The following is a 56,835-nucleotide window of genomic DNA, read 5'->3' as shown; positions in this document are numbered from 1 at the left end:
GCGACTCGCGCGGCGGCGGCACGGCGCTGGCAACGCGGCCGGCGCTGTCGAGCACGCGGATGGTCGTTGCGCTCCAGGGGCGGCACAGCTGGGGGTCGAGCGCCAGCACCTGCTCGAAACGCGGATCGCGCACGGTGAAATACTGCGCGCCTGCGTCGAAGCTGCCATGCGATGTCATGTGTACCGCCATGCGCCCGCCCACCGTGCTGCCCTGTTCGAACACCTTGACCTGGTGGCCGGCCTGCACCAGCGTGCGCGCACAGGCCAGGCCCGCGATGCCGGCGCCGATGATGGCAATGGTCTGCGGTCGATGGCGCGCGCGGCGCGGGTGCTGCGCCGCGGTGGGTGTGGAGGCGGGGGGACGGAACGTGCGCGTAGCAGTCATGACAGGCCTTTCGGATACTGGAGATGGCAAATTCAGCGGTCGCGTGCAGCCTCAACCGTGGATTGACTCTACACCCTTCGCACGCGTGCGCGGCACTCAAAGGTCCTGATGGTTTTCCAGCAATGCCGCGCGGGTCGTGGGATGGGCCAGTTTTTCCAGCCACCACTGCAGCGCGCGGCCGGGGCTCGCATGGCCCGAGGTGGTCCAGGCATAGTGGGCGCGCAGCGTGCGCGCCGGGCGCACGACGGAGCGCACCAGCAGCCGTCCCGCGTCGGCATGCGCGCGCACCATGCCGTGCGGCAGGAACCCATACCCCAGGCCGCGCACCAGGGCCTCGACCTTGGCGGCCATGCTGTCCACGGTGAGCACCGGCTGTCCGCCGAGCAGCCCGATGCTGGTGGTATCGCGCAGGGCCGAATCGGCCACGGCCACCACGCGGTGCTGGAGCAGCGTGTCGTCGCCGATGGGCTGGGGCACCTGGGCCAGCGGGTGGTGCGGCGCCACCGCCAGGCAAAACGAGATCTCGCCGAGTTCCTGCAACTGGATTCCTGCGACGTTGCTGGCGTTGACGGCCACGCCGATGGCCAGGTCGGCACGGCCGGTGCTCAGCGGCTCGAGCGTGCCGCTCAGGATGCCGTCGCGCAGTTTCAGCCGCGTGGGCGGCTCCAGCGCGTAGAAGGCCTCGACCAGGTCGAACAGCGGGCCGCGTGCCAGCGCCTCGTCGGCCACGATGGTCAGTTGCGGCTCCCAGCCGGTGGCGACCCGGCGCACGCGGTGGGCCACGGTTTCGATGTCCAGCAGCAGCCGCGCGCCTTCGCGCAGCAGCTCGAGCCCGGCCTCGGTGGGCTGGGCCTGGCGCGAACGCCGGTCGAACAGCAGTACGTCGAGCGCTTCCTCGATATGCCGCACGCGGTAGGTGAGCGCACTGGGCACCAGGCCCAGCGCGCGCGCGGCCGCGGCAAAGCTGCCGGTGTCGGCGATCACCTGGAGCATGGCAAGGCTGTCGGGGGTCAGTGCATCACGGGGGCTGGACATCGAAGGGCTCGGTTCAAAGGATTTGAATGATGCCAGCAAATCTGCGCCGGCGGCTGCAAATGCAGCCCGAACCCGAACTGCGCCAGGCCTGCCATGAGAGGAATAAAGCTGACAGCGACGCAGGTGCTGCATGGCCACAATGGGCGCCATCGGTCCTGCACCACGCAGGTACCGGCCCGCGGCTTGCAGCGGAATCCTCCACGCACCGCAGACCGGCAAAGAGAGGGATCTCCATGGGTGCTTCTACGCAAAATCTGCTGGCTCTGCTGGGCCGTATCCTGCTGGCGCTGCTGTTCATTCCCGCGGGTGTGGGCAAGCTCACCGGCTTTGCCGGCACCGTGGGCTATGCGGCGTCCGCCGGCATGCCCCTGCCGCAGATTGCCGTGGCCATTGCATTGCTGGTGGAACTCTTCGGCGGCCTGGCGCTGCTGCTGGGCTGGCAGACGCGTTGGGCGGCCTTTGCGCTGGCGCTGTTCACCCTGGTGGCAAGCTTTTTCTTCCACAAGTTCTGGGGTCTGCCGGCCGACCAGGCCACCATGCAGCAGATGCTGTTCTACAAGAACCTGGCGGCCGCCGGGGGCCTGCTGGCGTTTGCGGCCTTCGGCCCCGGCGGATACAGCCTGGACGCGCGCCGGCCGCTGGTTCCCGCCGTGCGCTAGGGACCCTCGGCACAAATCCCTGCGGCCGTTGGCAGCGCGGCTCGGGCGGTCCGCGGCGTTGCTTTTCTTGCCAAAGCTTGGCTATTGGCTGCAAAAAGGCGCCTTGCGGCCCATGCCGATCCGCGCTGCCACCGTCTCGCGAGGTTTATGCAGACGATCCCTAGGTCCGGTCCTCAGCCTGCCGAAGGCGGCAATTGCTCTGTGGGCACGGTGTCCAGCCCGGCATCGAGCACGCGGCGCCCGTCGAACACGAAACAGCCACCGCGGTAATGCGCGCCGTCGGTTTCCTCGAAGTACTTGAGGATGCCGCCCTCGAGCTGGTAGACATGCTCCAGGCCCTGCTCGCGCATCAGGATCGCGGCCTTCTCGCAGCGGATGCCGCCGGTGCAGTAGCTGACCACGGTCTTGTCCTGGAGTTCGGCGCGGTGTGCAGCCAGCGCGCCGGGGAACTCGGTGAACTTGGCGATGCGCCAGTCGATGGCCGACTCGAACGCGCCCGCGTCGACTTCGAAGTCGTTGCGCGTATCCAGCGTGACCACGGGCCGGCCGTCATCGTCATGGCCTTGCTCCAGCCACTGGCGCAGGCGCGCCGGACTCACCGATGGAGCGCGGCCCAGCGCCGGCTTGATCGCGGGATGGTCCATGCGGATGATCTCGCGCTTGACCTTGACCAGCATCTTGCGAAACGGCACGTCCTGCGACCAGCTCTCCTTGGGCGCGAGGTCGGCGAAGCGCGGGTCGGCGCGCAGCGCATCGACAAAGCCATGCACGCGTTCGGCCGGGCCGGCGAGGAAGAAATTGATGCCTTCCTCGGCCAGCAGGATGGTGCCCTTGAGTTCGGCGGCCAGCGCGCGCTCGGCCAGCGTGTCGCGCAGCGCGTGGGCGTCGGGAAGTGCCACGAACTTGTAGCAGGAGATATTGAGAATGTCGGTCACGGTAGGAATGTCTGGACGGGCGGCGCAGCGCGCGGCCGGTGCTCAGGTCGTCAGCATCGATTTGATCTTGTTGGCCAGCTGGGCCACGGAAAGCGCGGCGGCGCAGCCCGGCGTGGCTTGCAAAAGCAACTGCCGGCGCATGACCGAATCGCGCACCGCGGGGTCGGCCGGAATGTCGCCCATGTGCAGCAGGCGCACCGGCTGGCCGTCCTCGGTGGTGACGAAGCGGTTGAGCACCTGCTGCAGCTGGCCGGTGATGGCGCGGCCGTCGCCGGGGCGCACGGCCTGGTTGATGATCAGCCGCATGTGCTGGCGCTTTTGCTGCGTGGCCAGCACCTTGATCGCGGCATAGGCATCGGTCAGCGAGGTGGGTTCGGGCGTGGCGACGATCATGACCTCATCGGCCATGGACACCGAAAACAGCACCACATCGGAAATGCCGGCGCCGGTGTCGAGCAGAATCACGTCGAAACGCGGTGCCATGGCCTCGACCACCTGCAGGAACTTGGCGCGGATCTCGGGCGTGAGATGCGAGTACTCGACCATGCCCGAGCCGGCCAGCAGCACCGAGAAACCGCCGGGGCCGGCCAGCACCGCGTCTTCGAGCGCGGCCTTGCCGGTGAAAACGTCGTGCAGCGTGATCTTGGGAAACAGGTTCAGCACCACGTCGAGGTTGGCCAGGCCCAGGTCGGCGTCGAGCACCAGCACCTTGAGACCGTGGCGCGTCAATGCGGCGGCGAGATTGGCGGATACGAAGGTCTTGCCCACGCCGCCCTTGCCGCTGGTGATCGCAATGATCTTGGCGCGCGGCTGCGGGCGCGTGCGCACCGCCTCGCCCATCGGCGTGGTGGTGGGAATGGCTGGGTGGGATGGCAGCACAGCGTCGGTCATTGCTCTGCCTTCAACGGCCGCCGTCCGCCGGGTCCATGGGATCGGCCGCAGCCGCCGCCACAGGATCGGCCTGCGTCGGATGGAGGAACAGGGACATGGGGCCAAACAACATGCTTTTTTCTTCTGCACTCACGGTGCTGTCGGGTTGCTCTTCGATGCAGATACGGTTTCGGCCAGCGGATTTTGCCTGATAGAGCTGGTTGTCCGCGCGTTCGATCCACAGCTGCGTGGTGCTGCGTATCCATTGCAGGGCATAGGCACCGCCAATGCTGACGGAGACGTTCAGGTCCAGGGCCGGCGATACGCGGATCAGCGTGGATTCGACGGCCTCCCGGATGCGCTCGGCAATCGAGGTGCCGTAGGCCGCCTGGCACGAGGGCAGCACGATGGCGAATTCCTCGCCGCCGTAGCGCGCCAGCGTGTCCATGGGGCGCACGCAGCCCACCAGCGTGCGCGCCACCGACTGCAGCACGATGTCGCCGGCAATATGACCGTGCGTGTCGTTGATCTTCTTGAAGTGGTCGATGTCGAGCATCAGCAGCAGGGCGGCCTCGCCCGAACGCGCCATGCGGTCGATCTCGCGCTCGAGCACGGTGCGGAAATGGCGGCGGTTGGCCAGGCCCGTCAGCGGGTCTCGCAGCGACAGTTCGCACAGGCCGTCGATGACCGCCTGGAGGTAGCGGGTCGGGGTTTCATTGGGCAGCGCGAAGCCCGGCGCACCAGCCTGGGTTACCAGGCTATGTGCCGTTGACAAGCGCAGGTCGCGCAAGAAGACAGATTGGTGGGCCGCGGAACCAGTCACAAATTGCAAATCAGTGTTGCGAGAGTGTACCAGCCTCGCACCGGCTGGGTAGCTGCTGCAGCGCGCCGATGGCCTCGGCATCGGTGCGGTACAGCGCCAGGTCGGGCCCGGGCACCAGCGCAGCCGCACGGCGCAGGCAGTTTTCCACCGGCAGCTTGAGGCCGCTGACGTGGAGTGTGCCGCCGCGCTGGCGCAGCAGCCCACGCACGCGCGCAAAGGTTTCCACACCCGTGATGTCGATGCGGTTGATCGCCTGCGCCAGCAGGCACAGATGGCGAATTTCCGGATGCGCGCCCAGCTGGTCCACGATGCGCTGCTCCAGCGCGCGCGCCGAGGCGAAGTCGAGCTCCGCATCCATGCGCAGTGCGAGCACGCCGGGCGCCAGCGCCGGCAAGTGCCACAGGTGGCGGTCGCGCAGGCTGCCGTCGGCATGCAGCCCGGCCTCGATGATGCGCGGATGCAGGCGCTGGTACAGGAAATGGCACAAGCCCATCACGATTCCGGCCAGCACGCCCCAGTACAGCCGCGGCGCGGTCGCCAGCGTCAAGGCGCAGGTGGCCAGGCCGATGCAGGCTTCGGTGCGCGAGATGTGCCATAGCCGGAACATGGTCTGCGGCCGGATCAGATTGAGTACCGCCGTGACCACGATCGCGGCGAGCGCGGCCTGGGGGACGTGGTAGAGCGCGGGTGTAAGCCACAGCAGCACGACAAACACGAAGCCGATGGCGAACACCGTGGCCCAGCCGGTGCGCGCGCCGGCCATCAGGTTCACTGCCGAGCGCGAGAACGAGGCGCTGGTGGCAAAGCTGCCGCAGAGTCCGGCGCTGATCTTGGCCATGCCCTGGGCCAGCAGGTCCTGGTTCTCGTTCCAGCGCGTGCCGGCCCGCTGATGCTCGGCCTGGGCGCTGGACGCGGTCTCCAGGAAGCTCACCAGCGAGATCACCAGCACCGGCATGATCAGCGCCGCAAACTCGCTGGCTTCGAGCCATTGCGGCCAATGCAGGCTGGGCAGCCCCGCAGGCAGCGTGCCGACCACGTCGCCGCCGCTGTCGGCAAACCCGATGGCCCAGCTCAGCACGCCGGCCATTGCGGCCACCAGCATGGCCGCAGGGAAGCCCGCGCGCCAGCGCTTGAGCGCCAGCAGCAGGACCACGCTGCCCAGTCCGATGGCTGCGGCGCGCAGGTCGAAATGGTGCAGGGAAGGGTCCGACAGAAACGCATTCCAGGTGGTGCGCAGCCCCATCAGGGCCGGAAGCTGCGAGGCCAGGATCAACAGTCCCGCGGCCTGGGTGAAGCCGTTGAGCACGGGCGAGGTCACCAGATTGAGCAGCCAGCCCGCGCGCAGCGCGCCCAGCGCGCACTGCAGCAGGCCCGACAGCAAGGCGATCCATACCGCCAGGCTGACCCAATGGGCGCTGCCAGGCTCGGCCAGGCCCATCAGCGAGGCGCCGATCAGCAGGCTGGTCAGAGCGGTTGGTCCGACGCCCAATCGCGGAGAGGCGCTCCACAGCACGGCCACGAGCGCTGGAATCAGCGACGCGTAGATGCCGGTCACCAGCGGCATGCCGGCCAGCGCCGCGTACGCCACGCCCTGCGGCAGCAGCATCAGACCGACCGTCATGCCGGCCATGAATTCGCCCATCAGCAGGGCAGAGGTGGGACGGGGCCAGGCAAGAAACGGGAACCAGCGCGCGAGATTGAGCATGGACAGCATTGTGCTGCAGCGCGGCGCAGCTTAGGGCGACTGTCCTACGCCGGGTTCGGCAGCTTCCCACGACATTGGCGGGATGGCGCATTTACATTTTCGTCATTAACAACACGCAGGGGATGCCTTGCGACAGGAGCCATCAAATGATCCAGCCACGACAACGCATTCTTTCCATCCTTGCCGTGACCACCCTGGCACTCGGCCTCACGGCGTGCAACCGCAACGACGAACAGACCGCGGGCCAGCGCCTTGATTCCGCCGTGTCGCGCACCGAACAGGCGGCAAGCAACGCCGAGCAGCGCACCGAACAGGCGGCCAGCAATGCCGGTGCCCGCATCGAGCAAGGTGCGGCACGCGTGGGCGATGCCACCAGCAATGCGGCCAACAATGTGATGGATGCGGCTGGCGAAGCCACCACCACCGCCGAGATCAAGGCTGCGTTGGTCAAGGACCCCGAACTGAGCGCGCTGCAGATCAATGTCGATACCAAGGGCGGCACCGTGACGCTCAACGGCACGGCACCCAGCGACACCGCCAAGGCCCGCGCCGAAGAGATCGCCAAGGGCGTGAAGGGAGTGGCCTCGGTCAACAATCTGCTGACCGTCCAGGCGCGTTAATCTCGCTGGTGGCCTGGCAGCGGCGCCTTGCGCCATATGCAGTTGGGCTGATAGGCCAGACCAGCGCCGTGGGCAGGCTGAAGCGCCATCCCACGGCGCTACCATTGGCCCATGAATGAAGCCAATTCCGACCTGACCACGCGTCTGGTCCACCACTCCTACCAGCCACCCTCGGACTTTGTTGCGCTGCAGCCTGCGGTGCACAAGGCATCGACGGTGGTGTTTCCCAATGTGGCGGCGATGCGCGCGCGCCGCTGGCTGGACAAGAGCAGCTACACCTACGGCCTGCACGGCACGCCCACCACCTACCAGCTCGAGGAAAGGCTGTGCACGCTCGAAGGCGGCAAGCAATGCCTGCTCGCGCCCAGCGGCCTGGCAGCCATCGCCTGCGTGGCGCTGGCGCTGCTCAAGACCGGCGACGAAGTGCTGATTCCCGACAATGCCTATGGCCCGAACAAGTCGCTGGCCGAGGCCGAACTCGCGCAGTGGGGCATCACGCATGCCTATTACGATCCCCTGGACCTTTCGGACCTGGCCGCGCGCATCACGCCGCGCACCCGCCTGGTCTGGCTCGAAGTGCCGGGTTCGGTCAGCATGGAGTTTCCCGATCTGCCGGCGATGGTGCGCCTTTGCCGCGAGCGCGGCGTCGTGTCGGCGCTGGACAACACCTGGGGCGCGGGCCTGGCCTTCCAGCCCTTCGATCTCGACGGCGACGGCAGCCGCCGGCTCGGGGTGGATATCTCGGTCCACGCACTGACCAAATACCCGAGCGGCGGCGGCGATGTGCTGATGGGCAGCGTCATCACCGTCGACCAGGCGCTGCACCTGCGCCTTAAGCTCACCCACATGCGGCTGGGCATCGGCGTATCGGGCAATGACACCGAGACCGTGCTGCGCTCCCTGCCCAGCGTCGCGCTGCGCTACCGCGCCCACGACGCCACGGCGCGCGAACTCGCGTGCTGGCTGCAGCAGCAGGCGGCAGTGGTCCAGGTGCTGCATCCGGCGTTGTCGGGGTCGCCAGGCCATGAACAGTGGCAGCAGCTGTGCGGCGGCGCGAATGCCGGGCAGGGCGCGGCCGCGGGTTTGTTCAGCGTGGTCATCGACCCGCGCTTCAGCCAGGCCCAGGTGGATGCGTTCTGCGACAGCCTGCGGCTGTTCAAGCTGGGCTACAGCTGGGGCGGCGCGGCCAGCCTGGTCGTGCCCTACGAGATCGAGACCATGCGCGCCTGCTCGCGCGCGCATCTGCAGCCGGGCACGGTCGTGCGTTTCAACATTGGCCTTGAAGCGCTCGAGGACCTGCGCGCCGATCTGGCACAGGCGCTGGTCGCGGCGTTTGCGGCGCGCTGAACGCAGGGGGGCGCCGACCTCGCAGGTTGGTGGTTCCCTGGATGCCGGGCGCCGGCTGCGGCGCTAAGGTGGTGCCAGTGCGTGCGCTGGTCCGCCGGTCCGGCGCGCGTGCGGGAGGGCTACCGCCATGCAGATTTCACCGGTTCCAGTTCCTGCACCCGGCGCCGGGGCAGCGCTTCGCCCGCTGCGCTGGAACGACCCTTTTCACTGGCTCGCGCTGGGCTGGCGCGATGTGCGCGCCGCGCCCGGCATTGCCCTGTTTTTTGGCGGCTGTTTCTGGGCCATGGCGGCGCTCATGGGCTGGGTGTTGCGGTCCCGTCCCGAGTATGTGATGTCGCTGGCGAGCGGCTGCCTGCTGCTCGGTCCGTTCCTCGCCATGGGGCTGTACGACGCCAGCCGGCGCCTGGAGTCGGGCCAGCGGCCGGAATTGGGGCGGTCGATCACCGCATGGGATACGCGCATTCCCAGCATGGGCATGCTGGTGCTGGTTCTGGTCGTGCTGGAACTGCTTTGGGGCCGGGCCTCGATGGTGGTGTTCGCGGTGTTCTTCAATGCCGGCATGCCGAGCACGGCCGGCGTGCTGCAGGCGGTGTTCCATCCCGACCACTGGCAGTTCCTGGCCGTGTACCTGGTCGTGGGCGGGGTATTCGCCGGGAGGGCGTTTGCCGGCATGGTGGTCGCGCTGCCGATGATTCTCGACCGCGACACCGATGCGCTCACGGCGTGCATCACCAGCGTGCGTGTCGTCGCGGCGCATCCCGGCGTGATGCTGCTGTGGGCGGCGCTGATCGCGCTGATGGTGGGCGCCAGCCTCTGGTGGATGCGCGGCGCGGGCTTGCTGCTGGCAGGGCCGATGCTGGGCTGTGCCAGCTGGCATGCCTACCGCCATGCGGTGTGTGCGGACTCCCCGGCGGCGCCAAACTGAATCCGGCTGCGATGGCTGGTACAGTAGGTGAGCTTCAAATCAACGAAAGAGAACATTGGCAACACCCAACTACGGATACGAAAAACGGCAACGCGAGCTCGCCAAGAAGCAGAAAAAGCAGGACAAGGAGCGCGCCAAGGAACAACGCAAGAGCGATGTGTCGGAGCACTCGGGCGCGACGTATGTCGCTCCGGGCGACGACGCTGCGCCCGCGGGCGACGCGCCTGCGCCCGACGCCGGCAACTGAGCGCCACCGTCCGTGGCGGCAGCGGCCTGCAGGTCAGCGCAGCAGCGGCTGCAGATGCGGCCAGACGTTGTCCAGCATGCGTGGCTGCGCCTTGGCGGTGGGGTGGATGCGGTCGGCCTGGAACCAGGTCATCGCGTCCGGCGCATCGGCAATGCCGGCCAGCAGGAAGGGCAGCAAGGCCGCCTTGGTCTGCCGCGCGACTTCCGGGAACACGGCGCTGAAATCGCGGCCGTAGGCGCCGCCATAGTTGGGCGGCACCTGCATGCCCAGCAGCAACACCTTCGCGCCCGCATCCTGGCTGGCACGGGTCATCGCCAGCAGATTGTCGCGCGTGCCTGAAATCGGCAACCCGCGCAGCGCATCGTTGCCGCCGAGCTCGATGACCACCACGGTGGGCTTGTGCTGGCGCAGCAGGCTGGCAAGCCGGGCGCGTCCCCCGGAGGTGGTGTCGCCGCTCACGCTGGCGTTGACCACGCGCGCCGCGGGCATGCTTTTTGCCAGGCGCTGCTGCAGCAGAGTCACCCATCCCTCGCCGCGCGCCAGGCCGTATTCGGCGCTCAGCGAATCGCCCAGCACCAGTATCACCGGCGGCGTTGCGGCCGCGGCCGCGGCTGCGCCGGCTGCAGGCAATGCCAGCGCCGCCATCAGCCAGTGCCGCCGGGCACGTGCGGCGGGTCCCAGTTCCATGCCCTTCATTTCGTCTTGATATGCCTGCACCTTCAACTTCCCCTTTGCTAGAAATCGACCATCTTTCCAAGTCGGTCACGGATTCAACGGGCTCGCTCGACATTCTGCGGGATGTTCACGCCACTTTCGCGCGCGGCGAGAGCGTGGCCATCGTCGGCGCCTCGGGTTCGGGCAAAAGCACGCTGTTGTCCATCCTTGCCGGCCTCGATACGCCGACCTCCGGGACGGTGCGTCTTGAAGGGCAGGACCTGTTTGCGCTGAGCGAGGACGACCGCGCGGCGCTGCGCGCGCAAAAGCTGGGCTTCGTATTCCAGAGCTTCCAGCTGCTGGGCAATCTGACCGCACTGGAAAACGTGATGCTGCCGCTCGAGCTCGCCGGCCATGGCGCCGCGCGCCAGCGTGCGCGCGAGATGCTGGCGCGCGTCGGGCTGGCCCAGCGCGAGGGCCATTATCCGCGGCTGCTGTCGGGTGGCGAGCAGCAGCGCGTGGCGCTGGCGCGCGCATTCGTCGTCGAGCCGGCGCTGCTGCTGGCCGACGAGCCCACGGGCAGCCTGGATTTCGCCACGGGCGAGACCGTGATGCAGCTGATGTTCGACCTGAACCGCGAGCGCGGCACGACGCTGGTGCTGGTCACGCACGACCGCGCGATTGCCGCGCGCTGCGACCGCCGCCTGACGGTGGAAAACGGGCGCTTGCTGGCGTGAAAATGGCGCTGGCAGGCGCTTGTATGTAACAGCAGCGTTCAAATCGTGAGCGTCTGATCCGGATCCGCTGAAAAAACAGCTATGCTCGACAAGCTATTGGATTCATAGCTTCTCTAATCGTCTGACGTTGTGAACCTCCGGGATTCCCACGGCGCGCTTATGTTCCCATGACCTTTCCCGTTCCGTGCCTGTCGAAGAAGCACCGCATTTTTGTGCCGGGCGTGGTGGTTTTCGTCGTGGGTTTGTGCCTCAGTGCCGCGCTCGGCGCTGCGTTGATCCTGGTCCCTCAGGCGCTCGGCGGCGCCGGCGTGCGCGTGGCGGTGCGCCAGCAGCCGCTGCTGCCCTGGCTGGTGATGCTCGTGGGCGCGCTGGTCTCGCTGGGGCTCGCCGCCGCGACGGTGCGCCGTCTGCGCCGGCGCCGCGAGGCGTATGCGCAGGCCCGTACCCAGGCCCGGGCGCGCCATAGCGATCAGCGCATCCAGGCCTTGTTCAACCAGGCCGCCGTCGGCGTGGTGCAGCTCGATGCCGAGACCGGCGTGTTCGAGCAGGTCAACCAGCGCTACGCCAGCCTGCTGGGCTTGCCCCTCGAGGCGCTGCCGGGCCGGCGCTTCAGCGAATTCATCCATCCCGGCGACCGTGCCGAGCATGCGACGCTGATGCAGCGCCTGGGGCGCGGCGAAATTCAGGAATATCAACATGAGTTGCGGCTGATCCGCAGCGACGGCTCGATCATCTGGGTCGAGGAAACGGCGTCGTCGATCGGCCGCGGCCTGCGCGGCCAGTCGCTGAACCTGGGCGTGGTGCAGGATGTGACCGAGCGCCGGCGCCTCGAGCAGCACCACCGCGAGAACGAGGAACGGCTGCGCGCGGTGCTGCAGCGACTGCCGGTGGGGCTGGCCATCGTCAGCGAGGCCGACGAGATCGTCTACCGCAACGACCGCTTCGTCCACACCTGCGGCTATACCGAGGCCGACGTCACGAGCGTCGCCGGATGGTGGGACAAGGCTTATCCCGATGCGCAAAAGCGCCAGCAGGCCTGCGATCAGCTGCAGTCCGCCAAGATGCGGGCGCGTGCGCTCGATGGCAGGATCCAGCCCGCCGAGTACCAGATCGTGTGCCGCGACGGCACGGCGCGCACCGTCGAGATCGGCGGCGTGGCCATGGACGGGCAGTACCTCATCACGCTCGAGGACCTGAGCCCGCGCAAGGCCGCCGAGGAAGAGATCCGCTACCTTGCGTTCTACGACCTGCTGACCCAGCTGCCCAACCGCCGCCTGCTGCTCGACCGGCTGCAGCAGGCCCTGGGCGCGGGCGCGCGCCGCCAGCGTTCGGGTGCGCTGCTCATGCTCGATGTCGACAATTTCAAGACGCTGAACGAAACCCGCGGCCACGACCAGGGCGACGCGCTGCTGCGCCAGGTCGCGACGCGTCTGCGCGATTCGGTCGACGGCGCGCATACCGTGGGCCGCCAGGGCGGCGATGAATTCGTGGTGGTGCTGGAAGATCTGGGCGAGGATCCGGTGCAGGTCGCGGCCATGGCACAGGAGGTCGGCCAGACCATCCTGCAGGCGCTGCGCCAGCCGTATGTGCTCGACGACGGCCAGGACTGCCATGCCACGGTGAGCATTGGCGCCACGGTGTTCCAGGGCCTGGACGACACGGTCGACGAGCTGCTGCGCCGCGCCGACCTGGCCATGTACCAGGCCAAGAAGGCCGGCCGCGACACGCTGCAGTTCTTCGACCCGCGCATGCAGCAGGTGGTGCGCGAGCGCGCCACGCTGGAGCAGGACCTGCGCACCGGGCTGGCGCAGCAGCAGTTCGAGCTGTTCTTCCAGCCGCAGGTCGAAGGCGGCAGCATCATCGGCGCCGAGGGCCTGCTGCGCTGGCGCCATCCGGGCCAGGGCTTCATTTCACCGGCCAATTTCATTCCGCTGGCCGAGGAGAGCGGCTTGATCGTGCCGCTGGGCGAATGGGTGCTGCATACCGCCTGCGAGCAGCTCGCGCGCTGGGCGCACGACCCGGCCATGGCGCAGATGGTGGTCGCGGTGAACGTCAGCCCGCGCCAGTTCTACCAAGCGCAGTTCGTCGACCAGGTGCTGGCCGCGCTGGCGCTCAGCGGCGCGCCGCCGTCGCGGCTCAAGCTCGAGCTCACCGAGGGCTTGCTGCTCACCGACATCGACGACACCATCGAGAAGATGGTCCAGCTCAAGCAGCATGGCGTGGGCTTCTCGCTCGATGATTTCGGCACCGGCTACTCGTCGCTGGCTTACCTGAAGCGCCTGCCGCTCGACCAGCTCAAGATCGACCAGAGCTTCGTGCGCGACGTGCTCACCGACCCGAACGACGCGGCCATCGCCAAGACCATCGTGGCGCTGGGCACGAGCCTGGGGCTGCGCGTCATTGCCGAGGGCGTGGAGACCGAGGCCCAGCGCGCTTTCCTGCAGGAGCATGGCTGCCATGCCTGGCAGGGCTATCTGCTGAGCCCGCCCGTGCCCATGGCGCAGTTCGAGGCGCTGGCGCGCAAATGGGCGGCACGGCAGATTCCGGGCCATTGACGCCGACAATCGCGCCGCCGGGCAGATGGCATACTGCGGCGTGCCTGAAATCAAGACCTTCCTGCTGTTCGTGGCCACCGCGCTGGCCGAGATCCTGGGCTGCTATCTGCCGTGGCTGTGGCTGCGGCAGGGCCACAGCGCCTGGCTGCTGCTGCCCGCGGCTGCGAGCCTGGCGCTGTTTGCCTGGCTGCTGACGCTGCATCCCGACGCCTCGGGACGCGTCTATGCGGCCTATGGCGGCGTGTATGTGGGCATGGCGCTGGTCTGGCTCTGGCTGGTCGATGGCATCCAGCCCTCGCGCTGGGACCTGCTGGGCGCGGCCGTGACGCTGGCCGGCATGTCGATCATCGCCTTCGCGCCGCGCGCGGGCTGAAGCGCGCGCGAATCGTGCTCTGCGCCCCAGGGCGGGCGCGGTATCATGCGGGCCTGTTCCACGACGCTGCCACTCCACGCCTGTGCGCCTCAATTCGATCAAGCTGTCCGGCTTCAAATCCTTTGCCGAGCCGACCAATTTCCTGCTGCCGGGCCAACTGGTGGGGGTGGTCGGGCCCAACGGCTGCGGCAAATCCAACATCATGGATGCGGTGCGCTGGGTGCTGGGCGAGAGCAAGGCCAGCGAGCTGCGCGGCGAGTCGATGCAGGACGTGATCTTCAACGGCACCACGCACCGCAAGCCGGCCAGCCGCTCCAGCGTCGAGCTGGTGTTCGACAACAGCGACCACCGCGCGGGCGGGCAGTGGGGCCAATACGGCGAGATTGCCGTCAAGCGCGTGCTCACGCGTGACGGCAACAGCAGCTACTTCATCAACAACCAGCCGGTGCGCCGGCGCGACGTGCAGGACGTGTTCCTCGGCACGGGCCTGGGCCCGCGCGCCTACGCCATCATCGGCCAGGGCACGATCAGCCGCATCATCGAATCTCGGCCTGAAGAGCTGCGCCTGTTCCTGGAAGAGGCCGCGGGTGTCTCGAAATACAAGGAACGCCGGCGCGAGACCGAAAACCGCCTGTCCGACACGCGCGAGAACCTCACGCGCGTCGAAGACATCCTGCGCGAGCTCAACGCCAACCTCGAGAAGCTGGAGAAGCAAGCCGAGGTCGCGGCGCAGTACAACCAGCTCCAGGCCAGCGTCACGCTCAAGCAGCAGCAGCTGTGGTTCCTCAAGCGCGCCGAGTCCGAGGCCGAGCAGGACAAGGTCCGCATCGAAGGCCTGCAGGCGGTCAACGATCTCGAAGCGCGCGTGGCCGAGCTGCGGCATATCGAAGCCGAGCTTGAGACCATCCGCCAGGCGCATTACACCGCGGGCGACGCGGTGAACCAGGCCCAGGGCCAGCTCTACGAAGCCACGGCCGAAGTCGGCAAGCTCGAAGCCGAGATCCGCTATGTGGTCGAGGGCCGCCAGCGCGTGCAGCAGCGCCTGGCGCAGCTGGCCGAGCAGCTCGCCGACTGGGCGCGGCGGCGCGAGGAAGCCGAGATCGAGATCGAGAACCTCGAAGGCGCGGGCATGGATGCCGAGGAGCAGGCCGAGATGCTGGCCGCCCAGCTCGAGGAGCAGGCCCAGCGCCTGCCCGATCTCGAAGACGCGCTGCGCCTGGCGCAAAAGAACGATGGCGAGCAGCGCGCGCTGGTGGTGCAGGTGCAGCAGCAGATCCAGGTGCTGGCCGCCGAGCAGCGCAGCCTCGGCGAGCAGGAGCGCCAGTTCCAGGCGCGCGACGAACGCCTGCGCGCCGACCGCAATGCGCTGGCCGTGCCCGACGAGGCGCGGCTGGCCGAGCTGCGCGGCCAGCTCGAAGCCGCGCAGGAAACCGCCGAGATTGCCGAAGCCCAGCTGCTGGAACTGCAAGACAGCGTGCCGCAGCTCGACGAAGAGCGGCGCGCGCGCCAGCAGGCGGTAAACACCGAAGGCGCGCGCCAGGCCGAACTCGCGGCGCGCATGGAGGCGCTCAAGGCGCTGCAGGAAAAGGTCAAGACGGACGGCAAGCTCCAGCCCTGGCTGGCCAAGCACGGGCTCGACGGCTTGGCCGGTCTGTGGACCCGGCTGGGCGTCGAGCCCGGCTGGGAAAATGCGCTCGAAGCCGCGCTGCGCGAGCGCATGGGCGCCTTGTCCGTGGGCCGGCTCGACATGGTGCGCGGGTTTCTCGGCGCGGGCGCGCAGGATGCGCCGCCCGCGCGCCTGGCGTTCTACAGCACGGCTGACGCCGCGCCCCAGCCGGCCCAGGCCAGTGCGCACGGACTCGCACCGCTGTCGTCCCTGCTGCGCGTGAGCGACGGCGCGCTGCAGGCCGTACTGGCCGACTGGCTCCAGGGCTGCTATACCGCGGCCACGCTCGACGCGGCGCTCGACCGGCGTGCCGCGCTGCAGCCCGGCGAAGTGATCTACGCGCCCAGCGGGCATGCGGTCACTGCCCACAGCGTGGGCTTTTATGCCCAGGATTCGGAGCAATCGGGCCTGCTCGCGCGGGCCCAGGAAATCGAGCACCTGGAGAAGGAAACCCGGGCCCAGGCACTGATCAGCGATGAGTCGCGCAGTGCGCTGGTGCGCGCCGAAACCGCCTATGCCGATGCCTCGCAGCGGCTGGTCGGTGCGCGCCGCGAAGCTGCCGAGAGCAAGAACGCCGCGCATGGCCTGCAGGTCGAAGTGCTGCGGCTGGGCCAACTCGCCGAACAGGCGCGGGCGCGCAATGCGCAGATCAGCGCCGACCTCGACGAGGTGCAGGCCCAGCTGGGCGATATCGCGGAGCGCCGCATCGCCGCCGAAGCGCGCTTCGAGGAGCTGGACATGCAGCTGGCCGACAGCCAGGAACGCCACGCGCAGCTCGGCGACCGCGTGCTCGAAGCCGAGCGCCGTCTCAATGAATCGCGCGAACAGCTGCGCGCGCTCGAGCGCCAGGCCCAGGAAGCCACCTTCTCGCAGCGCAGCCTGCAGGCGCGGCGTGCCGAACTCAGCCGCAGCATCGATACCGCGGCCCAGCAGATGCGCGCGCTGGCGGATGAACAGCAGCGCGCCCAGGACGAGCAGACGCGCCTCAACGACGCCGCCGCCCAGGGCGGGCTGCAGGATGCGCTGGCGCTGAAGATGGAGCGCGAGAAAGCCGTGGGCGAGCGCCGCAGCGAATACGACGAGCTCACCAACCGCCTGCGCGGCAGCGACGAGCGCCGCCAGCAGCTTGAAAAGGCCATGGAGCCGCTGCGCCAGCGCATCACCGAGTTCCAGCTCAAGGAGCAGGCCGCGCGCCTGGGCCTGGAGCAATACAACGGCCTGCTCGCCGATGCCCAGGCCGACCTGGCCGCGATCGCGCAATCGATTGCCGAAAACAATGTGCGCATTCCCGGCATGCAGGGCGAGATCGACCGGCTGCACCGCGATATCGCGGCGCTGGGCGCGGTCAACCTCGCGGCGCTCGACGAATTGAACGCCGCGAGCGAGCGCAAGCTGTTCCTCGATGCGCAGATGGAAGACCTCACGTCGGCCATGAACACGCTTGAAGACGCGATCCGCAAGATCGACGCCGAGACGCGCGACCTGCTGTCGGGCACCTTCGACACCGTCAACCGGCATTTCGGCCGCATGTTCCCCGAGCTGTTTGGCGGCGGGCAAGCCAAGCTGGTGATCACCGGCGACGAAATCCTCGATTCGGGCGTGCAGGTGATCGCGCAGCCGCCGGGCAAGAAGAACCAGACCATCCACCTGCTGTCGGGCGGCGAGAAGGCACTGACGGCGATCGCGCTGGTGTTCGCGATCTTCCAGCTCAACCCGGCGCCGTTCTGCCTGCTCGATGAAGTCGATGCGCCGCTGGACGACGCCAACACCGAGCGCTATGCGAAGCTGGTGTCGAGCATGAGCCAGGGAACCCAGTTCCTGTTCATCAGTCACAACAAGATTGCCATGGAGATGGCGCAGCAGCTGATTGGCGTGACAATGCAGGAGCAAGGCGTGTCGCGCATCGTGGCGGTCGATATGGAGTCTGCGCTGCACATGGCCGAAGCGGTTTAATTTTTCGTTGACGGATTCACATGAGTACCTTGCAAATCAGTTTGGCCATTCTGGGTGTCGTGGTGTTGGCACTGATCGTCGCGTACAACAGCTGGGCGGCGCGGCGCAACGCGCCCAAGCGCGCCCAGCCCGAGGAGGACGAAGCCGGCCTGCCCGGACACCACCAGCCCTACAACCTCACCGAGCGCCACGAACCCGCGCTCGATCTCACGCATGGCGGCCATGCGCCCGAGCCCGTGGGCCCGCAGACCGTGCCGCTGGCCCAGGCCCAGGTGCATGAGCAGTACCTGAGCGCGCCGGCGCAGCGGCGCGAGCCCGCGCTGGGCGAGGAGGCCCCGGCCGACGGCGCGCCCGTGGCGACAGCCGTACCGGCAGCGGCGGCCGCATCGGCTGCGGCCACGCCCGCCGCCGTGCCGGCGGAGCCGGCGTTTGCCGCCGAAGCCGCGCACATTCCCCCCGAACGCCGTCCCAGCCTCGATGCGCTGATCGACGCCATTGCACCAATCCAGCCCGAGCATGTGATTCCCGGCGAGGGCGCGCTGCAGGTGCAGCCGACCACGCGGCGCGCGGGCAGCAAGCCGTTTCGCATCGAAGGCCTGAACCAGAAGACGCGCCAGTGGGAGCCGCTGCAGGCGGGCTCGCGCTACACCGCGTTCCAGGCCGGCGTGCAGCTGGCCAACCGCATGGGCGCGCTCAATGAGATCGAGTTCTCCGAGTTTGCCTCCAAGGCCCAGGCATTTGCCGATGCGGTCAGCGGCTCGGTCGATCTGCCCGACATGCTGCAGGAAGTGGCACGCGCGCGCGAACTCGACCAGTTCGCCAGCGAGCACGATGCCCAGCTGACGTTCATGCTGCGCGCGCGCCAGGCCGCCTGGAGTCCCGGCTACGTGGTGCAGAACGCCGCGCGCCTGGGCTTCGTGCCGCTGTCCATGCCGGGCCGCATGGCGCTGCCGTCGGCCGCGGGCGGGCAGCCGCTGCTGGTGCTGGCGTATGACGCGCAGGCCGCGATGGCCGAAGATATCGACCAGTCGGCCATTCTCGAGATCCTGCTGAGTCTCGATGTGCCGCAGGTGCATCGCAGCGAGCAGCCGTTCGCGCGCCTGCGCGAAGTGGCCGACGGCTTGTGCCAGAGCATGGAAGGCGTGCTTTGCGACCAGAACGGCCATCCCCTGCCGGTGTCGGTGGTCGAGCCGATTGCCGCCGATCTCGAGCATCTCTACGACCAGCTCGACAGCCGCGAGCTGTCGGCCGGCTCGATGCTCGCGCGGCGGTTGTTCAGTTAGTAGTTTGAGAATGCATGCCTAAGAATCTGGATCTGTTTGCCGCGCCCGAGGCCGAGCCCGCGCCCGGCCCGGCCGCCGAAATCGACGCCTTGCGCGCGCAACTGCGCATCTGGGCGCATGAGTATTACGTGAACGACGCGCCCAGCGTGCCCGATGCGGAGTACGACCGGCTCTACCGGCGCCTCGAGGCGCTCGAGGCCAAGCATCCGGACCTGGTGACCCCCGATTCGCCCACGCAGCGCGTGATCGGCGCCGTCATGGCCGGCCTGGCGCCGGTGCAGCATGTGGTGCCGATGCTCAGCATCCGTACCGAGACCGATACCGAGGCCAGCGGCGCGCAGGCTTTTGACGCGCGCATCCGCCGCGAGCTCGGCCTGGACACGGGCGATGCGCCGGTCGAGTACGTGGCCGAACCCAAGTTCGACGGCCTGGCCATGAGCCTGCGCTACGAGAACGGCCGCCTGGTGCAGGCCGCGACGCGCGGCGACGGCAGCATCGGCGAGGACGTCACGCACAACATCCGTACCATCCGCCGCATTCCGCAGGTGTTGCCCGCCGGTGTGCCGCCAGTGCTCGAAGTGCGGGGCGAGGTCTATATGCGCCGCGCCGACTTCGAGGCGCTCAACGAACGCCAGCGCGCCGAAGGCGGCAAGACCTTCGTGAACCCGCGCAATGCCGCCGCGGGCGCGGTGCGCCAGCTCGATTCCTCGATCACCGCGCAGCGCCCGCTGTCGTTCTTTGCCTATGGGCTGGGCGACATCACGCCGGCGGCGCAGGGCGGCCCGGCCTTCGGCACGCATTACGGCATGCTGCAGCACCTCAAGACCTGGGGTTTCCCGGTCGCCGAGCAGGTCAGCCTGGCGCACGGGGCGGACGAACTGGTCGCGTTCCACGCGCGCATGGGCGCGGCGCGCGACAGCCTGCCGTACGACATCGACGGCGTGGTGTACAAGGTCAATTCGCTGGCGCTGCAGCGCGAGCTGGGCTTCGTCACGCGCGAGCCGCGCTGGGCCGTGGCGCACAAGTACCCGGCGCAGGAGATGGTCACGCGCGTCGAGGCCATCGACGTGCAGGTCGGGCGCACCGGCAAGATCACGCCGGTGGCGCGGCTCGCGCCGGTGTTCGTCGGCGGCGTCACCGTCACCAATGCCACGCTGCACAACCTGTTCGAGCTGCGCCGCAAACGCGTGCGCGTGGGCGACGAGGTCATCGTGCGGCGCGCGGGCGATGTCATTCCCGAGGTCGTGGGCGTGGTGCCGCCGGTGGCGGTCGTGGCGGTCGGCGCCGAGGCCAGCGACGCGCTGCTCGATGCCGCGGCCCAGCCGCCGGTCCAGCAGGCGCGCTCGCCCTACGTGAAGAATTTCCACATGCCGCGCCAGTGTCCGGTCTGCGGCAGCGATGTGCTGCGCGAGAAGGGCCAGGTCAACCACCGCTGCACCGGCGGGCTGTTCTGCGCCGCCCAGCGCAAGGAAGCGGTGCTGCACTTCGCCCACCGGCGTGCGATGGATATCGAGGGGCTGGGCGACAAACTGGTCGATCAGCTGGTCGAAGCCGACCTGGTGCGCACGCTGCCCGACCTGTACCGTCTCACGCTGGAAGAGCTCTCAGGGCTGGATCGCATGGCCGAGAAATCGGCGCAGAACCTGCTGGCGGCGCTGGAGAAATCCAAGTCGACCACGCTGGCGCGCTTCCTGTTCGCGCTGGGCATCCGCCAGGTGGGCGAGGCCACGGCCAAGGACCTGGCCAAGCATTTCGGCACGCTCGACGCGATCATCGCAGCGAGCGAGGAGCAACTGCTTGAAGTCAACGATGTCGGGCCCATCGTCGCGCACAGCATCCGTACCTTTCTCGACCAGCCGCACAACCGCGAGGTGCTCGGGCAGCTGCGCGAGGAATGCGGCATCCACTGGCCCGAAGGCGCGCCGGCCGAAAAGCCGCCGCAGCTGCTGGCCGGCAAAACCGTGGTGCTCACCGGCACGCTTCCGACCATGGGGCGCGACCAGGCTAAGGACCTGCTCGAAGCCGCGGGCGCCAAGGTGGCGGGCTCGGTCAGCAAGAAGACCAGCTATGTGGTGGCCGGCGCCGATGCGGGCAGCAAGCTGGCGAAGGCCGAGGAGCTGGGCGTGCCGGTGCTCGATGAGGACGGCTTGCTGGCGCTGCTGGCAGGCAGGTAGCGGAAGACGGCGCCAGGCGGGCTTGGGAACCAGGCGTCGTTCGCGGTTACTCAGCTTCAGGCATGAAAGGCTTGAAATGAGTATTCCACCCCTGGCTGGCGCCGCACTTGCGCCGATCGCCGACGAGGCTGACGGGTTCGATCTGGGTGACGATGTCGACTTCCAGTCGGCAGAAACCGTGCAGGAAATGGACGAGCTGTTCGGCGCGACCGAAATGCACTATCCGCCTGCCAGCGCGGCGCTGAAATCCGAGATCGGCAGCCGCGTGCTGTCTGGCCAGCCAGGCAACGACCCGGGCGACTTCCTGCGCTTCGTGGCGGGCAACACCAATCCGCACCAGCTGGGTTTCTCCTGGTTCAACCTGCTCGCCGCGCTGGCGAATTGCCTGCGCGAGCTGTCGCCGTCGCCGCTGATCCATCTGGTCCTGTCGCAGAACTGCGTGCATTGCGCACGCGCCGTCGACCAGACGCTGCAAAGCGCCTTCGCCCCGCCAGGCAATGCTTTGGACGGCCCCGAGCTGTTCCAGGTGGACCGCGGGCACATGGGCAATTTCTACGAGATGTGCGGCATGGACCGCTTGCAATCGGTGACGCTCGACACGCACGACCAGGCGGCTTATCTCGGGGCATTGAAGGCCATCGTGCGCAGCGGCGAATATGCCTGCATCTCGGTGCCGGTGGCCTCTGCGGACGGCAAGTTCGGGCATGCGATGAACATCGTCAATGCCGGTCCCGGCGCCGCCGGCGAGGCCGACCGCATCTTCGTCGTCTGCGGCCAGAGCGCCAAGGTGTTCGACCTGTCCAATGCCGACGACGGCGCAGCATTCTGCGCGCGGCATGCGGGTGCCGGTTGCGGCGACGCATCGAACGTCTACTTCACACCGCCCCGGGGAGGCTATGCATCCGGCGCCTCGGCCGGGCCGGTGCAAGTTTCGGCGGATGGCAACGTCGCGCCGCGGCCGCCGGAGGGCGCGTTGATCGCCTGAGGCCGGGCGTTTGCCGCAACTGGAACTGCGCAGCAGTTACCATCCGCGCATGAGTTCCCATTACGAAACACTGCAAAAGCCAGACGCCTATCCTGAATTCTTCAAGCTGGCCGCACCCGAGGATCTGGGCGAGCGCCTGCTGCGCGCCCGCCGACCGGGCTACATCATCCGCGCCGTGCCGCAGCAGGCGCCGGCCGCAGACGTGCCGGCCGTCGAGACCGCAGCGGTGCAAGCTGCGCAGGACAGTGCCGCCGCGCCCGCACGCAAGGCCGCGCCGCCCGTGGTGCGCGAACTGGTGGCCGCGCAGTGGGGCCTGGTGCCGCACTGGGTCAAGACCGCGTCGGATGCGCGCCTGCGCGCCATCAAGCTACTGCATGCGCGCAACGAGACCGCCTCCACGGCGCAGGCCTTTCGCGATGCCTGGCTCAACAACCAGCGCTGCATCATTCCCATCATGGCGTTCTTCGAGGACGACTACCGCAGCGGCAAGCCGGTCTCGACGCGCATCTCGCGCGTCGACGGCAAGCCCATGGGTCTCGCGGGCCTGTGGGCGCGCTGGCAGGGCCCCGAGGGCGAGGACATCCTGAGCTTCGCGGCGCTCAACATCAACGCCAACAGCCACGGCCTGCTGCACCGCTACCAGCCGCCGGGCAACGAGCGGCGCATGCCGTCCATCCTGAACGAAGGCGCCTACGATGCCTGGCTCAGCGTGCGCCAGGACAAGGCGCGCGAGTTCATGCGCCAGTACCCCGCCAACTGGCTCACCGCCAATCCCGTGGAAAACAAGAAGGACAAGATTCCCAAGGACTGGCGCGCCTGAGCACGCCGCCTTTCACGCCAGCGCCGCCTCGGCCAGCGGCGCGGCCGTGCCCGACTGGCGCTGGCGCGCAGCGCTCGATTGCAGCAGTTGCATCAATGCCTGCACATCGAGGCATTGCAGCAGCAGCGGCCGGCCGTCGGCGCGCTGGGCCTGGATGATCGCGCCAATGAGGGCCGGGTCGGTGCCGTGCAGCTGCGGCGCGGCGGCAAAGCGCCGCGCGGCGAAATGCTGCACGCCCAGCAGATCGCTGACCAGCAGGCCGATGCGCCGGCCGCCCGCATCAATGACGATCACCTGGCTCTGCGCGGTGATGGCCGAGGGCGTGCCGCGCAGCACATGCCCGAGATCGAACACCCACGCGTAGCCCGTGACCTGGCCCTGTGCATGCCGTGCGAGCGTGCCCAGGCAGTAGGGCAGCCGCCCCGCCGACACCGGCGTGATGGCGCTGGCCGGCAGGGCCTCGAGCACGCAGCCCGCGTCCAGCGCAAACGGCCGGGCATCGATGAAGAAGGTCGCCATCTCGCGGCCTGACTCCTGTCCGCTGGCGCTGGCCCCGCTGTCGCCCGGGACCTGTGTCGCGCGGCGCAGCACCGCGTCGGCGGCATCGGCATGCACCGCGCCAAACGAGGTGAAGGACAGTGCGAGCAGGGCGTCGGGACCATGGCCGTCGGCGCGGAACTCGCGGTAGCCCTGTGTCACGGCGCAGCCGACGATGCAATAGTGGCCTGCGTACTCCATGGCGCGCGCTTCGCTCTGTCCGGGCGCGAGCTGCAGCAGGCTCGCGGGCAGCGCCAGGCGGCTGCCGGCCGGGATGTGCAGACCGGCCTGCGCCGTGCTCGCTGCAAGCACCCGTCCGCTGCGGTCGGTGAACACCGTGCAGTTGCGTGCGCCGTCCTGGCCTGCGCCGTCGAGCATTGCCGGCAGTTCGGTGGCCGCATTGAAGACGATGCCAATGCCGCCGACGGTATGGCTGCCGTCGGGCGCGCGGATCGCGGCATGGAAGACATAGGTCGGTGCACCATCGCTCAGCGCGCTGGCACGCCAGGGGCTTGCGTGGTAGGCCTGCGGGCCGCGCAGCGCCAGCACCGCGGCCAGCGCATCGGCATCGACACTCTGGCCGATCGCGCTGCTGCCGTCGGCCAGCAGCGCATGGCTGGCGGCAACGATGCGGCCGCGGGTGTCGTAGACCACCAGCCGCGAGTAGACCGTATAGAGGCTGTTGATCTGCTCCAGGATGGCATTGGCGCGCAGCAGTTCGGCCGCATCGGCAATGTCGAGTTGCACATCGGCCAGCAGCGTGCGCAGCTCGGGCGTCAGCGCCCACCAGCGGCAGTCGTTGGCGCGTTCGTAGAGGTTGCGGTCGAGCAGATCGACCAGCAACTGGCTGAGGAACTCGCCGTCGCGCAGCGCGGCGCTGAGCACGGTGTTGCACAGATCGCGAATGGAGTGGCTGAACACCTCGTTGGTGCGCGCACCGGTCTCGCTGATCTGCTCGAGCACCGCCGCCAGGCATTGCACGCCTTCGCGCTGGCCGGCGGTCATGACCTGGCCGTTCCACACCACACGGCGGATGGTGTCGGCCGCGGTGACGATGTCGTGCAGCGGCGGGCAGAACTGGCGCGCATGGCCCAGCAACCCCTGGATGACGGCGGGCGGCAGGGCGGCGGCGCCGCTGCTGGCACGCGGCTGGAACGCCAGCTCCACCGGTACCATCACCTGGCCTTTCCAGCCCGGCGGGCCGGGATAGCCCTGGTAACCCGCAGCGCTGAGCGTCTGCACCAGATAGGTGCGTCCGGAATGCGTCCACAGCCGCGGCGCACCGCCGTGGTTCGCCGGCACCGTCTGCCCGGGCGGCAGCCACAGCGGGTCGCTGCTGGCCAGCACCTGCTGCGCGGCATCGACCAGCAGCACCAGGCTGCGGCCGTCATTCGCGCCGCGCGCGGCGAAGATGCCCTGCAATTCGTCGTCGAGCGCAAAGCTCAGGCACAGCACGCCCACCGGCTCGCCCGTGGCCGGGTGCAGCAGGCGTTGCGAATAGAGCAGCGCATGGCGCCGGCCCGGGCGCAGGTCGCTGGCACGAAAGGTCTCGACATGGGCCTTGCTGCGCAGCGTCTGCGCGATCAGCGGATCGCGGCTTTCCGGCACCGGCGCGGCGGCGTCGATCTGCGCCAGCACCCGGCCCTGGGGGTCCAGCACCAGGATGTCGTCGTACACCGTGTATTTGCTCTGGTACTGGCGCAGGCGCGCACGCACCGCGTCGGCATCGGCGTCCAGGCCCGCAGCCAGCCGGCACAGCACCGGGTCGGTGGCCAGAAAGCCCACATCGGCGGTGCGTTCATACAGATTGCGCACCAGGATGTCGATGACATGCCGCGCCTGCGTGCCGATCTCGCGCATCACCTCGCCCAGAGATTCGGCGACCAGCGAGCGCACCAGGTCGGCCTCGAGCCGCTGGAAACCTTCGCGCGTGGCGGCCATCATCGGCAGGATGCTGTGCGCCTCCTCGGGGCAATTCATGCGCGCCGACGACTCGATGAGCCGCCAGGTCAGCCGCAGCTCGCGCAGCGAGTCCTCGCAGCGCGCCACCTTGCGCATGAAAGGAATGAAAGCGTCGGAATCTACCTCGGGAATGACTTCGGGTGTGCTGGCCATCGCGATCCTTGCTGGTTTGTCTTGCCTGTGTCCGCCTGCTCCAGTGGAGTGCGGTATTTGTGACAAGATGCAAGCAAGAGCCGGGCCAGCGGCGCCGCTAGCTGAGGTCGATGCAATGCATGCCGAAGGCGCCGCGCGCGCGGTCGGCATAGTAGTGCTGCAGGGTTTCCTTCACGGTGCGAAAAGCGATGTCCTCCCAGGGAATGTCCTGCTGCGCAAACAGCTGCACTTCCATGGTCTCGGGCCCGGGATAGCACTGCTCGGCACGCAGCCGCGCGCGGTAGAACAGATGCACCTGGCCCACGCGCGGCACGCTGATCAGCGTGTACAGCGGGCCCATCTCGATATCGGCGCCGGCTTCCTCGTCGGTTTCGCGCTGCGCGCCCTGCGCGGTGGTTTCCCCCAGCTCCATGAAACCCGCGGGCAGGGTCCACAGGCCGCGGCGCGGCTCGATGTTGCGCTTGCAAAGCAGCACCCGGCCATCGTCGAGCACCGGAATGGTGCCCACCACATTCAGCGGATTCTCGTAGTGGATGGTGTGGCAGTGGGGGCAGACCGCGCGTTCCCGGGTGTCGCCGTCGTCGGGAATGCGGTAGGTGACGGCGGTGCCGCAATTGCGGCAGAACTGGATGGGGCTGCGAAAATTCATTGCCGGAATATAAGCAAAAAAGCCGGCAGGCGCGCGCCATGCCGGCGGCTGCCGGCGCCACGCTGCGACCCGTGGCGCGCCGGCATCAGACGATGCGCACGGACAGCGGCGTCAGGCCGGCCACGCTGCCTTCGAGCAGGTCGCCGCGCACCACCGCGCCCACGCCCTCGGGCGTGCCGGTCATGATCAGGTCGCCCGCGCGCAGCTCCCATGCAGCCGACAGGTGCTCGATGGTTTCGGCGATGTTCCAGATCAGCTGCGTGACATGGCTGCGCTGGCGATCCGTGCCATTGACCTGCAGCGCGATCTCGGCTTTTTCCACGTCGCCGGCCTGCGCCACGGGCGTGATCGGGCCGATGGGCGCGGCGTGCTCGAAGGCCTTGCCGATGCACCAGGGGCGGCCCTGCTTCTTCATGTCGTTTTGCAGGTCGCGGCGCGTCATGTCCAGGCCGACGGCGTAGCCGTAGATATGCTGGGCGGCATCGGCGGCGCGGATGTTCTTGCCGCCCTTGCCGATGGCCACCACCAGCTCGATCTCATGGTGCAGGTTGCTGGTCAGCGTGGGGTAGGGCATCTCGCCCGTGGTGCCGGCTTCGACGGGCAGCAGGGCATTGGAGGGCTTGAGGAAGAAGAACGGCGGCTCGCGGCCGGTGAAGCCCATTTCCTTGGCGTGCTCTTCGTAGTTGCGGCCGACGCAGTAGATGCGGCCGACGGGGAAACGTTCGCTGCTGCCCACCACCGGCAGGCTGTCGACGGCTGCGGGTGCGAATACATATTGCATAGAAGTCTTTCAGGAAGGAAAGTGAGAGCCAAGCCGCGTGCTGCGCGGACCTGAGCGCAGCAGTGTGCCATGCGCGCACGGCTTCAATCTTCTATAAGACTTGTTTTTTCGGCAACGCTGCCCGCGCCTGTGGTGATGGGCAGTGGCACGCGCTGGCAGTATGCTTGCAGGCATGAAGCTGCATTCCTATTTCCGCTCCTCGGCGGCCTACCGCGTGCGCATCGCGCTGCATCTCAAGGGCCTGCCATTCGACTATGTGCCCGTGCACCTGCTGCGCGGCGAGCACCGCGAGGCCGGCTATGCAGGGCGCGTGGGCGACGCGCTGCTGCCGGCGCTGGAGCTCGATGAAGGCCCGCTGCTGACGCAGTCGATGGCCATCATTGAATACCTCGAAGAGACCCATTCCGCCGTGCCGCTGCTGCCTGCCGATGCGCTGGGCCGCGCCCATGTGCGCGCGCTGGCGCAGATGATCGCCTGCGAGATCCATCCGCTGAACAACCTGCGCGTGCTCAAGTACCTGGTGCACACGCTGCAGGTGTCCGAGGACGCCAAGACGCAGTGGTATCAGCACTGGGCCGGCTCGGGGCTGGCAGCGGTGGAGCGCCAGCTGGGCCTGCTGGCCGAGGAGCGCCGCGCCGCAGGCTTGCCCGAGTCCGTGTTCTGCTGGGGCGATGCCCCCGGCCTGGCCGACTGTTGTCTGGTGCCGCAGGTGTTCAATGCGCGCCGCTTCGGCCTGACGCTGGACGCGCTGCCGCGCATTGCCGCCATCGTGGAGCGCTGCGAGGCGCTGCCGGCATTTGCGCTGGCCCATCCCGAAGCCTGTCCGGACCACCAATGAGCGCCGCCGCTTCCTCTGCCGACTGGCTGCTGCCCGACTGGCCCGCGCCGGCGGGTGTGCACGCGCTGTGCACCACGCGCGCGGGCGGCGTCAGCGCTGCGCCCTGGGATTCGCTCAACCTGGGCGACCATGTCGGCGACTCGGCGCATGCGGTGTTCGAGAACCGGGCACGGCTGCAGGCCGCGCTGCGCGAACGCACGCCGGGCGCGCATGCGGTGTTCCTGCGCCAGGTGCATGGCAGCGACGTGCTCGCGCTCGACGCCGCAACACCGCAGAACCTGGCCGCCGATGCCTGCGTGACGGCGGCGCCGGGCGTGGCCTGCACCATCATGGTCGCCGACTGCCTGCCGCTGCTGTTCACCGACCGCAGCGGCAGCGTCGTGGCCGCCGCGCATGCAGGCTGGCGCGGACTGGCGGGCACGGTGCGCGCGGGCGGGCCGGCCGAAGGCGTGCTGGAAAGCGTGTTTGCGCAGTTCGCGCAGCAGCTCGTCAACGCCGGCGCCTGCGGCACGCGCGCCGAGGCCGCTGGCCAGACGCTGGCCTGGCTGGGGCCGTGCATCGGCCCGACGGCGTTTGAAGTCGGCGAGGAGGTGCGCACCGCGCTGTGCCAGGGCCATCCCGAGGCCGGCCGGCATTTTCGGCCGGCGCAGGCACCGGGAAAGTATCTGGCCGATCTCGCCGCGCTGGCGCGCCAGCGGCTGCAGGCCATGGGCATCGAGGCCATCCACGGCAACGATGGCAGCGCGCGCTGGTGCACGGTGAACAATCCGTCAGCGTTCTTCTCGCACCGGCGCGACGCCGCCCGGCTGGGCAGCAGCGGGCGCTTCGCGGCCTGCATCTGGCGCGGCGCCGGCGACTGAAGCCGCGGCGCGTTTCTCCTCCCACGCCTGCTGTTCGGCCTGCTCGCGCAGCCGCAGCCGGCGCTTGCGCCCCGGCGTCCCGAGGATGTAGACCAGGATACCCAGCGGCAGCAGGCCGTAGAGCACGAACGTGACGATGGCTCCCAGCACGCTGCCCACCGGGCTCGTGGCTTCGGCAATGGCCATCATCAGGGTGACATACAGCCATGCGATAACAACAAGATACATGTGGGCGGCTTTGCAATGGGATAAAAACGTCCGGACACAGCCTGACCTGACGGACATCAGGAAAAGCGCGATGAAGTGCATTGCCAGTGCAGCCGCTGCTGGACCACAATGGTGGCAACAGCCGCCCCGTCATTCCGCCTTTCCTGGATGCAGCATGAATTCTGACCCACTCCGCGGCTTCACTCCGCAAATCCCGCAGATTTTCAGTCAGCAATGGGGCCAGATCCTCGGCATGCTGCAGCCCGCCGCTGGTGCCAAGGCCGCTGCCAGCGCCGCGCCGCTGCGCTTCGATCCGCAAAAACTCCTGCAGTTGCAGCAGCAATACCAGTGCGAACTCACGCGCCTGCTGAGCCATTCGGGCGAGGCCGCCGCCGAACCCTTGAAAGACAAGCGCTTTGCCGCCGACAGCTGGCGCAGCCAGCCGGGCGCGGCGCTGATGGCGCAGGTCTATCTGCTGAACGCGCGCACGCTGCAGGGCATGGCCGACGCCTTGCAGGCCGACGAGAAGACCTGCCGGCGCGTGCGCTTTGCCGTGGAGCAGTGGAGCGCCGCGCTCGCGCCCAGCAACAGCCTGGCCTTCAACCCCGAAGCGCAGCAAAAGCTGCTGGCTTCGCAGGGCGCCAGTCTGGCCAAGGGCATCAGCAACCTGCTGCACGACATGCGGCAAGGCCACCTGTCGATGACCGACGAGAGCCGCTTCGAGGTGGGCCGCAACATGGCCACCACCGAAGGCGCGGTGGTCTTCGAGAACGAATTCCTGCAGCTGATCGAGTACAAGCCGCTCACGGACGAAGTCTTCGAGCGGCCGCTGCTGCTGGTGCCGCCGTGCATCAACAAGTACTACATCCTCGACCTGCAACCCGAGAACTCGCTGATCCGCCACGCCATCGCGCAGGGCCAGCGCACGTTTGTGATCAGCTGGCGCAACCCCGACGCCTCGCTCGCCGAAGCGACCTGGGACGACTACATCGAGAAGGCGGTGATCAAGGCCATCGAGACGGTGCGCGAGATCGGCGGCAGCGAACAGATCAACACCCTGGGCTTTTGCGTTGGCGGCACGATGCTGGCCACGGCGCTGAGCGTGCTCGCCGCGCGCGGCGAGTCGCCGGCCGCGAGCGCCACGCTGCTCACCACGCTGCTGGATTTCAGCGACACCGGCATCCTCGACATCTTCATCGACGAACCCATGGTGCAGTTCCGCGAATGGCAGATGGGCCGCGGCGGCCTGCTCAAGGGCCAGGAGCTGGCCTCGACCTTCAGCTTCCTGCGGCCGAACGAGCTGGTCTGGAACTATGTGGTCGGCAACTACCTGCAGGGCGAGACGCCGCCGCCGTTCGACCTTTTGTACTGGAACAGCGACGCCACCAATCTGCCCGGGCCGTTCTATGCCTGGTATCTGCGCAATCTCTACCTCGAGAACAAGCTGGTGCAGCCGGGCGCGCTCAAGGTCTGCGGCCAGGCGCTCGACCTGTCGCAGCTCGACATGCCGGTCTACATCTATGGCTCGCGCGAAGACCATATCGTGCCGGTCGATGCCGCCTATGCCTCGACGCAGCACGTGGGCGGACCGCGGCGCTTCGTGATGGGGGCTTCGGGCCACATTGCCGGTGTGATCAATCCTCCGGCCAAGAAAAAGCGCAGCCATTGGATACGCGACGACGACCACTATCCCGAGCGGCTTGGCGACTGGCTTGCCGGCGCGCGCGAATACCCAGGCAGCTGGTGGGACGACTGGTCCGAATGGCTGGCGCAGCAGGGCGGCAGCAAGGTTGCGGCGCCGCAGCGCTATGGACGCGGCGCGGCCTTCGCGGAAATTGAACCCGCGCCCGGCCGTTATGTCCGGCAAAAAGCCGCGGCAAATGGTTGACAATGTTGCGGTGCAATATCCGTAGCATGAGGCGACGGCTGGACCCGCGTTGACCGGTCCGCTCGCCACAACAGAGTCATCAAAGGACCATCATGGAAGACATCGTCATCGTTTCTGCTGTTCGTACGCCCGTGGGCAAATTCGGCGGCGCCCTGGCCAAGGTGCCCGCCACCGAGCTGGGCGCGCTGGTCATCCGCGAGGCACTGGGCCGAGCCCAGGTGCCGCTGGACCAGGTCGGCGAAGTCATCATGGGCCAGGTCCTCACCGCCGGCGTCGGCCAGAACCCGGCGCGCCAGGCGATGATGAAGGCCGGCGTCGCCAAGGAAACGCCGGCACTGACCATCAACGCCGTCTGCGGCTCGGGCCTCAAGGCCGTGATGCTTGCGGCCCAGGCCGTGGCCACGGGCGACAGCGAGATCGTGGTGGCCGGAGGGCAGGAGAACATGAGCCTGTCGCCGCACGTGCTCAATGGCTCGCGCGAAGGCCAGCGCATGGGCGACTGGAAGATGAGCGACACGATGATCGTCGACGGCCTGTGGGACGTCTACAACCAGTACCACATGGGCATCACCGCCGAGAACGTGGCCCGCGAAAACGGCGTCACGCGCGAGATGCAGGATGCGCTGGCGCTGGCCAGCCAGCAAAAGGCTGCGGCCGCGCAGGACGCGGGCAAGTTCGAGGCCGAGATCGTGCCCGTGGAGATTCCGCAGCGCAAGGGCGAGCCCGTCAAGTTCGCGGCCGATGAGTACATCAACCGCAAGACCAATGCCGAGGCGCTGGGTGGCCTGCGCCCCGCGTTCGACAAGGCCGGCTCGGTGACCGCGGGCAACGCCTCGGGCCTCAACGACGGCGCCGCCGCAGTGGTGGTGATGTCCGCCGCCAAGGCCAAGGCGCTGGGGCTGCAGCCACTGGCGCGCATCGTTTCCTACGCCACTTCCGGCCTCGATCCGGCGACCATGGGCCTGGGCCCGGTTTTTGCTAGCCGCAAGGCACTGGCGCGTGCGGGCTGGAAGGCCGAGGAGGTCGACCTTTTCGAACTCAATGAAGCCTTCGCGGCCCAGGCCTGCGCCGTGAACCAGCAACTGGGCATCGATCCCGCCAAGGTCAACGTCAATGGCGGTGCCATTGCGCTGGGCCACCCCATCGGTGCCTCGGGCTGCCGCGTGCTGGTCACGCTGCTGCACGAGATGCAGCGCAGCGGCGCGCGCCGCGGCCTCGCCGGTCTGTGTATCGGCGGTGGCATGGGCGTGGCCATGGCGCTGGAACGGGTCTGAGCGCTGAACGTGAAGAGAGGGCAGTAGTTGCCCGCATCTTCCGTTCGGCGAACTTCGATAGAGTGGTTGAATCGTACGAGTGGTTTTCCAGGAGAACTTTGATGAGTCAAAAAGTTGCGTATGTCACGGGGGGTATGGGCGGCATCGGCACCTCGATCTGCCAGCGTCTTTACAAGGACGGATTCAAGGTGATTGCCGGCTGCGGCCCGACACGGGATTTCCACAAGTGGCTCAAGGAGCAAAACGACCAGGGCTTCGAATTCCATGCGTCCGTCGGCAATGTCGGCGACTGGGATTCGACCTATAACGCCTTCAGCCAGGCCAAGGCCGAACATGGCAGCATCGACGTGCTGGTCAACAACGCGGGCATCACGCGCGATCGCATGTTCCTGAAGATGACCCGCGACGATTGGGATGCGGTCATTGAAACCAACCTGACATCCATGTTCAACGTCACCAAGCAGGTGGTGGGCGACATGGTCGACAAGGGCTGGGGCCGGATCATCAACATCAGCTCGGTCAACGGCGTCAAGGGCCAGTCGGGCCAGACCAACTACTCGGCCGCCAAGGCCGGCATGCATGGTTTCACGATGGCGCTGGCGCAGGAACTCGCGACCAAGGGCGTCACGGTCAACACCGTGAGTCCCGGCTATATCGGTACCGACATGGTGAAGGCGATCCGCCAGGAGGTGCTGGACAAGATCGTGGGCACCATTCCGGTGCGCCGCCTGGGCGAGCCCGGTGAGATTGCCTCGATCATCGCCTGGCTGGCATCGGAGGATGGCGGCTACTCGACCGGAGCGGACTTTTCCGTCAACGGCGGCCTGCATATGCATTGAGTAGGCAAGAAAAAACCCGCCAAGGCGGGTTTTTTTATGCCCGGCGGATGCCGGTGGAATTCGGAAGCCTGGTATCGGTGATGCCGATACGCTGGAAGGAGGGCGTATTGAGTGCGTAGTGGCTCAACCCGGCACTCGCGGGAAAGGCGGCTCAGCAGCGGGCCGGTGCGCGTTTGCGGTCGCGTTCGTCTTCGCGCCAAGCGGACATTTGTGTAGGCATGTTCATAGCAAAAGCTCCTTGATAGTCCTACAACGTGTCGGCTGGAATGGTGGTTGACAGAGAAATACAAAAATTTTGAAAATTTTTTCCGGTGCCGGTCGAACGCCGAAAAAGCGCGCGGAGCCAAGAAAAAACCCGCCAAAGCGGGTCTTCTGGTGCCGTATGGCGGCGGTTGAAAGCGGGGGGCAGGGGCATCTGCATCGGCAGGCCAGCCCGGCGAGGCGGATGCGGCGCAGCGGCGCGGCACCCGCAGCGATGAGGTCTCAGCAGCGGGCCGGAGCGCGCTTGCGGTCGCGTTCGTCTTCAGGCCAGGCGGCGGTTTGGGCAGTCATGTTCATAGTAAAAGCTCCTTTGCTTCTACAACGTGGCACGGCGCAGGCCCGTTGACGGGCAAACGCAAACAAATGAAACCCCGGACCGCCCAGCGGCCCAATCGTTTTTCGAATTGCAAAATAGATAGCAAAAAACCAAGGCGTTGCCTTGGTTTCCGGTGCTTCAATCGGGCGCCAAGTTGCTTACGAATCGTTGCCAGCCGCTGCCGTCAGACCCTCGATCAACTCATTGAGTTCAAGCCAGCGCTCCTCCAGGGCATCGATTTCGTCGTTGCAGGCCTTGAGCCGCTTGCCGGATTCGGCGATCTCCGCCGGCGGCAGCGGCTGCGCCAGGCGCTCTTCCAATGAAGTGCGCTCGGCGGTCAACTGCGCCAGCTTCTTGTCATTGGCCTCGAGTTCCTTCCTGTAGGGGCGCAGCTTTTCAGCCAGACCCTGGCGCGCGGCGGCGGCCAGCCGGCGCTGTTCCTTCTGGTCCACAGCCGGCAGGACGGGCGCTGCCGCGACGGGTGCGGGCGCAGCGGCGGCGACGGGAGCAGGCGCCAAGGCAGGCGCAGGTGGTGCTACGGGGACCACTTCCTCGTTCTTTGCTTCCTCGCGCAGGCGCTTGGATTCTTCCAGCAGGTAGCGCTGGTAGTCGTCGAGGTCGCCATCGAACGGGCCGACGGCGCCGCGGCCAACCATCCAGAATTCGTCGCAGACCGCACGCAGCAATGCGCGGTCGTGGCTGACCAGCATCACCGTGCCTTCGAACTCGTTGAGCGCCATCGACAGCGCCTCGCGCTTTGCCAGGTCCAGGTGGTTGGTGGGTTCGTCAAGCAGCAGCAGGTTGGGGCGCTGCCACACGATCATGGCCAGCACCAGCCGCGCCTTTTCGCCGCCGCTCATCGAGCCCACGGCCTGCTTGACCATGTCGCCGGTGAAGTTGAAGCTGCCCAGGTAGCTGCGCAGATCCTGCTCGCGCGAGGGTTCGCGGCTGTTCGGGCCCTGCTCGCGTGCCAGGCGGATCATGTGCTCCAGCGGGTTGTCGCCGGGCCGCAGCACGTCCAGCTCCTGCTGGGCGAAGTAGCCGATGTTCAGCCCCTTGCCCTCGGTCACCTGGCCGGCGAGCGCGCCCATCTCGTGCGCGATGGTCTTGACCAGTGTCGACTTGCCCTGGCCGTTGGCGCCCAGAATGCCGATGCGCTGGCCGGCGAGCACCGAGCGGTTGACATGGCGCAGGATGGTGGTCTCGCTGCCGTCGTCCCCGCGGTAGCCGAACGAGGCGTCGGCAATCGCCAGCATCGGGTTGGGCAGGTTGAGCGGCTCCTTGAACTCGAAGGTGAAGTCGGCTTCTGCCAGCACCGGGCCGATCTTCTCCATGCGCTCCAGCGCCTTGACGCGGCTTTGCGCCTGCTTGGCCTTCGAGGCCTTGGCCTTGAAGCGGTCGATGAACTTCTGCAGGTGGGCGATCTTTTCCTGCTGCTTGGCGTAGGTCGCGCCCTGCAACTCGATCTGCTGCGCGCGCAGTTCCTCGAACTTGCTGTAGTTGCCGCCGTAGCGGTTGAGCTGGGCGGCATTGATCTGCAGCGTCACCGTGGTCACGGCGTCGAGGAATTCGCGGTCATGGCTGATGACGATCATCGTGCCCGCATAGCGCTTGAGCCAGGCTTCGAGCCACACCAGCGCGTCCAGGTCCAAGTGGTTGGTCGGTTCATCGAGCAGCAGCAGGTCGGAGGGGCACATCAGCGCGCGTGCGAGCTGCAGGCGCATGCGCCAGCCGCCCGAGAAGCTGTCCACGGGCTGGTCGAGTTCGGAGGACTTGAAGCCCAGGCCGAGGATCAGCGCCTGGGCGCGCGAGACCGCGTCATGCGCGCCGGCGTCGGCCAGGTCGCAGTAGGCCTGGGCAATGGCCATGCCGTCATCGCTGGCCTCGGCGTCGAGCAGCTGCTGCTGCACCTCGCTCAGGCGCGTGTCGCCTTCCAGCACGAATTGGGTGGCGGTTTCGCTGGTCTCGGGCATGTTCTGCGCGACCTGCGCCATGCGCCAGTGGCGCGGCATGGAGAATTCGCCGCCGTCTTCGGCCAGCGCGCCGGTGAACAGCGCGAACAGCGTCGATTTGCCGGCGCCATTGCGGCCCACGAGGCCGACTTTCTCGCCGGGATTGATGGTGGTGGTCACCTGGTCGAGCAGCACTTTGGCCGAGCGGCGCAGGGTCACGTTCTTGAGGGTAATCATGGCAGGGTCCAGGGCGTGGCAGGGCCACGGTGCAGGCGCCGCGCGCCTGGCATAAAAGGGGTGGGCCTGCGCACGCGGCGCAGGCCGTCATTCAGAGCTCGGCGAGCGCGTGGCGCACCAGCGCTTCACGCGTGATCAGCAGCACCTGCTCGTCGCCGGAGCTGGTGTCCAGCCAGAACACCGGCAGCTGGGGAAACGCGGCTTCGAAGTAGGCGCGCTCGTTGCCGATCTCGAGCACCAGGATGGCGTGCTCGCGCATGCGGCTGGGCGCGTCGCGCAGCAGCTGCTGGATGAAGTCCATGCCGTCGGTGCCGCCGGCCAGCGCCAGTTGCGGCTCGGCCTGGTATTCGGCCGGCAGCCGGGCCATGCTGGCCGAATTGACGTAGGGCGGGTTGCACAGGATCAGGTCCCACGGACCGGGCGTCTGCGCCATGCCATCGGACTCGACCAGTTGCACGCGCTGCTGCAATGCATGGCGCTCGACATTGATGCGCGCCACGGCCAGTGCGTCGGGCGACAGGTCGGCGCCCGTCACCTGCACCTCGGGATACGCCATGGCCGCGAGGCAAGCCAGGCTGCCATTGCCGGTGCACAGGTCGAGCACGTCATGCGTCTGGTCGCTGAGCCAGTCGTCGATCGAGCCGTCGGCCAGGATCTCGGCAATGAAGCTGCGCGGCACGATGGAACGCTCATCGATGTAGAACGGCACGCCTTGCAGCCAGGCTTCCTGCGTCAGATAGGCCGCTGGCTTGCGGGTGCGGATGCGTTCGTCGAACAGCGCGGCGACCTGGGCCTGCTGCGCGGCATCGACGGGCTGCGCAGCGAGCGCGTCGGAATCCAGGTCGCTGTCGAGCGCGATGCCCAGGCGCCACAGCACCAGCCAGCTGGCTTCGTCATGGGCGTTGCTGGTGCCGTGGCCAAAGGCCACGCCCGCCTGGGTAAGGGCGCTGGCACCGGACGCGATCAGCGCGCCCACCGTCGTGCCGTGCACGGCTTGGGGTTCAGTCATGGAGCTTTCGTTCACACCGCGGCCGGGGAGGCCAAGGCCGCAAGGGCCTGGGCATGCAGGTTTTCCAGCGTGCGGCGGTAGATGTTGGTCAAGGGCGCGATATCGGCCAGGGCGATATTTTCGTCGATCTTGTGGATGCTGGCGTTGGGTGGGCCCATTTCAATGACCTGCTCGCAGATCTGCGCAATGAAGCGCCCGTCGCTGGTGCCGCCGGTCGTGGAAAGCTCGGTCTGCAGGCCGGTCTCGGCCTCGATGGCCTGCTGCACTGCCAGAACCAGTTCGCCGGGCGTGGTGAGAAAGGGCTGGCCGCCAATGGTCCAGTCCAGCGTGTACTCGAGGCCATGGCGATCGAGCACTTCATGCACGCGCGCCTGCAGGCCCTCGGCCGTCGATTCGGTGCAGAAGCGGAAGTTGAAGTCGACCACCACGCTGCCGGGAATCACATTGCTCGCGCCCGTGCCGCCATGGATGTTGCTGATCTGCCAGCTGGTGGGCGGGAAGAACGCATTGCCCTGGTCCCAGGCCGTGGCGGCCAGTTCGGTCAGCGCCGGCACCGCCTGGTGGATGGGATTGCGCGCGAGCTGCGGGTAGGCGATGTGGCCCTGGACGCCCCGTACCGTGAGCTTGCCGCTCATGGTGCCGCGGCGGCCGTTCTTGATCATGTCGCCGGTGCGCTCCACCGATGTGGGCTCGCCCACGATGCAATAGTCGAGGCGCTCGCCGCGCGCCTTGAACTGCTCGACCACGACCTTGGTGCCGTCCACCGACGGGCCTTCCTCGTCGCTGGTCAGCAGGAAGGCCAGGTCGACCAGCGGTTCGGGCGTGGCGGCCAGGAATTCCTCGGCGGCCACGACGAACGCCGCAATCGAGGTCTTCATGTCGCTGGCGCCGCGGCCGTAGAGCCGGCCGTCGCGGTGCGTCGGGCTGAACGGTGGGCTGCTCCACTGCTCGAGCGGTCCGGTCGGCACCACATCGGTGTGGCCCGCGAAGACCACGGTCTTGCGCGCTGCGGCGCCGCCCGCGCCGCAGCGCTTGGCGTAGAGGTTCTGCACGCGGAAGCTGTCCGGGCCGCTGTCGAGGCGTTCGCAGGCAAAGCCCAGCGGCGCGAGCCGTGCGGCAATCAGTTCAAGACAGCCCGCATCTTCGGGCGTGACGGAGGGGCGGCTGATGAGTTGCTCGGCCAGTTGCAGGGTGCGGGACATGGAGAAAATTCAATGGTTTGTGCAGGACGATGCTCGTCGGCGGCATTCAGCCGTTGGAGCCGATATCCAGCACGATGTCGGTAAAGGAGGCTTGTTCTTCGTCGGCCGGCGCCGCCGCCCTGGCTTCGCTGCCGGGCGCGGGCGCGGGCTTGGCCGCAGGCGACTGGTTTTGCAGCCGCCACATCAGGTTGGTTGGCGAGTCGGCATGGGCTAGCCCTTCCTTGCGGTCGATGGTGCCGGCGATGATCAGATCGGCCAATGCTTCCTCGAAGGTCTGCGAGCCTTCGGCCATGGACTTTTCCATGGCCTCGCGCACCGCCGAGAAGTCGCCTTTTTCAATCAGGTCGGCCACCAGCTTGGTGTTGAGCATGACCTCGACGGCCGGCACGCGCAGCCCCGCGGGCGTGCGCACCAGGCGCTGCGACACCACGGCGCGCAGCGCGGCGGCAAGATCGCCGAGCATCGCCTCGCGCACTTCCACCGGGTAGAAGCTCAGGATGCGGCTCAGCGCGTGGTAGCTGTTGTTGGCGTGCAGCGTGGCCAGGCACAGGTGGCCCGACTGCGCATAGGCCAGCGCCGCCGACATGGTCTCGCGGTCGCGGATCTCGCCGATCAGGATCACGTCGGGCGCCTGGCGCAGCGCGTTCTTCAGCGCCGTCTGCAGCGACTCGGTGTCGCTGCCGATCTCGCGCTGGTTGACGATGGAGCGCTGGTTGCGGAACTGGTATTCGATCGGGTCCTCGATGGTGAGGATATGGCCCGTGACGGTCTTGTTGCGCGCATCGATCATCGACGCGAGCGTGGTGCTCTTGCCCGAACCGGTGGCACCCACGACCAGCAGCAGCCCGCGCTTTTGCAGGATCAGCTCGCTGAGCACGGGCGGCAGGTTCAGCGTATCGAGCGCGGGAATGTGCTGGGCAATGAAGCGGATGACCACCGCATAGCTGCCGCGCTGGCGCATCGCGCTCACGCGAAAGCGCCCGACGCCGCGCAGCGGCACGCCAATGTTGAGTTCGCCGGTCTGCTCCAGTTCCTGCATGCGCTCGGGCGGCACGATCTCGGCCAGCAGGCTGCGCGGCGCATCGGGCGGCAGCAGCTGGGCGTTGATCGGCACGCACTCGCCATGGATCTTGATCAGCGCGGGCGCGTTGGCGGACAGGTAGACATCGGATGCCTGCTTCTCCCCCATCAGGCGCAGGATTCGCTCCATGGTGCTCATGCAAGTTCCTTATGGGTGATGACCGGCCCTTCGACAAGCTCAGGGCGAACGGGAGTTGCCGTTTGTCCCGAGCGAGTTGGGGTGTGTCAGTTGCTTGCGTTCGTCCTGATCCTGAGCTTGCCCAAGGATCGAAGGACGAACTGGTGGTTCCGTTCGTCCTGAGCCAGTCGAAGGATGAAAGGCCCCGCCCGACATATCAAGCTCAATCGCGCAGCAAATCGTTCAGGCTGGTCGTCGAACGCGTCTTCGCATCGACCTTCTTGACGATGATCGCCGCATACATGCTGTAGCGGCCATTGTCCTTGGGCAGGTTGCCCGACACCACCACGGAACCCGCGGGCACGCGGCCGTAGCTGATCTCGCCCGTGGCGCGGTCATAGATCGGGGTGCTCTGGCCGATGTACACGCCCATCGAGATCACCGAGTTCTCCTCGACGATCACGCCTTCGACGACTTCGGAGCGCGCGCCGATGAAGCAGTTGTCTTCGATGATGGTGGGGTTGGCTTGCAGGGGTTCGAGCACGCCGCCCAGGCCCACGCCGCCCGACAGGTGGACGTTCTTGCCGACTTGCGCGCACGAGCCGACCGTGGCCCAGGTGTCGACCATGCTGCCTTCGCCGACGTAGGCGCCGATGTTCACATAGGAAGGCATCAGGATCGCGCCCTTGGCCATGAACGAGCCGCGGCGCGCGACGGCGGGCGGCACGACGCGCACGCCCGTGGCGGCGATCTCGGCTTCGGACATGCCCTGGTACTTGGTCGGGACCTTGTCGTAGAAGTTCAGGCCGCCGGCGGTGATCAGTTCGTTGTCCTTGAGGCGGAACGACAGCAGCACGGCCTTCTTGATCCACTGGTGCACGGTCCACTGGCCCACGCCTTGCTGCGTCGCCACGCGCATCTGGCCCGCGTCGAGCTGGACGATCACATGTTCGACCGCGTCGAGGATTTCGGCGGGGGCGCTGGAGCTGCTCAGGTTCGCGCGGTTTTCCCAGGCGGCGTCGATGATGGATTGCAATTGCTGAGTCATGGAAGCTTACTTCTTCAGGTTTTGGATGAATTGGACGATGCGCTGCGCCGCTTCGAGGCATTCCTCGGTCTCGGCCACCAGGGCCATGCGCACACGGTTCGCACCGGGATTGTGGCCGCCGACATCACGGGCCAGATAGCTGCCCGGCAGGACGGTGACATTGTATTGAGCATAGAGCGCGCGTGCGAACTCGGTATCGTCCATTCCCAGGGATTCGGGAACGCCGGCCCAGAGGTAGAAGCCCGCATCGGGCAGGCGCACGTCCATCACGCTTTCAAGCACCGGCGTGACCTCGGCAAACTTCTGCCGGTACTGGCGCCGGTTCTCGATCACATGCGCTTCATCGTTCCAGGCGGCAATGCTGGCTTCCTGCACCGCCGGGCCCATCGCGCCGCCATGGTAGGTGCGGTACAGCAGGAAGGCCTTGATCAGCGCCGCGTCGCCGGCCACGAAACCGCTGCGCAGGCCCGGCACGTTGCTGCGTTTGGACAGGCTGGTGAACGACACCAGGTTCCTGAAATCGGTGCGGCCCAGCTTCTGCGCGGCTTCAAGCCCGCCCAGCGGGGCTTCTTCACGGAAATAGATCTCGCTGTAGCACTCGTCGGACGCAATCACGAAGCCATGGCGGTCGGACAGCGCAAACAGCTTTTCCCATTCGGACAATGGCATCACCGCGCCCGTGGGGTTGCCCGGCGAGCAGACGAACAGCAGCTGCGTGGTCTGCCAGACCGACTCGGGCACGCTGTCCCAGTCCACCGCGAAGTTGCGCGCCGGATCGCTGGGCACGTACACCGGCGTCGCGCCGGCGAGCAGCGCGGCGCCTTCATAGATCTGATAGAACGGATTCGGGCACACCACCGTGGCGCCGGGCTGCGTGGGATCGATCACCGTCTGCGCAAACGAGAACAGCGCCTCGCGCGAACCGTTGACCGGCAGCACCTGCGTGGCCGCATCGAGCGCGAGCCCGTAGCGCTGGTTCATCCACTGCGCGCAGGCCTCGCGCAGCCGCGGATCTCCACCCGTGGCCGGGTACTTGGCCAGCGCCCCCGGGCTGTTGCCCAGCACATGTTCGATGAACGGCGGCGTGGGGTGGCGCGGCTCGCCAATGCCCAGGCTGATGGGCCGATATTCGGGCGCGGGCGTGACCCCCGCGAAAAGCTGGCGCAGCCGTTCGAACGGATAGGGCTGCAGGTGGGAGAGCAGGGGATTCATTGCCCGCATTATCCATGCTGGAGCGGGCAATGCTGAAGTCGTTGCAGGCCGCGTGCCTGTGCCGGCACACATGCTTCATTCCGCGGCGCCAAGCCCGCGTTTCGGCGCCATGTTCGGCGCACGGCTCAGCGCCATCTGCCAGAGCTCAAGACTGCGCCCGCTGTGCGCGGGCGCGTGCCAGGGCGGCAGCGATGGCCGCCTTTTTGGCATCGACGGGCGCGGCCTGCGCCTCGGCCACTGGCGCCAGCGCCACCTCCAGTCCCGCCGCCATTGCCGCCTTGGGCGCCGCCGCGCGCCGGGACGCGTCCAGCCGTTGCTGGCGCCGCGCATAGCGCTCCAGTGCATGCTGCGCCTGGGCCGGTGACCAGGCCGCCCAGCCGGTCGCGGCGCCGCTGGCGGGCTCGAGGGTGATGCAGTCGACGGGGCAGACGGGAATGCACAGTTCGCAGCCCGTGCAGTGCGGCGCAATCACGGTATGCATGCGCTTGTTGGCGCCGACGATGGCGTCGGTGGGGCAGGCCTTGATGCACAGCGTGCAGCCGATGCACCAGTTCTCATCGATCACGGCCAGCGCGCGCGGCGACTCGTGGCCGTGCGCTTCGGACAGGGGCAGCGGCGGCTGCCCGGTAATGGCCGAAAGCCGCGCAATGCCTTCGGCACCGCCGGGCGGGCATTGGTTGATCGCGGCAGTCCCGTCGGCAATAGCCTGCGCGTAGGCGGCGCAGTCGGGATAGCCGCAGCGCGTGCACTGGGTCTGCGGCAAGGCGGCGTCGATGCGAGCCGCCAGGCCTTGCAAGGCGGAGGCGGACATCGACGCTTCCTTCCTTATGTGCGGCGCGGCCCGCGCGCTTTGCGCTTGGGCGGCTCGGGAGCCTGGGCCGCCGGGCCTGGCTCGGCGGTTTCGGGGGCCAGCGCGGTCTCGAGCGCGGTTTCCAGCACCGTCTTGGCGGTGTCGGGAGGCGTGACCTGCGCCAGGTCGGCAGCCAGGTCCGCGGGCAGTTCGATGATGGCCGCAGGGTCCAGCACCACCTCCTTGCCCTTGCGCGCACTGCGCGCCGGCAGGCTGTCGTGGCCCACGCCGTCGTCGATGGGGGCGGGTGCCTGCGTGCTGTGTGCCAGGATGAAGTCACGCACCTGCGGATACACCTTGTCGCGCCAGCGGCGGCCGCTGAAGATGCCGTAATGGCCTGCGCCATCCACCTCGATATGCGCGTGGTCTTGCGGCGCGACGCCGGTGCACAGCGCATGTGCGGCACGGGTCTGGCCCGCGCCCGAGATGTCGTCGAGCTCACCCTCGATGGTCAGGATGGCGCTGCGCGTGATGTCCTGCGGACGCACGCGCTCCGGCACGCCTTCGGGCGACTTCACATCCCAGGTGCCCTTGACCAATGAGAAGTCCTGGAACACGGTGTGGATGGTCTCGAGGTAATAGGCCGCATCCATGTCGAGCACGGCGTTGTACTCGTCGTAGAACTTGCGGTGCGCCTCGCCGCCGGCGTCGTCGCCCTTGAGCAGGCTCTTGAAATAATCGTAGTGGCTGGTTGCGTGCCGATCCGGGTTCATCGCGACAAACCCCGTGTGCTGCAGGAAGCCGGGGTACACGCGCCGGCCCGCGCCGGGATAGTTCGACGGCACCTGGTGGATCACATTGTTCTCGAACCACTCGTAGCTGTGGTTCGTGGCCAGGTTGTTGACCGCGGTCGGCGACAGCCGGGCATCGATGGGGCCGCCCATCATGGTGAGCGTCAGCGGCGTGGGCTCGCCACGGCTGGCCATCAGCGACACCGCGGCAAGCACCGGCACCGTGGGCTGGCACACGCTGACCACATGGCAGCTGCCGTACTGGCCCTGCAAGTGGCGTATGAACTCCTGCACATAGTTCACATAGTCGTCGAGATGGAACACGCCCTGGTCTAGCGGCACCATGCGCGCGTTCTTCCAGTCGGTGATATAGACCTTGTGGTCGGACAGCATGCTGCGCACGGTATCGCGCAGCAGCGTGGCGTAATGCCCCGACAGCGGCGCGACGATCAGCACCGCGGGCTGCGCCAGCATGGTCTGCAGCGTGGCGGCGTCATCGGTGAAGCGCTTGAAGCGCCGCAGCTCGCAAAACGGCTTGTCGATCTCGACCCGCTCCATGATGGTCACGCCAACGCCCTCGACATCGACCGTGGTGATGCCGAACTGGGGTTTCTCGTAGTCTTTGCCAAGCCGGTAGAACAGCTCGAAACCCGCCGAGATGCGCTGGGACAGCGGCGTCTGGCTGAAGGGCGACAATGGATTGCTGTACAGCTTGGAGGCCGCGAGCGCAAAGTCGGCGAAGGGCTCCACGAGGGAGCGCTGGGTCTCATACAGTTGGTAGAGCATGGGCAAAACCTTGTTATGTTGCAGTGCAATATAGCATTTGTCTGGCACGGAAGTGTGACGCATCCACGCGTGCCAACGCTTGCAGCACGGCTAAGACGGCTGTCAGCGAACTGCTCAGCCGACCTTCAGCCCCATGTCCTCGGTGCGCAGGCCGCGCGCAATGGCCATGACCTCGCGTGCCGGCAATCCCTTGAGCCGGTGATCGCTCCAGACCTGGCGCCAGCGGCGCGCCCCCGGCAGGCCATGGCGCAGGCCAAGCATGTGGCGCGCAATGCTGTACCAGTGCGTACCGTGCTCGCGCGCCTCGCGCTCCATGTAATCGACCATTTGCTCCTCGACCGCCTCGCGCGTGAGTTCATTTGGCGCTGCGCCATAGAACTGCGCGTCCCAGTGCGCCAGCCACCAGGGGTTGTGATAGGCCTCGCGCCCGACCATGACGCCGTCAACCACTTCCAGTTGCTCGGCCACCGACGCGCTGTCCTTGAACCCGCCGTTGATGGCAATGGTCAGCTGCGGAAACTCGCGCTTGAGCTGCGCCACCACTTCATAGCGCAGCGGCGGCACTTCGCGGTTCTCCTTGGGCGATAGACCCTTGAGCCAGGCATTGCGCGCATGCACGATGAACACCTCGCAACCGGCGTCGGCCACCGTGCCGATGAAATCGCGCACGAAGTCGTAGCTTTCGTTCTTGTCGATGCCGATACGGTGCTTGACGGTCACCGGAATCCGCACTGCATCGCGCATGGCCTTCACGCCTTCCGCGACGAGCGAAGCCTCGTTCATCAGGCAAGCGCCAAACGCGCCGCGCTGCACGCGCTCGCTGGGGCAGCCGCAGTTGAGGTTGATCTCGTCATATCCCCACTGCTCGCCCAGCTGCGCGCTGCGCGCAAGGTCGGCCGGCTCGCTGCCGCCCAGCTGCAGTGCCAGCGGATGCTCCTCGGTATTGAAACGCAGGTGCCGCGGCACGTCGCCATGCAGCAGCGCGCCCGTAGTGACCATCTCGGTATAGAGCAGCGTGTGGCGCGTCAGCAGCCGGTGGAGGTAGCGGCAGTGGCGGTCGGTCCAGTCCATCATGGGCGCGACGGACATGCGCCAGTTCAATGCAACTTGTTGATTTTCTTGGGTAACTTGCGAATTCATGGGTCAGGTCTGCCGCTTGGGGACCGGGTGATGGGATTCTGAAACACGCGCCCCAGCCACATTGCAATGCCTCGCCGTGCAGCCGCGCGCAGTTGGCGGATCTGCGCGTTCCGCTCAGAGATGTCAAAGATCCAAAGCGGTATTGTGCACACGGCGGCGCAAACCTTCACGGCCAAGGCTTTGGCAAGCGGGCCTGATTCCCAGGATTGCGCTGCACGGACCGGGTGAAAGCCGGATTTCCCCAAGCCCGAAGCCGCGGACGTCGGTCAACGCGGCACGAATTCGATCCCCGTGCGCCGCACCAGTTCCTCATAGCTGCTCGGCTCGCTGACCCGGCGCGTGGGCTCGTTGGCCTGCCAATGCGCCCAGCTTTTCCCGTTGCTGGCGTCGTAGACCAGCTTGTAGAAGAACTGCGGCACCTGCACGCCGCTGGCGCCAATCGTCTGGGCGGGCGCGGAAAACACCGGCCCGGTGAATACATAGACGCTGCCCTGGGCGCGTTGCACATAGCGGCGCGTGGCCTGCTCGATGTCGTTCCAGGCCCCGTTGTTGAGCTCCACGTCCTGGGGCGCCATGTTGGCCAGGCTGAAGGTCTGGGCCTTGCCATGCAGCGTGCCCATGTCGCCAGCGGGCACCATATGGCCGCGGGAATAGCCGGAGTTGCGGTAGTCGTCGATCTCGGCGCGCTCCTCGCCGGGCAGCCGGGCCTCGGCATAGAAGTGATCGCTGCGCGGGATGCTGCGCGCCTCGCGCAGGATGCTGCGGTTCAGGTGTTCGGCCACGAACACCGGTGTCTTGGTGTCGCCGCTGTGCAGTATCGCGAAGTCGCTGAAGCACAGCTCGCGCTGCAACGGGGCCCTGGGAACCATGGGCGGCAGCCCGGCCGGAAAGAAATGCTTGCACTGCGCAAACTCGGTGGCCACGCGCTCGGCCGCTGGCGCAGACCTCGCCGGAATGGAGGCGGGCAGCAGCGCCGCCGCCATCAACAGTCGCCACAGAGGCCTGCGCAGCGGTGATTCAGCCGGGTGTGTCGCCATGGGATGTCCTCCAGAAAAGTGGAGATTCCACTTTGCCTGGGCATGCGCCGGGACCAAGCCGGGCGGCAATGCCGGCAGCTGTAGGCGCGCCGGTTGCATTGCTGCCGCCGGCGTCCGGCAATGCTGCTCAGGGATGCACGGCTTCGCCCAGGTTGAGCATCAGGCGGTTGGCCCAGGCGAAGATGGCTGCGGCATGCAGGGCATCGAGGATTTCCAGATGGCTCAGGCCGGCTTCGCGCAAGGCCTGCAGGCGCTCGCCGCTGAGTTCGTTGGGCGCTTCGGTCAGGTCGATGGCGAACTGCACCAGAGCCTTCTCGCGCGCGTTGGTGCCGGCGGTGTGCGGGTTGTCGAACACCTGGGCAATGGCGTCGTTGCGCTTGGCCAGCTGCTCGAAGCGCTGGGCGTGGACCGAGGCGCAGTAGACACAGCCGTTGATGACCGACACCGCGGCGCTGACCAGTTCGCGCTCCGCGCGCGACAGGCCGCCGGGTGCATACATGATCGCGTTGAACACCACCGAGCGTTCCTGCAGGATCTGCGGCTGATGGATCAGCGACAGATAGTAGTCGCTGGTCTTGGCCGAGGGGTGGCTGGCTTCGAGAATGGCCAGCTGCTCGGGCGTGGCTTCCTCGAGCTTGACCACCGGCACCCAGGCTTTCCAGCCCAGGGTCTCGCTGGTGAAACCATTGATGCGCAGCACTTCGCCGGGCTTGGGCAGGTGGTGCGGGTGCACAAAGGGCTCGGACGGGGCGGCTGCGGCCGGCTCGGCCAGCAGGTCGTCGCCCAGCGCCGCGAGGGCTTGCAGACCGGCGACCACGCGGACCTGGTAGCTCAGGAAGGCAATCAGCTGGGCGAGGGCGATGATCTCGGGCGGCTGCAGTCCCGCGGCCAAGAGCGCGTCGATGCTGCCGCGGTCGCCTTCGACGGGCTTGCGCGTCAGCAGCGTGGCGAACTGCTGCAGCGCCGCTTCGCGCGCAGGATGGGTGACGGGGTCTTGAAGCCCAGCCAGTTGCTGCGCGTAGTGCGCGCCCAGGCGCTGGCTGCCGCTGAGCTGGCACACGGTCTGGGCCACGCGCAGGCGTTCGCCCAACGTCAGGCCGGGCAGGGCGGGGTCGAACAGCTGGTCATAGCTGCCTTGGGTGGCGTCTACGACCTTGTTGCGCTGGTGGCGGATGGCCTTGACGGCGGGGGATTGGTCCAGCTGGGCGAGGGTGTCGATGAGGTCGGGGGTGAGAAGTTGCGGCATGTGACGAAGCAGTTTCGGGTTTTGAGAAGGGCCGTTCATCCTTCGACAGGCTCAGAACGAACGACTTTCAGCGTGCGTGATGAGCTTGAATTCAGCCTTGGTGGTGAGTCATGTCGAACATGAGCGTCCACTTTCATGTTTTTAGGAGCGGGCCTTTGCACGCTCCGCCTGCGCCGCCGTGGCCCGGGCCAGAAAAGCCTGCACGGCAATCCACGACTGCTCGTTGGCCAGCGCATTCACGGCCGGCGTACCGCCCGAGGTGCTCAGGCGCTTGGACACCGGATGGGCGTAGAACAGATGCGTGGTCGGAACATACGGGAACAGGATGGCATGGCCGCCCCCTTCCCAGTCGTGGTGTTCGACCGGGAAAGGATGCCTGTTGGCGGCGAGGTGGTCCTTGACCATCTTGCCGTAGAGCGACGAGGGCCAGGAGCCGTCATCGGTCGCGGACAGCAGCATGACCGGGCCATCGATGCGTTCCACGCGGATGCGGGCGCGCTCGACGGCGTCGGGATCCTGCAGCGCGGAGAGCATGGCCGCGGTGTGGCGCCGCGGCTCGGGGCCGTTGTCCCAGGGCTCCCAGGTGGCCGTGCGGTTGTGGGTCCAGATGTCGGCGATGGGCTGGCCGCGGAAGATCCAGGCCGGGCCTTCGCGCCCGATGGCGGGGTCGCAGGCGTTCTGGGCGCAGTGCACGAAGGCGCTGGGGACGTAGCCGATCACGGCCTTGACCATATCGGGGAACAGCGAGCCCAGCAGCAGCACCAGCTCGCCCCCGCGCGACTGGCCGCTCAGGGCGACGAAGCCGTCCCTGGGCTGGAGTTCGCGGTGGATCCACTGCAGCGCGGTCTCGAAGTACTCGAGGTGCGTGTCCGAAATGTAGTCGGACCGCCCCGGGCACTTGAAGTAGCCCACGGCCAGCGCCGCGTAGCCGCGCGAGGCGTACAGCGCGGCGCGCGGCTCGTTGATGCCGCCGCCCGAGCCGTTGAGCACCATCACCACCGGGTGCGGGCCCGGGGTGGCGGGCGTGAACAGCACGGCCGACAGGCCGTCGTCGCGCACCTCGCGGCGCGTGACGCCCGCGGCTGCAAGCTGCTGCACGAAATGGCCGGTGAGCACCTGGCCGTCCTCAAGCAGCGCGCGCACCTCGGTGGTCAGCGCGGCACTGGGCTCCTGGGCGAAAGGGTCATGCGATGCATCCTCGGGGTGCTGGACCTGCGACCAGACCAGCCCCATGGCCGAGACCCCGCTGTAGCTGCCGCTCACCGGCGCGTCGCGTGTCAGGTCCACGCAGCCCTCGGCATCCGCGATGAAGCGGGCTTTGGAACTCCACTCGACCTGCGGGCCGCGCAGCGTGCGGGTCTGCAGCGTGACCGGCTGGCCCGCGGCCAACCCGTGCAGCGCGATGCGGCGCGGCACATCGATGAGCGCCGTCTGCGGCGTGATCTCGAGCTTGGGATGCATCGGTTGGGGCCCTTACTTGGTGGCGGTGACCTGCAGCGCCGTGGTGCGGTCGCTCAGGATGGGAACAACCTTGAGGCCCGTCTTGGCGGCCCAGATGTTCTTGTAGTGGAACAGCGGGATCTGGCCGACATCGTCGGTGACCAGCTTGGCGGCATGCCGGAAGATCGCCTCGCGGCGCTTGGCGTCGAACTCGATGGTCGCGGCGTCGAGCGCCTTGTCCACGTTCTCGTTGCTGTAGCGGCCCCAGTTGTTGGCGCCGCGGCCGGCCTTGGAATCCACGGTGGCCAGCGTCTGCAGCAGGCCGTAGCCGGCCTCGCCCGTGCCGTTGCCCCAGGCAATCACGCTGACCGCGTATTCGTTCTTGCCGGCGCGGCTCGCATACACCGACCATGGCACGACTTCGAGCTTGGTCTTCACGCCGATGCGGCTCCAGAACTGCGCCACGGCCTGCATGGCTTCTGGCGCCTGCGGGTAGCGGTCGCCAGGCACGTGGATGGTCAGCTGGAAGCCTTCGGGGAAACCGGCATCGGCCAGCAGCTTCTTGGCCTTCTCGGCGTTGTAGGGGATGGCGGGAATGTCGGCGTTGTAGCCGAACGAGCCCTTGGGCATCCACTGGTTGGCTTCGGTGGCGGTGCCCTGCAGGATGCGGTCGGTGATGGCCTTGCGGTTGATCGCGAGGTTCAGCGCTTCGCGCACGCGCTGGTCGGTCAGCGGGTTCTCGGCCAGCGGCTTGCCGGCGTTGTCGGCAATGAACTCGTTGCTGCCCTTGCGCAGGCTGGGCTGGATCAGCAGCGCGCGCAGGCCGGGGTATTCATAGACGCTGACCGAAGAAGTCTTCTTCAGCTTGGCGACATCGGTGACGGCGACCTTGTCGATCACGTCCACATCGCCCGACAGCAGCGCCGCGGTACGTGCGGCGCCGTTGTTGATGAAGCGGTAGGTGACCTTGTCCCAGGGCTGCTGCGGGCCGTAGTAGCTGGGGTTGCGCTCCATCAGCGTACGGTCGCCGGGCGTGTACGAGATGAACTTGTAGGGGCCGGTGCCGATGCTGGCCTTGCCCGAGTTGTAGTCTTCGCTCTTGGCCGTCGCGCCGACATGCTTGCTCACGATGTAGATCGAGGCGATCTCGAGCGGCAGCATGGGATTGGCCACGCTGGTCTTGACGATCACGGTATGCGGATCCTTGGCCGTGGTCGACGCAACGGTGCGCAGCGCGCCGCGGTACGAGGCGACCGAGCCGGGCACGTTGCGTGCGCGCTCGAAGGAGAACACGATGTCGTCGGCCGTGAACGGCTTGCCGTCCTGCCACTTGATGTCCTTGCGCAGCTTGAATTCCCAGGTCTTGTCGTCTAGCGTCTTCCAGCTCTCGGCCAGGCCCGGCTCGAGCTTGCCGCCGTCGCGCGAGTTCACCAGCGAGTCATAGAAATGCAGTGCCAGCGAACGGTCGCCGGCGTGGTTGTTGATCTGCGGGTCGGCCGAGGAGATCGGATCGGCGAAGCCGATGCGCAGTTCCTTGGCGCTGGCGCCCGAGACGGCCAGCAGGGCGGCCATGGCAATGGCGGTAAGGGAAGCAGTTTGCATGGTGGTGCTTTCTCTGGGAGTTAAACAGGTGGGTGTGCTGCGCCCCGTTCGCACTGGGCTTGTCGAAGTGCGTGCCTGGCCGCGGTCTCCGACAGGCTCAGACCGAACGGTGGCACGGGCGTGACGTAGCGACTAGGCATGGACGACATCATTCAGGTGGCATGCGCTTTCGTGCGCGATGGCAATCCCCTTGAGCTTCGGCACCTCGACGCTGCAGCGCGGCATCGCGTGCGGGCAGCGCGGGTGGAAGTGGCAGCCGCTGGGCGGCGCGATCGGGCTCGGGATCTCGCCGCGGATGGTCTGGAAGCTGGTGCGGCGGTTGTCGAGGCGCGGAATTTCTGCCAGCAGCGCCTGCGTGTAGGGATGCTGCGGGTTGGCGAACAGCTCGTCGACGGGCGCGGTCTCGACAATGCGGCCCAGGTACATGACGGCCACGCGATCGCATAGGTGGCGGATGACGCCCAGGTCGTGGCTGATGAACAGGTAGGCCAGGCCCAGGTCGTCGCGCAGGTCCATGAACAGGTTCAGGATCTGCGCCTGGATCGACACATCGAGCGCCGCCACGGCCTCGTCGCAGACCAGCATCTTCGGCTGCACGGCCAGAGCGCGCGCAATGCCGATGCGCTGGCGCTGCCCGCCGCTGAACTGGTGGGGATAGCGAAAGCGCAGACGCGGATCAAGCCCGGCGCGTTCGAGCTGCTGGCACACGTACTCGTCCTCGTGCGCGGCATCGACCAGGCCATGCAGGCGCGCGGCTTCGCCGACGATGCGGTTGACGCGCAGGCGCGGGTTCAGGCTGGACTGCGGGTCCTGGAAAATCATCTGGATGTCCAGGCGCGCCTGCAGCGTTTCCTGGGCGCTGAGCTGGCTGCGGTCCTTGCCCATCACCTGGACGTTGCCGTCGGTGGGCGCCAGCAGGCCCGTGGCGATGCGGCCCAGCGTGGACTTGCCGCAGCCCGACTCGCCGACCAGGCCCACGACCTCGCCGGGCCGCACTTGCAGGTCCACGCCATCGAGCGCATGGGTCACCACGGGTGGCTTTTCCAGGCCCAGTTGGCGCATCCAGCGGCCCAAGCCGCGCGGCGCGGGGCGCTGGCCGAAGCGTTTGGTGATGCCGTGCATGTCGAGCAGCGGCGCGTTGTGTACGGTATCGCTCATGCGGCGCTCCGGGAAAGGTCGGCGGCGGCACCGGGAAAGAAGCAGCGCACGGTGTGCGCGGTGGCGGTGGCGCGCGGCGCGGCCACGGTGGTCACGCCGGGCGGCTGCTGGCACTGCGGCTGCGCGCGCGGGCAGCGCGGGGCGAACGCGCAGCCGGGCGGAAGGTCCAGCAGGTTGGGCGCCATGCCCGAGATCTGCTGCAGCCGGTGCTGGCGCTGGTTGGCGCTGGGCAGGCTGCCGATCAGGCCTTGCGTATAGGGGTGCTGCGGATCGTCGAGCACCGCGTCGACGCTGCCGTGCTCGACGATGCGCCCGGCATACATGACGGCGATGTCGTCGGCCAGGCCTGCCACGACCGACAGGTCATGGCTGATCCAGATCATCGACATGCCGGTGGCGCGCACCAGCTGCTGCATCTCCGACAGGATCTGCGCCTGGATGGTCACGTCGAGCGCGGTCGTGGGTTCGTCGGCGATGATCAGCTCGGGATCGTTGAGCAGCGCGATGGCGATCGCCACGCGCTGGCGCATGCCGCCCGAGAGCTGGTGCGGATAGGCCTTGAGGCGTTCCTCGGGGCTGGGAATGCCCATGCGCGCGAGCGTCTTGCTGCAGTGTTCGAGCGCCTCGGCCTTGCCCATCCGGCGGTGCGCGCGGATGGTTTCCAGCATCTGCGCATCGATGCGCAGCACCGGGTTGAGCGTGGCCATCGGATCCTGGAAGATCATCGCGATGCGGTTGCCGCGCAGGCTGCGCAGCGCACGCGCGTCGAGGCGCGCCAGGTCTTGGCCCTGGAACAGCACTTCGCCGGCGGTGATGCGGCCGGGCGCGTCGAGCAGGCCCATGATGGAGAAGCCGGTGACCGACTTGCCCGAGCCGGACTCGCCGACCAGGCCCAGCACCTTGCCTTTTTCCAGGCGGAAACCGACGCCGTTGACCACCGGCAGCACGCCGGCGCGGGTGTCGAACTGGGTGTGCAGGTCCTTGACCTCGAGCACGGGGGCTGCCTGTGCGGGCAGTGATGTGGGGGCGCAATCGTGGGACATGGTGCGGAGCGTCACTTTTGCAGGCGCGGGTTGAGCACATCGCGCAGTTGGTCGCCCACCAGGTTGATGGCGACGATCGTCAGCAGCAGGGCGACGCCGGGAAAGAAGCTGATCCAGTATTCGTTGGACAGCAGGTATTGGTAGCCGTTGGAGATCAGCAGGCCCAGCGAGGGCTCGGTGATCGGCACGCCCAGGCCGAGGAACGACAGCGTCGCCTCGAGCGTGATGGCGCGCGCTACCTGCAGCGCGGCGATGACCAGCAGCGGCGGCAGGCAGTTGGGCAGGATGTGGCCCAGCAGGATGCGCCACTGCGGAATGCCCTGGCCGCGCGCGGCATCGACATACTCGCGCCGCGTCTCGACCAGCGCCTGGCCGCGTGCCGTGCGCGCGTAGTAGGCCCACTCGACCAGCACCAGGGTCAGGATCACATTGCCGATGCCCTTGCCCATGTAGGCCAGGATCATCAGCGCCATCAGAATGGTGGGAAACGACAGCAGCAGGTCGACCACGCGCATGATCAGCGCATCGACGCGGCCGCCCGCATAGGCGGCGACCAGTCCGATCACGGTGCCGACCACGGCGGCAATCGCCGCCGAGCCGACGCCCACCAGCAGGCTGATGCGCAGGCCGTAGACAATGGCCGAGTACAGGTCGCGGCCCTGGCCGTCGGTGCCGAGCCAGTAGCTGAAGCCATGCTCCATGCTTTCCGAGCCCGGCGGCAGGCGCGAATCGAGCACGTCGAGCTGCATCAGGTCGTACGGGTTCTGCGGCGTGATGTAGGGCGCGAACAGCGCCATCAGCACCACGATCAGCAGGATCACCAGGCCGAAGACGGCCGGCTTGGAGCGCAGGAAATCATGGGCGATCTGCGCCCACATCGACTGCACCTTGCCGGCGGGCACCTGGCCGGCGGAGACGGCCGGGCGTGCGGCCGCGGAGGAAACGGGGGTGGGCTGGCTCATTGCGCGGCCTCCAGGCGGACGCGGGGGTCCAGCAATTTGTAGAGCAGGTCGACGATCAGGTTGAGCGTCACGAAGATCACCACCACGACCATCAGATAGGCGACGACGACGGGGCGGTCCAGCGAGTTGATGCTGTCCAGGATCAGCTTGCCCGCGCCCGGCCAGGCGAAGATCGACTCGGTGACCACGGCGTAGGCAATGGTCGAGCCCAGTTCAAGCCCCAGCACGGTGACCAGCGGAATCATGGTGTTGCGCAGCACATGCATGAGCATGACGCGGGTTTCGGACAAGCCCTTGGCGCGCGCGAATTTCACGAAGTCCTGCGGCAGCACTTCACGCACGCCGGCGCGGGTCAGCCGCAGCACCAGCGAGATCTTGAACAGTGCCAGGTTGAAGGCCGGCAGGATCAGGTGGTGCAGGCCGTCGAGCGTGAGAAACGACCATTCGATGCCGAACAGGCTGCGCGTGTCGCCGCGGCCGCTCGAAGGCATCCAGCCGAGTTGCACGCTGAAAACCATGATCAGCATCAAGGCGACCCAGAACGCGGGCAGCGAAAATCCCAGGATGGAACCACTCATCAGCAGCTTCGACACCGGGCTTGCCGGCTTCATGCCCGCGTACAGTCCCAGCGGCACGCCCAGCACGATGGCGATGACCAGCGCCACGACGGCCAGCTCCAGCGTTGCGGGCAGGCGGTCGAGAATCAGGCCGATGGCCGATTCGTTGTAGACAAAGCTCGTGCCGAGGTCGCCTTGCAGCGCGTTCGTCAGGAAGCTGAAGTACTGCTGCAGCAGCGGCTTGTCGAGGCCCAGGTGGGCAATGGCTTCAAGGCGCTCCTGCTGGTTGAGGTCTTCGCCGATCAGGATGTCGATGGGGTTGCCGATGGCATGCAGGCCGGCGAAGACGATGACCGTCATCGCCAGCACCACCAGCAGGGCCTGGCCTATGCGGCGCAGCAGCCAGGCGATCATGGCTTCACCTCGTCATAGGCAGGCAGGGGGGCGTCGACCCATTCATGGCCTTCGAGTTCGGGTTCGCTGTAGCGTTCCATGGCGGCATAGTGGTGGGCAATGTCTTCGGCATAGAGCGCGCCCGCCAGGCCTTGCGAGAGGCGGCGCGCGCCGTCGCTGATCTGCGGGATGTCGCCCGAGATCGTGCCCAGCGACAGCGCCGCGGGGTAGCTGAAGCAGTGGATGCGGTCGAGCCCGGGGCAACTGCCCGGCACTTTCTCCTGGAACTCGAACAAACTGCCTAGGTCGGGCGAGAGGTTCAGCTCGCTGTCTTCCTGGCCCGCAGGCGGCGTGAAGCGGTCCTGCCACAGGCGCACATGGGGCGCGAACGGCGCGAATTCGGGGCGCAGCTGCCAGTCGGGGCGAAAACCGGTGCAGAAGATCACGAAGTCGGCCGCGATCGGGCCTTGCGTGGTGTCGATGCGCAGCTTGCCGTCGGCGCGCAGCTGCGCGCCTTCGATGCCGGTGCCGAGGTGGAAAAAGGCATTGGGGTGCTTCGACACGCGCAGCGTGCTGCCCTGCGGCGGCGGCACCTGCTGGCGGTTGATGTAGTTGCGCACCTGCCATTTCTGCGCATCGGTGAGGCGCGCAAAGCCGTGGGCGGCGCCGGGGTTGCCCGCGCCCTTGCCCTTGTTGACCGTGGGCAGTTCCTTGCGCCGGATCAGCAGGTGCACGCTGGCCGCGCCATTCTCGAGCGCCGTCGCGGCGCTGTCCATGGCCGAGGCGCCGCCGCCCACCACCACGACCTGCTTGCCCGCGAACGCGTCGTCGGCCCAGGGATCGGACGAATGCGCCCAGCGGTCGCGCGGCAGTTGCTGCGCCACCGCGGGCACCCAGGGGCCGCCCAGGCCGTCGCGGCCAGTGGCCAGCACGACATGGCGTGCCAGCACGCTGTAGGGGCGCTCGCCGTTTTGCAGATCGACCATGTCCAGCTGGGCCAGTTGGTCGCCACGCGGGCGCACGGCGACGACGCGCTGGCGGTTGTGCAGCACCACGCCCGTGGTCTCGCGGTACCAGCGCAGGTACTCCATCCATTGCAGGCGCGGAATCTTGTCGAGCGCGGCCCAGGCTTCGGTGCCCCACTGGGCCTCGAACCAGGCGCGAAAGGTCAGCGCGGCAAAACCCAGCGCCGGCCCGGTCAGCTCCTTGGGCGAGCGCAGGGTTTCCATGCGCGCCGTCGTCGCCCAGGGGCCTTCGTAGCCGGGCGCGCTCTGGTCGAAGATTTCCGCGCGCAGGCCCAGATGGCGCAGCGCCGTGGTCAGCGCCAGGCCTCCCATGCCACCGCCGACAACGGCAACGTCAAGCACGGGCTGGCCGTCGTGGGACTTGGCCGGCGTCCAGGATTTGGGCGGCAGGCCCAGCAATTGCAGGTCGCGCTGGTAGCGCGCCTGCAATGCGGCCAATGAGGAAATCTGGGGGGAAAGCAAACTGTTCATGGGGTCGGTATCGTCATGCGTGGGAACGGCAAAACGGGCTTGTCTAAGGCATTGAAATCGGTGAAAGGCAGACGCCGGCCATGGCCTGGGCGTCATGCATGCGGCAACCATCGAGCGCGGCAGCGTGTCGGCGCAGCGCTTCAAGCAAAAGCAAGGCGGGTGCGCAAAGGTTTTTCCCCTGGACGCTGATCGCGCCAAAGTGAAATGGAATGTGCACGTCTAGCGCGCGGTAGCTCAGGCCTTGCAGCGGCGCACCCAGCAGCGTGACGGGGTCGAGAATCGCCACGCCAAGCCCGGCGCGCACGAGGGCCTGGGCATTCATCGAGGAATTGGTCTCCACATCGGAATGCAAGGCGGGTGCGCCGGCCTGGTGCAGCGCGGAATCGATATGCTGCTTGAGCCGGTGCGGATTGTGCATGCCCACCACGCGCTCGCGCGCCAGTGCCTCGATGGGCACCACATCCAGCGCGGCCAGTGGGTGGCTTTCGGGCACGACGGCCATGCAGGGCACTTCGGCGATCCAGTGCACGCAGATCTGCTGGTGGTCCAGCGGCAGGCTGCAGACGCCGACATCGGCCAGTCCATGCTGCACATCGCTCACGACCTTCTCCGGCCGCATCGATAGCAATTCGATCTTGTGGCCTTCCAGCGCCTCGCCGCACTGGGCCAGCGCCGGCGCTACGACGCCCAGCGACAGCGCCGAAGTCGCGGAGATCAGCAGCGGCGCGCTGGGCACCGCGGCCGTGCGCCGCGCCTGCTGCTGGATGCGCCGCACGCCATTGACGATGCGCTCGGCTTCCTCATACAGCACATAGCCCAGTTCGGTCGGCGTGACCTTGGGGCCGTTGCGGTGCAGCAGCGCTTCGCCCAGGTCCAGCTCCAGATCCTGGATCTGCCGCGAGATCGCGGGTTGCGAGCGCGCAAGCAGCTTGGCAGCACCCGTGATGCTGCCAATCGTCATGACCGCAACAAAGGCTTCAAGCTGGCGAATGTCCATGCGTGGCGAATTATGCAAAAACCGAATGATGACGCATTTGACATGCGTTTGGGAAATACTGAATCCTCATTTGCTTATTAGCAGGAACTGCTTGAAGACCTCCTGGTCCGGAGTACGCCCAGCCCGTCCGTTCTTAGCAGGCCCATGCCGTTCGTTCTGAGCAGGCCCATGCCGTCCGTCCTGAGCCTGTCGAAGGATGGACGTCCGCCCTCATACGTACCGC

At 67.4% G+C, this 56,835-nt stretch carries 48 protein-coding genes (1 of these 48 cut by a window edge); 18 read left to right on the top strand and 30 right to left on the bottom strand.

The window, feature by feature from the left end:
• Both HUK68_RS09685 and HUK68_RS09680 read right to left on the bottom strand, forming a co-directional pair.
• Nucleotides 1-385, bottom strand: partial view of an NAD(P)/FAD-dependent oxidoreductase gene (locus tag HUK68_RS09685; protein WP_175504014.1) — the 5' end (the start) only. It extends 734 nt beyond the left edge of the window; only the first 385 of its 1,119 coding nucleotides appear in the window; it begins with the start codon at nt 383-385; its stop codon lies off the left edge, out of view.
• Nucleotides 386-481: 96 nt separating this feature from the next.
• Nucleotides 482-1,420, bottom strand: coding sequence for a LysR family transcriptional regulator (locus HUK68_RS09680; protein WP_175504013.1), 939 nt, complete (start codon nt 1,418-1,420; stop codon nt 482-484).
• A gap of 233 nt (nt 1,421-1,653) precedes the next feature.
• Between HUK68_RS09680 and HUK68_RS09675 the strand changes: the two genes are divergently transcribed.
• Entirely contained in the window at nt 1,654-2,079 is a 426-nt protein-coding gene (locus HUK68_RS09675; protein ID WP_175504012.1) for a DoxX family protein, read from the top strand.
• 173 nt (nt 2,080-2,252) lie between these two features.
• On the opposite strand, the gene HUK68_RS09670 is transcribed toward HUK68_RS09675, so the two are convergent.
• The 4 genes from HUK68_RS09670 to HUK68_RS09655 are packed head-to-tail and all read right to left on the bottom strand — an operon-like array spanning nt 2,253 to nt 6,412.
• Complete coding sequence (locus tag HUK68_RS09670) at nt 2,253-3,014, bottom strand: sulfurtransferase (RefSeq protein ID WP_175504011.1); 762 nt, start codon at nt 3,012-3,014, stop codon at nt 2,253-2,255.
• Nucleotides 3,015-3,056: 42 nt separating this feature from the next.
• Nucleotides 3,057-3,905 (bottom strand): MinD/ParA family protein, encoded by an 849-nt coding sequence (locus HUK68_RS09665; RefSeq protein ID WP_175504010.1) that lies wholly within the window; start codon nt 3,903-3,905, stop codon nt 3,057-3,059.
• A 10-nt stretch (nt 3,906-3,915) separates the two neighbouring features.
• The gene (locus HUK68_RS09660; RefSeq protein WP_244146339.1) at nt 3,916-4,707 is read right to left on the bottom strand and encodes a GGDEF domain-containing protein; all 792 of its coding nucleotides are present in this window, start codon (nt 4,705-4,707) and stop codon (nt 3,916-3,918) included.
• A gap of 10 nt (nt 4,708-4,717) precedes the next feature.
• Complete coding sequence (locus tag HUK68_RS09655) at nt 4,718-6,412, bottom strand: SulP family inorganic anion transporter (protein WP_434082465.1); 1,695 nt, start codon at nt 6,410-6,412, stop codon at nt 4,718-4,720.
• A gap of 146 nt (nt 6,413-6,558) precedes the next feature.
• On the opposite strand from HUK68_RS09655, the gene HUK68_RS09650 reads away from it, so the two are divergent.
• The 4 genes from HUK68_RS09650 (at nt 6,559) to HUK68_RS09635 (ending at nt 9,551) form a co-directional block, all read left to right on the top strand.
• Nucleotides 6,559-7,032, top strand: coding sequence for a BON domain-containing protein (locus HUK68_RS09650; RefSeq protein WP_175504007.1), 474 nt, complete (start codon nt 6,559-6,561; stop codon nt 7,030-7,032).
• Nucleotides 7,033-7,143: 111 nt separating this feature from the next.
• Nucleotides 7,144-8,379, top strand: coding sequence for a PLP-dependent transferase (locus tag HUK68_RS09645; protein WP_175504006.1), 1,236 nt, complete (start codon nt 7,144-7,146; stop codon nt 8,377-8,379).
• 127 nt (nt 8,380-8,506) lie between these two features.
• Entirely contained in the window at nt 8,507-9,304 is a 798-nt protein-coding gene (locus HUK68_RS09640) for a DUF2189 domain-containing protein (protein ID WP_175504005.1), read from the top strand.
• A gap of 55 nt (nt 9,305-9,359) precedes the next feature.
• Nucleotides 9,360-9,551 carry a hypothetical protein gene (locus HUK68_RS09635; RefSeq protein WP_175502330.1) on the top strand — a complete coding sequence of 64 codons (192 nt, stop codon included), beginning with the start codon at nt 9,360-9,362 and terminating at the stop codon, nt 9,549-9,551.
• 33 nt (nt 9,552-9,584) lie between these two features.
• On the opposite strand, the gene HUK68_RS09630 is transcribed toward HUK68_RS09635, so the two are convergent.
• Nucleotides 9,585-10,238 (bottom strand): arylesterase, encoded by a 654-nt coding sequence (locus HUK68_RS09630; RefSeq protein WP_244146303.1) that lies wholly within the window; start codon nt 10,236-10,238, stop codon nt 9,585-9,587.
• Between the two features lie 20 nt (nt 10,239-10,258).
• On the opposite strand from HUK68_RS09630, the gene HUK68_RS09625 reads away from it, so the two are divergent.
• From HUK68_RS09625 to HUK68_RS09590, 8 genes are all read left to right on the top strand, one after another.
• Complete coding sequence (locus tag HUK68_RS09625) at nt 10,259-10,942, top strand: ABC transporter ATP-binding protein (RefSeq protein ID WP_175504004.1); 684 nt, start codon at nt 10,259-10,261, stop codon at nt 10,940-10,942.
• A gap of 167 nt (nt 10,943-11,109) precedes the next feature.
• On the top strand, nt 11,110-13,497 hold the full coding sequence (locus tag HUK68_RS09620; protein ID WP_175504003.1) for a putative bifunctional diguanylate cyclase/phosphodiesterase: 2,388 nt from the start codon (nt 11,110-11,112) through the stop codon (nt 13,495-13,497).
• Nucleotides 13,498-13,522: 25 nt separating this feature from the next.
• Complete coding sequence (locus HUK68_RS09615; protein ID WP_175504002.1) at nt 13,523-13,870, top strand: YnfA family protein; 348 nt, start codon at nt 13,523-13,525, stop codon at nt 13,868-13,870.
• Between the two features lie 82 nt (nt 13,871-13,952).
• A complete protein-coding gene (gene smc / locus HUK68_RS09610) occupies nt 13,953-17,489 on the top strand; it encodes a chromosome segregation protein SMC (RefSeq protein ID WP_175504001.1) in 3,537 nt (1,178 codons plus the stop codon).
• 20 nt (nt 17,490-17,509) lie between these two features.
• Entirely contained in the window at nt 17,510-18,772 is a 1,263-nt protein-coding gene (locus HUK68_RS09605; protein ID WP_175504000.1) for a cell division protein FtsZ, read from the top strand.
• A 14-nt stretch (nt 18,773-18,786) separates the two neighbouring features.
• Nucleotides 18,787-20,946, top strand: coding sequence for an NAD-dependent DNA ligase LigA (ligA, locus tag HUK68_RS09600; protein ID WP_175503999.1), 2,160 nt, complete (start codon nt 18,787-18,789; stop codon nt 20,944-20,946).
• 76 nt (nt 20,947-21,022) lie between these two features.
• Nucleotides 21,023-21,931, top strand: coding sequence for a hypothetical protein (locus HUK68_RS09595; protein ID WP_175503998.1), 909 nt, complete (start codon nt 21,023-21,025; stop codon nt 21,929-21,931).
• Between the two features lie 49 nt (nt 21,932-21,980).
• Nucleotides 21,981-22,751, top strand: coding sequence for an SOS response-associated peptidase (locus tag HUK68_RS09590; protein ID WP_175503997.1), 771 nt, complete (start codon nt 21,981-21,983; stop codon nt 22,749-22,751).
• Between the two features lie 12 nt (nt 22,752-22,763).
• Here the strand turns inward: HUK68_RS09590 and HUK68_RS09585 are convergent, their stop codons facing one another.
• From HUK68_RS09585 to HUK68_RS09575, 3 genes are all read right to left on the bottom strand, one after another.
• Nucleotides 22,764-25,403, bottom strand: a complete 2,640-nt coding sequence (locus HUK68_RS09585; protein WP_175503996.1) for a chemotaxis protein CheW — start codon at nt 25,401-25,403, stop codon at nt 22,764-22,766.
• A gap of 97 nt (nt 25,404-25,500) precedes the next feature.
• On the bottom strand, nt 25,501-26,052 hold the full coding sequence (locus tag HUK68_RS09580) for an NUDIX hydrolase (RefSeq protein ID WP_175503995.1): 552 nt from the start codon (nt 26,050-26,052) through the stop codon (nt 25,501-25,503).
• A gap of 85 nt (nt 26,053-26,137) precedes the next feature.
• On the bottom strand, nt 26,138-26,833 hold the full coding sequence (locus tag HUK68_RS09575; protein WP_175503994.1) for a fumarylacetoacetate hydrolase family protein: 696 nt from the start codon (nt 26,831-26,833) through the stop codon (nt 26,138-26,140).
• A gap of 172 nt (nt 26,834-27,005) precedes the next feature.
• On the opposite strand from HUK68_RS09575, the gene maiA reads away from it, so the two are divergent.
• Both maiA and HUK68_RS09565 read left to right on the top strand, forming a co-directional pair.
• Entirely contained in the window at nt 27,006-27,671 is a 666-nt protein-coding gene (maiA, locus tag HUK68_RS09570; RefSeq protein WP_175503993.1) for a maleylacetoacetate isomerase, read from the top strand.
• Complete coding sequence (locus tag HUK68_RS09565) at nt 27,668-28,531, top strand: purine nucleoside phosphorylase YfiH/LACC1 family protein (protein WP_175503992.1); 864 nt, start codon at nt 27,668-27,670, stop codon at nt 28,529-28,531. The genes maiA and HUK68_RS09565 overlap by 4 nt, the downstream gene beginning before the upstream one ends.
• Here HUK68_RS09565 and HUK68_RS09560 read toward each other — a convergent pair.
• Nucleotides 28,442-28,759, bottom strand: a complete 318-nt coding sequence (locus HUK68_RS09560; protein WP_175503991.1) for a hypothetical protein — start codon at nt 28,757-28,759, stop codon at nt 28,442-28,444. The genes HUK68_RS09565 and HUK68_RS09560 overlap by 90 nt on opposite strands.
• Before the next feature lie 154 nt (nt 28,760-28,913).
• Here HUK68_RS09560 and HUK68_RS09555 point away from each other — a divergent pair, with 154 nt between their 5' ends.
• From HUK68_RS09555 to phbB, 3 genes are all read left to right on the top strand, one after another.
• Nucleotides 28,914-30,626 carry a PHA/PHB synthase family protein gene (locus HUK68_RS09555; RefSeq protein WP_175503990.1) on the top strand — a complete coding sequence of 571 codons (1,713 nt, stop codon included), beginning with the start codon at nt 28,914-28,916 and terminating at the stop codon, nt 30,624-30,626.
• A gap of 92 nt (nt 30,627-30,718) precedes the next feature.
• Nucleotides 30,719-31,900, top strand: coding sequence for an acetyl-CoA C-acetyltransferase (locus tag HUK68_RS09550; RefSeq protein WP_175503989.1), 1,182 nt, complete (start codon nt 30,719-30,721; stop codon nt 31,898-31,900).
• A 101-nt stretch (nt 31,901-32,001) separates the two neighbouring features.
• Nucleotides 32,002-32,739, top strand: a complete 738-nt coding sequence (gene phbB, locus HUK68_RS09545; protein ID WP_175503988.1) for an acetoacetyl-CoA reductase — start codon at nt 32,002-32,004, stop codon at nt 32,737-32,739.
• 735 nt (nt 32,740-33,474) lie between these two features.
• On the opposite strand, the gene HUK68_RS09540 is transcribed toward phbB, so the two are convergent.
• The 19 genes from HUK68_RS09540 to HUK68_RS09450 form a co-directional block, all read right to left on the bottom strand.
• Nucleotides 33,475-35,505 (bottom strand): ABC-F family ATP-binding cassette domain-containing protein, encoded by a 2,031-nt coding sequence (locus HUK68_RS09540; RefSeq protein ID WP_175503987.1) that lies wholly within the window; start codon nt 35,503-35,505, stop codon nt 33,475-33,477.
• A gap of 91 nt (nt 35,506-35,596) precedes the next feature.
• On the bottom strand, nt 35,597-36,514 hold the full coding sequence (prmB, locus tag HUK68_RS09535) for a 50S ribosomal protein L3 N(5)-glutamine methyltransferase (protein ID WP_175503986.1): 918 nt from the start codon (nt 36,512-36,514) through the stop codon (nt 35,597-35,599).
• Nucleotides 36,515-36,525: 11 nt separating this feature from the next.
• On the bottom strand, nt 36,526-37,716 hold the full coding sequence (gene dapE / locus HUK68_RS09530; protein ID WP_175503985.1) for a succinyl-diaminopimelate desuccinylase: 1,191 nt from the start codon (nt 37,714-37,716) through the stop codon (nt 36,526-36,528).
• A gap of 46 nt (nt 37,717-37,762) precedes the next feature.
• Nucleotides 37,763-38,935 (bottom strand): PilT/PilU family type 4a pilus ATPase, encoded by a 1,173-nt coding sequence (locus tag HUK68_RS09525; protein WP_175503984.1) that lies wholly within the window; start codon nt 38,933-38,935, stop codon nt 37,763-37,765.
• Between the two features lie 202 nt (nt 38,936-39,137).
• Nucleotides 39,138-39,962 carry a 2,3,4,5-tetrahydropyridine-2,6-dicarboxylate N-succinyltransferase gene (dapD, locus tag HUK68_RS09520; protein ID WP_175503983.1) on the bottom strand — a complete coding sequence of 275 codons (825 nt, stop codon included), beginning with the start codon at nt 39,960-39,962 and terminating at the stop codon, nt 39,138-39,140.
• A gap of 6 nt (nt 39,963-39,968) precedes the next feature.
• Nucleotides 39,969-41,174, bottom strand: coding sequence for a succinyldiaminopimelate transaminase (gene dapC / locus HUK68_RS09515; protein ID WP_175503982.1), 1,206 nt, complete (start codon nt 41,172-41,174; stop codon nt 39,969-39,971).
• Nucleotides 41,175-41,319: 145 nt separating this feature from the next.
• Nucleotides 41,320-41,985, bottom strand: coding sequence for an electron transport complex subunit RsxB (gene rsxB / locus HUK68_RS09510; protein ID WP_175503981.1), 666 nt, complete (start codon nt 41,983-41,985; stop codon nt 41,320-41,322).
• 14 nt (nt 41,986-41,999) lie between these two features.
• Entirely contained in the window at nt 42,000-43,541 is a 1,542-nt protein-coding gene (locus HUK68_RS09505) for a polyhydroxyalkanoate depolymerase (protein ID WP_175503980.1), read from the bottom strand.
• A gap of 114 nt (nt 43,542-43,655) precedes the next feature.
• Entirely contained in the window at nt 43,656-44,681 is a 1,026-nt protein-coding gene (gene dusA / locus HUK68_RS09500; protein ID WP_175503979.1) for a tRNA dihydrouridine(20/20a) synthase DusA, read from the bottom strand.
• 266 nt (nt 44,682-44,947) lie between these two features.
• Entirely contained in the window at nt 44,948-45,664 is a 717-nt protein-coding gene (locus tag HUK68_RS09495) for a DNA/RNA non-specific endonuclease (RefSeq protein WP_244146338.1), read from the bottom strand.
• Between the two features lie 181 nt (nt 45,665-45,845).
• Nucleotides 45,846-46,964, bottom strand: coding sequence for a CMD domain-containing protein (locus tag HUK68_RS09490; RefSeq protein WP_175503977.1), 1,119 nt, complete (start codon nt 46,962-46,964; stop codon nt 45,846-45,848).
• 141 nt (nt 46,965-47,105) lie between these two features.
• Complete coding sequence (locus HUK68_RS09485; RefSeq protein ID WP_175503976.1) at nt 47,106-48,425, bottom strand: acyl-CoA thioesterase/bile acid-CoA:amino acid N-acyltransferase family protein; 1,320 nt, start codon at nt 48,423-48,425, stop codon at nt 47,106-47,108.
• Between the two features lie 12 nt (nt 48,426-48,437).
• Nucleotides 48,438-50,006: an ABC transporter substrate-binding protein gene (locus HUK68_RS09480; RefSeq protein ID WP_175503975.1), complete on the bottom strand. Its 1,569-nt coding sequence runs from the start codon at nt 50,004-50,006 to the stop codon at nt 48,438-48,440.
• 132 nt (nt 50,007-50,138) lie between these two features.
• On the bottom strand, nt 50,139-51,164 hold the full coding sequence (locus tag HUK68_RS09475) for an ABC transporter ATP-binding protein (protein ID WP_175503974.1): 1,026 nt from the start codon (nt 51,162-51,164) through the stop codon (nt 50,139-50,141).
• Complete coding sequence (locus tag HUK68_RS09470; protein ID WP_175503973.1) at nt 51,161-52,207, bottom strand: ABC transporter ATP-binding protein; 1,047 nt, start codon at nt 52,205-52,207, stop codon at nt 51,161-51,163. The genes HUK68_RS09475 and HUK68_RS09470 overlap by 4 nt, the downstream gene beginning before the upstream one ends.
• Before the next feature lie 11 nt (nt 52,208-52,218).
• Entirely contained in the window at nt 52,219-53,169 is a 951-nt protein-coding gene (locus HUK68_RS09465) for an ABC transporter permease (RefSeq protein ID WP_175503972.1), read from the bottom strand.
• A complete protein-coding gene (locus HUK68_RS09460; protein ID WP_175503971.1) occupies nt 53,166-54,140 on the bottom strand; it encodes an ABC transporter permease in 975 nt (324 codons plus the stop codon). The genes HUK68_RS09465 and HUK68_RS09460 overlap by 4 nt, the downstream gene beginning before the upstream one ends.
• Nucleotides 54,137-55,615 carry a flavin-containing monooxygenase gene (locus HUK68_RS09455; RefSeq protein WP_175503970.1) on the bottom strand — a complete coding sequence of 493 codons (1,479 nt, stop codon included), beginning with the start codon at nt 55,613-55,615 and terminating at the stop codon, nt 54,137-54,139. Before HUK68_RS09455 ends, HUK68_RS09460 begins: the two co-directional genes overlap by 4 nt.
• Nucleotides 55,616-55,658: 43 nt before the next feature.
• On the bottom strand, nt 55,659-56,612 hold the full coding sequence (locus HUK68_RS09450; protein WP_175503969.1) for a LysR family transcriptional regulator: 954 nt from the start codon (nt 56,610-56,612) through the stop codon (nt 55,659-55,661).
• Nucleotides 56,613-56,835: the final 223 nt, after the last annotated feature.

This window comes from Comamonas antarctica, assembly GCF_013363755.1.
In the GTDB taxonomy this organism is placed as follows: Bacteria; Pseudomonadota; Gammaproteobacteria; order Burkholderiales; family Burkholderiaceae_C; genus Comamonas; species Comamonas antarctica.
The sequence above is the reverse complement of the archived record's forward strand: the minus strand, read 5'-3'. Positions and strand labels throughout refer to the sequence as shown.

Excerpts from the sequence above, each read along its gene's own strand:
- HUK68_RS09565 (WP_175503992.1), top strand. The coding sequence starts at position 27,668 with ATGAGCGCCGCCGCTTCCTCTGCCGACTGGCTGCTGCCCGACTGGCCC.
- HUK68_RS09615 (WP_175504002.1), top strand. The coding sequence starts at position 13,523 with ATGGCATACTGCGGCGTGCCTGAAATCAAGACCTTCCTGCTGTTCGTG.
- HUK68_RS09495 (WP_244146338.1), bottom strand. The coding sequence starts at position 45,664 with ATGGCGGCGGCGCTGCTGCCCGCCTCCATTCCGGCGAGGTCTGCGCCA.
- HUK68_RS09650 (WP_175504007.1), top strand. The coding sequence starts at position 6,559 with ATGATCCAGCCACGACAACGCATTCTTTCCATCCTTGCCGTGACCACC.
- dapC (WP_175503982.1), bottom strand. The coding sequence starts at position 41,174 with ATGAATCCCCTGCTCTCCCACCTGCAGCCCTATCCGTTCGAACGGCTG.
- phbB (WP_175503988.1), top strand. The coding sequence starts at position 32,002 with ATGAGTCAAAAAGTTGCGTATGTCACGGGGGGTATGGGCGGCATCGGC.
- HUK68_RS09630 (WP_244146303.1), bottom strand. The coding sequence starts at position 10,238 with ATGGAACTGGGACCCGCCGCACGTGCCCGGCGGCACTGGCTGATGGCG.
- HUK68_RS09525 (WP_175503984.1), bottom strand. The coding sequence starts at position 38,935 with ATGAGCACCATGGAGCGAATCCTGCGCCTGATGGGGGAGAAGCAGGCA.
- ligA (WP_175503999.1), top strand. The coding sequence starts at position 18,787 with ATGCCTAAGAATCTGGATCTGTTTGCCGCGCCCGAGGCCGAGCCCGCG.
- HUK68_RS09560 (WP_175503991.1), bottom strand. The coding sequence starts at position 28,759 with ATGTATCTTGTTGTTATCGCATGGCTGTATGTCACCCTGATGATGGCC.
- HUK68_RS09590 (WP_175503997.1), top strand. The coding sequence starts at position 21,981 with ATGAGTTCCCATTACGAAACACTGCAAAAGCCAGACGCCTATCCTGAA.
- HUK68_RS09465 (WP_175503972.1), bottom strand. The coding sequence starts at position 53,169 with ATGAGCCAGCCCACCCCCGTTTCCTCCGCGGCCGCACGCCCGGCCGTC.
- HUK68_RS09475 (WP_175503974.1), bottom strand. The coding sequence starts at position 51,164 with ATGAGCGATACCGTACACAACGCGCCGCTGCTCGACATGCACGGCATC.
- HUK68_RS09595 (WP_175503998.1), top strand. The coding sequence starts at position 21,023 with ATGAGTATTCCACCCCTGGCTGGCGCCGCACTTGCGCCGATCGCCGAC.
- HUK68_RS09550 (WP_175503989.1), top strand. The coding sequence starts at position 30,719 with ATGGAAGACATCGTCATCGTTTCTGCTGTTCGTACGCCCGTGGGCAAA.
- maiA (WP_175503993.1), top strand. The coding sequence starts at position 27,006 with ATGAAGCTGCATTCCTATTTCCGCTCCTCGGCGGCCTACCGCGTGCGC.
- HUK68_RS09585 (WP_175503996.1), bottom strand. The coding sequence starts at position 25,403 with ATGGCCAGCACACCCGAAGTCATTCCCGAGGTAGATTCCGACGCTTTC.
- HUK68_RS09680 (WP_175504013.1), bottom strand. The coding sequence starts at position 1,420 with ATGTCCAGCCCCCGTGATGCACTGACCCCCGACAGCCTTGCCATGCTC.
- HUK68_RS09640 (WP_175504005.1), top strand. The coding sequence starts at position 8,507 with ATGCAGATTTCACCGGTTCCAGTTCCTGCACCCGGCGCCGGGGCAGCG.
- dusA (WP_175503979.1), bottom strand. The coding sequence starts at position 44,681 with ATGAATTCGCAAGTTACCCAAGAAAATCAACAAGTTGCATTGAACTGG.
- HUK68_RS09460 (WP_175503971.1), bottom strand. The coding sequence starts at position 54,140 with ATGATCGCCTGGCTGCTGCGCCGCATAGGCCAGGCCCTGCTGGTGGTG.
- HUK68_RS09655 (WP_434082465.1), bottom strand. The coding sequence starts at position 6,412 with ATGCTCAATCTCGCGCGCTGGTTCCCGTTTCTTGCCTGGCCCCGTCCC.
- HUK68_RS09575 (WP_175503994.1), bottom strand. The coding sequence starts at position 26,833 with ATGCAATATGTATTCGCACCCGCAGCCGTCGACAGCCTGCCGGTGGTG.
- HUK68_RS09620 (WP_175504003.1), top strand. The coding sequence starts at position 11,110 with ATGACCTTTCCCGTTCCGTGCCTGTCGAAGAAGCACCGCATTTTTGTG.
- dapE (WP_175503985.1), bottom strand. The coding sequence starts at position 37,716 with ATGTCCCGCACCCTGCAACTGGCCGAGCAACTCATCAGCCGCCCCTCC.
- HUK68_RS09485 (WP_175503976.1), bottom strand. The coding sequence starts at position 48,425 with ATGCATCCCAAGCTCGAGATCACGCCGCAGACGGCGCTCATCGATGTG.
- HUK68_RS09470 (WP_175503973.1), bottom strand. The coding sequence starts at position 52,207 with ATGTCCCACGATTGCGCCCCCACATCACTGCCCGCACAGGCAGCCCCC.
- HUK68_RS09580 (WP_175503995.1), bottom strand. The coding sequence starts at position 26,052 with ATGAATTTTCGCAGCCCCATCCAGTTCTGCCGCAATTGCGGCACCGCC.
- HUK68_RS09450 (WP_175503969.1), bottom strand. The coding sequence starts at position 56,612 with ATGGACATTCGCCAGCTTGAAGCCTTTGTTGCGGTCATGACGATTGGC.
- HUK68_RS09505 (WP_175503980.1), bottom strand. The coding sequence starts at position 43,541 with ATGCTCTACCAACTGTATGAGACCCAGCGCTCCCTCGTGGAGCCCTTC.
- HUK68_RS09490 (WP_175503977.1), bottom strand. The coding sequence starts at position 46,964 with ATGCCGCAACTTCTCACCCCCGACCTCATCGACACCCTCGCCCAGCTG.
- HUK68_RS09480 (WP_175503975.1), bottom strand. The coding sequence starts at position 50,006 with ATGCAAACTGCTTCCCTTACCGCCATTGCCATGGCCGCCCTGCTGGCC.
- HUK68_RS09455 (WP_175503970.1), bottom strand. The coding sequence starts at position 55,615 with ATGAACAGTTTGCTTTCCCCCCAGATTTCCTCATTGGCCGCATTGCAG.
- HUK68_RS09625 (WP_175504004.1), top strand. The coding sequence starts at position 10,259 with ATGCCTGCACCTTCAACTTCCCCTTTGCTAGAAATCGACCATCTTTCC.
- dapD (WP_175503983.1), bottom strand. The coding sequence starts at position 39,962 with ATGACTCAGCAATTGCAATCCATCATCGACGCCGCCTGGGAAAACCGC.
- HUK68_RS09540 (WP_175503987.1), bottom strand. The coding sequence starts at position 35,505 with ATGATTACCCTCAAGAACGTGACCCTGCGCCGCTCGGCCAAAGTGCTG.
- HUK68_RS09665 (WP_175504010.1), bottom strand. The coding sequence starts at position 3,905 with ATGACCGACGCTGTGCTGCCATCCCACCCAGCCATTCCCACCACCACG.
- HUK68_RS09555 (WP_175503990.1), top strand. The coding sequence starts at position 28,914 with ATGAATTCTGACCCACTCCGCGGCTTCACTCCGCAAATCCCGCAGATT.
- HUK68_RS09605 (WP_175504000.1), top strand. The coding sequence starts at position 17,510 with ATGAGTACCTTGCAAATCAGTTTGGCCATTCTGGGTGTCGTGGTGTTG.
- HUK68_RS09675 (WP_175504012.1), top strand. The coding sequence starts at position 1,654 with ATGGGTGCTTCTACGCAAAATCTGCTGGCTCTGCTGGGCCGTATCCTG.
- rsxB (WP_175503981.1), bottom strand. The coding sequence starts at position 41,985 with ATGTCCGCCTCCGCCTTGCAAGGCCTGGCGGCTCGCATCGACGCCGCC.
- prmB (WP_175503986.1), bottom strand. The coding sequence starts at position 36,514 with ATGACTGAACCCCAAGCCGTGCACGGCACGACGGTGGGCGCGCTGATC.
- HUK68_RS09645 (WP_175504006.1), top strand. The coding sequence starts at position 7,144 with ATGAATGAAGCCAATTCCGACCTGACCACGCGTCTGGTCCACCACTCC.